Origin of the sequence: Nocardia sp. NPDC050412 (assembly GCF_044458825.1) — a bacterium.
GTDB lineage: Bacteria > Actinomycetota > Actinomycetes > Mycobacteriales > Mycobacteriaceae > Nocardia.
On record NZ_JBITIJ010000004.1, the window covers coordinates 1 to 57,671 of the forward strand.

35 protein-coding genes and 1 pseudogene (1 of these 36 running past the window's edge) are annotated in these 57,671 nt (G+C 65.0%); 12 read left to right on the forward strand and 24 right to left on the reverse strand.

The window, feature by feature from the left end; genetic code table 11:
- The 10 genes and pseudogenes from ACIBI6_RS11525 to ACIBI6_RS11570 all read right to left on the reverse strand — a co-directional run.
- Window positions 1-519: pseudogene (locus tag ACIBI6_RS11525) on the reverse strand (hypothetical protein); the annotation flags it as partial.
- Complete coding sequence (locus tag ACIBI6_RS11530) at window positions 516-1,427, reverse strand: hypothetical protein (protein ID WP_364341395.1); 912 nt, start codon at window positions 1,425-1,427, stop codon at window positions 516-518. The gene ACIBI6_RS11530 and the pseudogene ACIBI6_RS11525, both read right to left, overlap by 4 nt.
- 53 nt (window positions 1,428-1,480) lie before the next feature.
- Window positions 1,481-4,048: a hypothetical protein gene (locus ACIBI6_RS11535; protein WP_396956007.1), complete on the reverse strand. Its 2,568-nt coding sequence runs from the start codon at window positions 4,046-4,048 to the stop codon at window positions 1,481-1,483.
- The gene (locus ACIBI6_RS11540; RefSeq protein WP_396956008.1) at window positions 4,045-6,573 is read right to left on the reverse strand and encodes an ATP-binding protein; all 2,529 of its coding nucleotides are present in this window, start codon (window positions 6,571-6,573) and stop codon (window positions 4,045-4,047) included. The genes ACIBI6_RS11535 and ACIBI6_RS11540 overlap by 4 nt, the downstream gene beginning before the upstream one ends.
- Window positions 6,573-7,109: a hypothetical protein gene (locus tag ACIBI6_RS11545; protein WP_396956009.1), complete on the reverse strand. Its 537-nt coding sequence runs from the start codon at window positions 7,107-7,109 to the stop codon at window positions 6,573-6,575. Before ACIBI6_RS11545 ends, ACIBI6_RS11540 begins: the two co-directional genes overlap by 1 nt.
- Window positions 7,109-7,366: a hypothetical protein gene (locus tag ACIBI6_RS11550; protein WP_364341403.1), complete on the reverse strand. Its 258-nt coding sequence runs from the start codon at window positions 7,364-7,366 to the stop codon at window positions 7,109-7,111. The genes ACIBI6_RS11545 and ACIBI6_RS11550 overlap by 1 nt, the downstream gene beginning before the upstream one ends.
- A 28-nt stretch (window positions 7,367-7,394) precedes the next feature.
- Complete coding sequence (locus tag ACIBI6_RS11555; RefSeq protein ID WP_364341405.1) at window positions 7,395-8,405, reverse strand: conjugal transfer protein; 1,011 nt, start codon at window positions 8,403-8,405, stop codon at window positions 7,395-7,397.
- Between the two features lie 69 nt (window positions 8,406-8,474).
- Window positions 8,475-9,587 (reverse strand): GAF domain-containing protein, encoded by a 1,113-nt coding sequence (locus ACIBI6_RS11560; protein WP_364341407.1) that lies wholly within the window; start codon window positions 9,585-9,587, stop codon window positions 8,475-8,477.
- 441 nt (window positions 9,588-10,028) lie between these two features.
- A complete protein-coding gene (locus ACIBI6_RS11565; protein ID WP_396956011.1) occupies window positions 10,029-10,940 on the reverse strand; it encodes an ROK family protein in 912 nt (303 codons plus the stop codon).
- Between the two features lie 51 nt (window positions 10,941-10,991).
- On the reverse strand, window positions 10,992-11,450 hold the full coding sequence (locus ACIBI6_RS11570) for a hypothetical protein (RefSeq protein ID WP_396956012.1): 459 nt from the start codon (window positions 11,448-11,450) through the stop codon (window positions 10,992-10,994).
- A gap of 264 nt (window positions 11,451-11,714) precedes the next feature.
- Here ACIBI6_RS11570 and ACIBI6_RS11575 point away from each other — a divergent pair, with 264 nt between their 5' ends.
- Both ACIBI6_RS11575 and ACIBI6_RS11580 read left to right on the forward strand, forming a co-directional pair.
- Complete coding sequence (locus ACIBI6_RS11575) at window positions 11,715-12,419, forward strand: MerR family transcriptional regulator (RefSeq protein ID WP_364341411.1); 705 nt, start codon at window positions 11,715-11,717, stop codon at window positions 12,417-12,419.
- 412 nt (window positions 12,420-12,831) lie between these two features.
- Entirely contained in the window at window positions 12,832-14,964 is a 2,133-nt protein-coding gene (locus ACIBI6_RS11580; RefSeq protein WP_396956013.1) for a hypothetical protein, read from the forward strand.
- Between the two features lie 49 nt (window positions 14,965-15,013).
- On the opposite strand, the gene ACIBI6_RS11585 is transcribed toward ACIBI6_RS11580, so the two are convergent.
- The gene (locus ACIBI6_RS11585; protein WP_396956014.1) at window positions 15,014-15,721 is read right to left on the reverse strand and encodes a hypothetical protein; all 708 of its coding nucleotides are present in this window, start codon (window positions 15,719-15,721) and stop codon (window positions 15,014-15,016) included.
- Window positions 15,722-15,917: 196 nt separating this feature from the next.
- Complete coding sequence (locus ACIBI6_RS11590; protein WP_396956015.1) at window positions 15,918-16,154, reverse strand: hypothetical protein; 237 nt, start codon at window positions 16,152-16,154, stop codon at window positions 15,918-15,920.
- Window positions 16,155-16,947: 793 nt separating this feature from the next.
- Here ACIBI6_RS11590 and ACIBI6_RS11595 point away from each other — a divergent pair.
- Window positions 16,948-18,654, forward strand: a complete 1,707-nt coding sequence (locus tag ACIBI6_RS11595; RefSeq protein ID WP_396956016.1) for a hypothetical protein — start codon at window positions 16,948-16,950, stop codon at window positions 18,652-18,654.
- Window positions 18,655-18,777: 123 nt separating this feature from the next.
- Here ACIBI6_RS11595 and ACIBI6_RS11600 read toward each other — a convergent pair whose 3' ends face one another.
- Window positions 18,778-19,341, reverse strand: coding sequence for a hypothetical protein (locus tag ACIBI6_RS11600; RefSeq protein WP_364341415.1), 564 nt, complete (start codon window positions 19,339-19,341; stop codon window positions 18,778-18,780).
- Window positions 19,342-19,562: 221 nt separating this feature from the next.
- The gene (locus ACIBI6_RS11605; protein ID WP_396956019.1) at window positions 19,563-21,017 is read right to left on the reverse strand and encodes a class I adenylate-forming enzyme family protein; all 1,455 of its coding nucleotides are present in this window, start codon (window positions 21,015-21,017) and stop codon (window positions 19,563-19,565) included.
- Between the two features lie 340 nt (window positions 21,018-21,357).
- Here ACIBI6_RS11605 and ACIBI6_RS11610 point away from each other — a divergent pair, with 340 nt between their 5' ends.
- Both ACIBI6_RS11610 and ACIBI6_RS11615 read left to right on the forward strand, forming a co-directional pair.
- Complete coding sequence (locus ACIBI6_RS11610) at window positions 21,358-21,954, forward strand: TetR family transcriptional regulator (RefSeq protein WP_396956020.1); 597 nt, start codon at window positions 21,358-21,360, stop codon at window positions 21,952-21,954.
- Window positions 21,955-22,051: 97 nt separating this feature from the next.
- Window positions 22,052-23,308: a cytochrome P450 gene (locus tag ACIBI6_RS11615; protein WP_396956021.1), complete on the forward strand. Its 1,257-nt coding sequence runs from the start codon at window positions 22,052-22,054 to the stop codon at window positions 23,306-23,308.
- A gap of 98 nt (window positions 23,309-23,406) precedes the next feature.
- Here the strand turns inward: ACIBI6_RS11615 and ACIBI6_RS11620 are convergent, their stop codons facing one another.
- The 5 genes from ACIBI6_RS11620 to ACIBI6_RS11640 form a co-directional block, all read right to left on the reverse strand.
- Entirely contained in the window at window positions 23,407-24,771 is a 1,365-nt protein-coding gene (locus ACIBI6_RS11620) for a wax ester/triacylglycerol synthase domain-containing protein (RefSeq protein WP_396956022.1), read from the reverse strand.
- Window positions 24,772-25,192: 421 nt separating this feature from the next.
- Window positions 25,193-26,125, reverse strand: coding sequence for an aldo/keto reductase (locus ACIBI6_RS11625; RefSeq protein ID WP_396956023.1), 933 nt, complete (start codon window positions 26,123-26,125; stop codon window positions 25,193-25,195).
- 10 nt (window positions 26,126-26,135) lie between these two features.
- Window positions 26,136-40,214 (reverse strand): amino acid adenylation domain-containing protein, encoded by a 14,079-nt coding sequence (locus ACIBI6_RS11630; RefSeq protein ID WP_396956025.1) that lies wholly within the window; start codon window positions 40,212-40,214, stop codon window positions 26,136-26,138.
- 397 nt (window positions 40,215-40,611) lie between these two features.
- Window positions 40,612-41,316, reverse strand: a complete 705-nt coding sequence (locus ACIBI6_RS11635) for a PIG-L deacetylase family protein (RefSeq protein ID WP_364341998.1) — start codon at window positions 41,314-41,316, stop codon at window positions 40,612-40,614.
- A 119-nt stretch (window positions 41,317-41,435) separates the two neighbouring features.
- On the reverse strand, window positions 41,436-41,609 hold the full coding sequence (locus ACIBI6_RS11640) for a hypothetical protein (RefSeq protein WP_169811369.1): 174 nt from the start codon (window positions 41,607-41,609) through the stop codon (window positions 41,436-41,438).
- A 269-nt stretch (window positions 41,610-41,878) separates the two neighbouring features.
- On the opposite strand from ACIBI6_RS11640, the gene ACIBI6_RS11645 reads away from it, so the two are divergent.
- The 5 genes from ACIBI6_RS11645 to ACIBI6_RS11665 all read left to right on the forward strand — a co-directional run bounded on the left by ACIBI6_RS11645 (window position 41,879) and on the right by ACIBI6_RS11665 (window position 49,652).
- On the forward strand, window positions 41,879-42,982 hold the full coding sequence (locus ACIBI6_RS11645) for a hypothetical protein (RefSeq protein WP_364341430.1): 1,104 nt from the start codon (window positions 41,879-41,881) through the stop codon (window positions 42,980-42,982).
- 630 nt (window positions 42,983-43,612) lie between these two features.
- Window positions 43,613-45,100, forward strand: a complete 1,488-nt coding sequence (locus tag ACIBI6_RS11650) for an NAD(P)/FAD-dependent oxidoreductase (RefSeq protein WP_364341432.1) — start codon at window positions 43,613-43,615, stop codon at window positions 45,098-45,100.
- A gap of 40 nt (window positions 45,101-45,140) precedes the next feature.
- Window positions 45,141-46,859, forward strand: a complete 1,719-nt coding sequence (locus ACIBI6_RS11655; RefSeq protein WP_396956027.1) for a 3-deoxy-7-phosphoheptulonate synthase — start codon at window positions 45,141-45,143, stop codon at window positions 46,857-46,859.
- A 35-nt stretch (window positions 46,860-46,894) separates the two neighbouring features.
- Entirely contained in the window at window positions 46,895-48,130 is a 1,236-nt protein-coding gene (locus tag ACIBI6_RS11660) for a cation:proton antiporter (RefSeq protein WP_396956028.1), read from the forward strand.
- A 253-nt stretch (window positions 48,131-48,383) separates the two neighbouring features.
- Window positions 48,384-49,652: a cytochrome P450 gene (locus tag ACIBI6_RS11665; RefSeq protein WP_364342000.1), complete on the forward strand. Its 1,269-nt coding sequence runs from the start codon at window positions 48,384-48,386 to the stop codon at window positions 49,650-49,652.
- A gap of 72 nt (window positions 49,653-49,724) precedes the next feature.
- Here the strand turns inward: ACIBI6_RS11665 and ACIBI6_RS11670 are convergent, their stop codons facing one another.
- The 5 genes from ACIBI6_RS11670 to ACIBI6_RS11690 form a co-directional block, all read right to left on the reverse strand.
- Window positions 49,725-50,999 (reverse strand): cytochrome P450, encoded by a 1,275-nt coding sequence (locus tag ACIBI6_RS11670; RefSeq protein WP_396956029.1) that lies wholly within the window; start codon window positions 50,997-50,999, stop codon window positions 49,725-49,727.
- Between the two features lie 344 nt (window positions 51,000-51,343).
- Window positions 51,344-52,225: a hypothetical protein gene (locus tag ACIBI6_RS11675; RefSeq protein WP_396956031.1), complete on the reverse strand. Its 882-nt coding sequence runs from the start codon at window positions 52,223-52,225 to the stop codon at window positions 51,344-51,346.
- A 93-nt stretch (window positions 52,226-52,318) separates the two neighbouring features.
- On the reverse strand, window positions 52,319-53,080 hold the full coding sequence (locus ACIBI6_RS11680; RefSeq protein WP_364341440.1) for a DUF4239 domain-containing protein: 762 nt from the start codon (window positions 53,078-53,080) through the stop codon (window positions 52,319-52,321).
- A gap of 171 nt (window positions 53,081-53,251) precedes the next feature.
- Complete coding sequence (locus ACIBI6_RS11685; RefSeq protein WP_396956032.1) at window positions 53,252-54,364, reverse strand: lactonase family protein; 1,113 nt, start codon at window positions 54,362-54,364, stop codon at window positions 53,252-53,254.
- A gap of 20 nt (window positions 54,365-54,384) precedes the next feature.
- A complete protein-coding gene (locus ACIBI6_RS11690) occupies window positions 54,385-55,770 on the reverse strand; it encodes an MFS transporter (RefSeq protein ID WP_396956033.1) in 1,386 nt (461 codons plus the stop codon).
- Window positions 55,771-56,032: 262 nt separating this feature from the next.
- Between ACIBI6_RS11690 and kdgD the strand changes: the two genes are divergently transcribed.
- Window positions 56,033-56,947, forward strand: a complete 915-nt coding sequence (gene kdgD / locus ACIBI6_RS11695; protein ID WP_396956035.1) for a 5-dehydro-4-deoxyglucarate dehydratase — start codon at window positions 56,033-56,035, stop codon at window positions 56,945-56,947.
- Window positions 56,948-56,965: 18 nt separating this feature from the next.
- A protein-coding gene (locus ACIBI6_RS11700) for a mandelate racemase/muconate lactonizing enzyme family protein (protein WP_396956036.1) crosses the window boundary here: on the forward strand, window positions 56,966-57,671 show its 5' portion. The gene runs 428 nt beyond the window's last position; 706 of the gene's 1,134 nt are visible here — the first part of the coding sequence; the start codon lies at window positions 56,966-56,968; its stop codon lies off the right edge, out of view.

Sequence of the window (57,671 nt, forward strand, 5' to 3'; positions counted from 1 at the left end):
CGGCGCCAACGCCGTCAAAGTATCCGGATCCAACAACCCGCCACCATGATCAGCGGCTGAATCATCCGTGGTCCGAGACGTATTCGGCGCCACCGTACCCGCAGGCGCAGGCGCCGCCTGCGCCGGAGCCGCCTGCGCAGCAGCCCCCTCAGCAGGCGCACTCGGCGCCGGAGCCGCCTGCGCCCCCGCAGCTCCCGGCGCACCCGCTGGCGGCACCACACCCTTACCCGAACCACCCTGTCCCGGCGCCACCGCGCCCTGTCCGGAACCATCCCCCGAAGACTGACCAGGCAGAGCAGGATTATTCTCGGAGTCCGAACCCTCCTGCGATGCTTGCGAATTCCCACCCGAACCCGCCCCCGGGCTCAAACCGCCCGCTCCCGGGCTCGCTCCCTGCCGAGGCTTGCGCGTCCACGGCGTCACCACCCCCGCTAGCGCACCTTCACCCGAATCCCCCTCCGCATCCAGATCATCGACAGCTGGCTCAACCCCCGCATCCCACACCAATGGACTCGTCATGAATCCCCCTTCAACACCCGCTTGACCCGAACGTCACCTCCGGTCGGCAGCACTTGTTCGACTACCTGCCCCGAATCCGGATCAACAGTGACAATCTGGGTAGAACCGACAGCAATGCCGACTCGGGTGGGGGCGTTGGACCGGTAATCCCAAAAGACCAGATCCCCCGGCGAGATGGCTTCGGTATCGACCCGCTGACCGCAAACACCTTGGGCGGCAATGGCACTCGGCAGCACGACAGAGGAGCGAGCGGTAGTCGTCGAACTCGATGGCCGCCCGCACGCAACCTGCGTCGACTCGGTGCGCGGCATGGTCGCACCCGATGACGAGCCAACCGTGCCGGTACCGGCGCCCGCCGCCGCGAGACATTGCCCCGTCATTGCCGCGTCCGATGCCGCATCGATGACGCTCTTGGTCAATGTCGCGGCATCTGCGGTGCCCGGCGAGCCATTGCGGCCGGGCTCGAGCGTCGCCGGGTTACGGACCACCGCCAGCGCGAACTGCCGCGCGCACTCCACAGCGAGCCCGGTATTGACCGTCTGCAACGGCGGCAGCTGCCAGGATGCGGATCGCATCGCGGACGCGCAGGAGCGCTGCCAGGTCGAGGCATCGGTGTCATCCGGCGCGATGGTCCACTCGGCATACGGGTTCGTGGTCGGCGCCTCGGATTCGGGAATGGTGTCGGCTGCCCGGCGCGAAGTGGTAGCGCTCGATGTCGTTGTCGTGACGGCCGGATCCGGACCGACGGCACTATCGCACTGGTAGTGCAGATCCGCAGCGGCCGATGTTGAGGTGTTCCCCGCCAGCGTCATAAGCATCCCCCCGACGCCGCACAGCCCGACTACAGGAATGAGCAGCACCCACACCCAAGTCGGGATCATCGCGAGGATCATCAGGCGCCCCATCATCGAATACCCTCTCTGTGCAGGCCGAGCGACTTCACCTTCGCGCGGGCGTATATCTAGTTCCCCAGCAGCCTGTCGACTTGTCCCAATGTCTGTACCCAGCGCGGATGGGCGTCATTTTGTCCGCGTGGTGTCACTGTATTGGACAAATCCGTGGTTCGACCCGAGCCCAAATGTTCTGATCGGACGGCGTCGTAGACCGTATCCCGGAGATTTCGGATTGCTTCCGGATCAGCTACATTACGAACGAGCGCTTCTGTGGCATTCTGCGCGTTCCTGGCATGCTCGTTCATAATCCATTGCTTCATACGCTCCGCCTCCCGCACACCGACATTAGCGCTCTGCAATCTACGGTCGTTGGCGGTCATGCCAGTCGTAGGCACAGTCCCGTTTATCACATTATTCAACGCCCTCATCTTCGCTGCCGCTTCATCCGGATTATCACGAATGTCACCAAAAATACCTCGACTGTGGTCACCAGCATATTCTCGGACGAAATCCACCTGCGGATGACCCAATGGGTTGTCTTCGTCCAGGGCGACACCGCCCGCCCTGACCCTGCGGAATTCCCGGGCCGCCTGCTGCAGAGTACCGAAATTGGCCGCGACCTCGTCGGCACTGCCATCGCCTCTGATCAGCAGGCGTGCTGAATTCTGGGTATGCCGCAAAGCAGCAGCCAAGAACGCAAGGTCGCGGTCCTGGAGCGGTTCGTTACCAGCGGCTTGGGCGATAGTTGCCCGCGAGCGCGACGCAAGCCGCGCCCTTTTCTCGTCTCTCGCACCGGCGCCGATCATGGCTCCGAATGAATCGGCCGCAGTGCCGCCGACATCGAGAACGCCCTGCACGGCTGCGGCATTGCCCAAGACCGAGTCCAGACCGCCATATTCGACAGCTTCCAGTCCGGCGTTGGACGCAAAGAGTTCCCGGTTCATATACGACTGCGCATACCAGCCGTACCGCCCACCGAACCGATCGTCCCCGACCCACACGCCTCCCTGCGCCTCCGTCATTGCCCTCTTCAGCCTGGATTGCGGATGGAACGATCCGGGCAGCCCCATCATCATCCATTCCGTCAGTGGTGAGTTGGCAATCGTGCTCGCACCACCCATCAGCGCCATCATCCCCATACCACCCATCTTGTGGCGCGCGCCGATCTGTCCCATACCGAGCGCATACCCACCACCGCCTCCAGAACCCGCACCCGCGCGCGTCCCTCCATTCTGGACCGCGATCGCGAAGCGGTTGGCAATCCATTCATTGCCGCGGTCGAGGTTACCGGTGAAGCGCTTGGCCTGAAGGAATGCGACGATCATTATCACCGCGGTGAAGAACAAGACCGCGATTTCCCGACCTTTCGCCTGTTTCAGCATCTCGTTCTCGATCAAAGCTATGACAGCGACAAAAGCAATTTCCGCAGCCATCCGGAAGAAAGAAAAGAAGCCATGGACGACACTGCGGATCGTGAATGTCTGCGTAGGACCGTACACATAGCCACCCGCGGCGAAGCCGAACAGGCCCATGAATGCCCAATAGATCGCGTCGAGCCCGGACCACACAATCCTGATGGACATATACCCGAAGAAGGGTACGATCCCCAGCAACATCAATATCAGCACCAACAGACCGGCACCGATCTGACCCATGCTGGGATTGTCTGCGGCAGTGGCCGCGACGGAATCGCCACAGGCCTTCAAACCCTTCTTGACCTGGCTATCATTGCCGGCCGATATGCCGGATGACCACGCAGAGGCACACGCCGGCCGCTCGTCGACAACGTGGCCGAAATTCCACACCTGTAGCGGATGCCGCACAAAATTGTCGACCATACTCTGCTGCATGGTCTGTGCGAGCGCCGCGGGATTCGGGCTGCTGTCACCATTCACGCCGGCCGCCACCGAAAGGCCGACATCGCGGCCCTGAGCCAGCATGCCGTGCGAGGACAAGATCTCGGCGAGCGGATCTCTGAGGAACAGCGCACTCACGATTGCCATCACCAGCATGGTCGCAATCTGAAACGATGCCTTGGCAAAAAATCCGCGTGCCACGAAATAAGCGACGAAGAACGCGCCCAGCGTAACGAAGAAGAAGAACACCGCCGCCGTCGCGATCTGAGCGGTGACACCTTCGGCAGCCCCGGTCAAGGGTGCGCGGAGCCAATCGAGCCAACCCAGGCGGACCGCCGAGTCGTACCCCCAGATCGGCAGAACCACAGCAATAAGGAAGAACTCGCACATAAGGCCGAGGATCGCCGCCATCACGGTCGTGATCGGATGGAATAGGCTTCCGTCGCTTGTGATGTAGGTATACCGCGACACCGGGACCCCATATGAATCCCGCATATTCGTGAAACCGAGCGCACCGTTACCGCTGGACTGCACGGTCTCGGTGTCGGTTTGCGCGCCGGCAACCGCGCTGAGCACAGCCGGCAATACAAATAGCATGAAGAATGCGACGAGCCCCCAGAAGATCCAACGTCGACGCCGGGTCGCGGTGATCCACAGCCAACATCGGTGCCCGAGCACCCTCGGCTGCCATTTTTCCGGATCCCAGAACTCCAGTTCGCGTCGCAGATCGGAGCCGTGCCACGCGCGCGACCAAGTGGGCACGGTGGACGGGAGTCTCATGCGATTTCCTGACGCTGTGGCAATGCCGATCGAGTGGCGCCCTTCCCCGAGGGCGTACTGCTGATCGCCTCGGCGCGATCGGCGCGTGCGGGACCGAGCACCTTGCCACGGCCGATCCGGTTCAGCGCGTCCCGCATAAACATCTCGCCGCGCCGTTCCTCCGGCACCTGCCGGCCTTGGCCGACCGGCGGCGAGGTCTCTTCGCGCAGGATCTGCAGCAGGAACGACGCCTCTTCCAGATCGACGCCGAGCCATTCCAGGCTGTTGCGGGCCAACGTTTCATCACGCTGCCGGAAGACGAACCGGTTGGGAATCAGATTGTGCGCCGCGCCCTGGAAGTCCGTCGCCGGATCGTGGGACGCCAATCCGATTGCGGCCAAATGCTTTCGACCGTCCCGGCTGAAATCGGAGGTCACCGCGGAACCGACCTGGGTCTGCGTGAAATGGTGTGCCTCGTCGCCGACCAGCAGTCCGAATCTGCCGTTGTCGGTGAGGAACGCTTCCCTGGCGGCAACGCCGACCAGTTCGTAAAGCGCGGTGCCCAGGCGCTTTGTCAGCGGCAACCGGTTGTACAAGTGCGGAGTGGTGAGTTCCTCCGCTGTCGGCAATGCCAGATTGTGGCTGCGGACCACCGTAGCCGCGGCATCGAGCCGCAGCGGCCGCAGCTTCGGATCGAACAGCACCGGAACCCGGTCGACCACGGTCCCGAGCCGCGCCGCCAAATCGGCGTAGTCCTCGCCCAACCCGGGTGTGTCCCGCAGCCGCCGCACGACCTGCAGGAAGTCCAGCAGACTGCGGATGCTGTGCTCAGCAATTCCCCTCGGTGACAGCAGATTGCTGGCGGCGGCGCCCGCACCCGATGTCGGCGACAGATCCAGCAGCGGCAGGATCGAATCCAGCGCCCGTTCCCCCGCGATCCGTGGATCGAACAGGCGCAGCGGATCCAAGGACACCGTCGGATTGGCCAGATCGATGACGACCGCATTATCGATCGAGGACGCGAAATGCTCCCATTCACCGACCTGACTGCGATCGATGGCCAGGAATTGCCCGCCCATATCGTGGACCAGCACGGCCATGAGCTTCAAGAAATAGGATTTGCCCGATCCGAGCTCACCGGTGACCGCGAACGATGCGGACAGGTCGTGCAGTGCCGCTTCCATGATCCCGAAATGGATCGGCTCGAAATTTCCGGACAAAAGGTTGACCCCGATCACCGGACCGCTGTCATCGCCGATCTGGCTGGTGGTGAAGGGAACGAAGCCCGCCCACATATCGGAGGGCACAATATGCGCGAAATCGTCGTACGCCCGCCGCGCCGGACTGCCGGGAATGAGCATCGACCACAGATCAACCTGCGCGCCGACCGGCGCGGTCATCTCCACATTGAAGCGCCGGTACCGACGTTTGAGCGTGTTCACCGCATCGGTCGTCGCATCGCGTGACGCTCCACCTATAGCGATCACGGTCGTAAAGGACACCTCGGATTCACCGCCGTTGACCTCGAAATGCTGGTTGTACTCGCCCAACATCTGCGCCTTCGACATCAAGGTGTTCTGTGCGAAGGAAACCTCCTGATCCCGCTGGTCCATCTGCTCACCGAGGCGTCGAAGGCTCAGCTCATTATTCTTGAGCACCTGCTCGGCGGGCTTCGTCGATATCCGCATGCCCCAGTCGACCGTGACGTCCTGCATCCCCTCGAGCACGCTGAGGAATTCACTGCCGCCGGGAAAGGACATGCCCGCGTACGGGAATGACCGCGGGGTCAGCACCGCCTGGTAGGAGGGTTGGAAAACCAGATCCGGCTGTACCACCTTGATCACCGGCACGAAGGAGGGGCGGATGCGTCGATTGCTGTCGGCCTGTGCTCCCTCGTCCAGGGCGGCCGAGCGGAAGACGGCCGATGTCGCGTCGTCCAACACACCGGCGCGAGTCGGCGCAACTGGATCGCCGACCGCGCCGCGGCTCAGATAGTGCTCCCACAGCCATTGGAACAGGGCGGCAGGCACCGGAACCGGGTCGAAATCGCTACCGATGCGCGAGAGGATTTCGTTGGCCTTCTCGTCGTAGGCGTCCAGGTCAGCTCGAGACAGGGCGGCGGCGTCGATGGTCGTGGTGGTGCCACGCCACATTCGCGACAATGCCGAAATACCCGAATTGCTGGCCCCGACTGGGATCGACAGCAAATATATCCGGGTCTGCGGCAGAATCGCGCGGACCCGCTCGAACGAGGCCACCACCTCGGTGGCGTAATCCTCGCACTCGTCCAGATCCACGCCCTCGACCATTTTGCTCAGCACGTCGAGGGTATTGAGACGAGCCTGGATACCCAGCAGCAGTGAACCGTTCGGCAGATTATTGATCAGTGAATGATGGGCCGCCTTGACATCGAACTTGTCACTAGCCTTGCGCAACCCGTAGCCCAGCGGGTTGATGAAATAGTTGGCAGTCACCAGACCGCCGTGCGTGAATTGCAGATGCCCGCGAATAGCGGCGGTCGGCTGCAGGTCTCGTTCGAACGCCATCAGTTCCGCCCTCCGGGTAACGCGCCATTGCCCTTGTCTTCCACCTTCGGCAATGTCTTGCTCCATCTTTCGAGAATGTTGAGCGGACGCTCGCTAGCCATTACGGCTACCGCCGGGCGGTCATCGTCCGCGGCGACCTTACGATCGGGCAGCAGAATCACGATGCTCTCCTCGACGAACAGCGTGTGCCGCCCGGACTCCTCGCCGACCGGCATGCCCGAGGCGGAAACCGGCCTGCGGATGACGATCAATCGGCCGATCCACATGATCCGCGATGTCAACCGCACACCCGTATACGGCACCAAACCCAGTGCGAAAACAGTGACGACGGAGATGACCGCACCCACCACGAAGGTGATGGCGGGATTCGTGGGCAGCGACATGGCCAGCACCGCCGTGATGACGATGAGCACGCCGCCGCCGATCATCTGCGGCAAGGTGTACGGCCCGAACGGGAGCTTCTGCCCGTTCTGCGCCTTGCCGATCAGGGTGGGAACCCGTTTGATCGGCGTGAACACCTTGACGACTTGGGTCACTAGCGGTACGTCCCGCCGATGGGCTGGTCTTGGACGATCCGGCTATTGGAGTCGACGCGCGCGTAGTTGAGCAGGGTGGGCAGCGTCCAGAACAGGATCCCCGCCATCAATGCCGAGAGGGTGACGCCGATGAGCTTGCCCGGTGACAGCTTCGACTTCACCCCTTCGGAAATGAGCAGAACCATGCCGCAACCGGCGATGACGATCATCCCCGCCCAACGGATGAAGATCAGCCCGTTGTACAGGATGATGCTCATTTGACTACCCATGATGATGCCTTTCTGTTCAGTTCTGTGTTGCCGGTGGAATCGACACTGCGGAACTGGGTGCTGTGGTCGCCGTGCTGGTTGGGGCGCCGCCGGACCCTTCGTTGGCGGCGACTACCGTCATGGGTTCGCGCAGTTCGGGCATCGAATCCAGGTACTCGACCTGCCACTGCCCTGCGGTCTGGATCATCGTCAGTGGGTAGGCAAGGGTCGGCGCGGCGCCGCTGCCGGTCTTCGGGTTGATCGTGACCAGCACGCGGGCGTTCGTACCGCCGACACCGCAGCCGCCGTCATCGGATGCCACCGTTGTGGTCTCCACCGAGGTGAACGGTGCTGGCCGCAGTGCGGCTATCCCGGAGTTCGGTATGGTGTAGCGCGCGATATCACCCGAGCCGGTGAGATATGTCGACAGGAATCCGGAGGCCACCTGCGCCAGTGGCGATTCCGCGCCACACGGATTCTGATATCCCAGCACCAGATCGATGCCGCGCCCCGGCGATTCGACCGCCGCGGGCACCGCCAGCGCGCGGCGCCTGCCGTCCGCCGCCACCGATACCGAGACTCGGTAATACTCGCGATTGCCGCTGGCTCCGCCAGCTGCCTTGGCCACGCGGACCGACACCGTGACCGACCAGACGTCGAATGCCTCGGTGCTCAGATTGCGTGAGGTGAACACGACGATCGGATCGGACACCTGTCGCCCGGTCGCGGGCAGATTGATCTGCTGTCCGCCGCCGACGTACTCACCGAGGCGCTCCTGCTGTCCGGATGAGGCGCTGAGGTAGGTGACCACGAACTCCTCGGCGAAGGACTCCGCCAACTGGGCGTGGCCGATGATCGAGGTCGACATGGAATCCGGCGACTTGGCGACCGGCTTATCGGCGAACCAGCCGAGGATGGTGCGCCCACCGCCGAGCACCGCGAGCACGGCGATGACGGCAACAATGGCATTGTCGCGGCGGCGGCGTGCGGCCATCCGGCGAAGTAATTCCTCGCCCGAATCTGCCTGCCTGCCAGCCGTTGTCCGCACTCTCGAAATGGTAGAGAGCCGAACCGCTCCCAATTGCCCGCCTGTTCCCGTGGCTGGGAATAAGGACAATCAGTAGGCAGGGCTGCGTTTCATGCGATCGACCAGCCAATGACGCAGCTGATCGTCGTAACCGACCGGCGTGCTCGGCTCGACCGGCCGGTGCGGTTCCAGGACGGGCACGTCATCGGCGACCCTGACCAACTGCGCGATGGCCAACGGCCGAGTCGAATATCCGGGGTACGGATACAGCAGCAATGACGTCGGCGTATAACCGCCGCCGTAGTTGAGGGCACGCATCGTGACTCCGGCGGTTTCCCCCGCCCGCAGTCGGTCACCGAGCTCGATCAACCGGATCCGATCGTCCGGATGAAATACGTCGACCGGCTGGAACAGATAATCCCAGCGCACCCATGGCGCGGGATCGGTGAGCCAATGCGAAATGCTGGTGTACTCGAGTTGCACAACCGCCAAGTGGGTGCCCGCGCGACGGTGCGCCTCACGCAGCCCAACTCGTTCCAGCGTGGCCCACGAGGCGGGCTGATCGTCGGAGGAGATGTCCTCGATCAGCCACCATGCCCCTCGGGTCCGCTCGTCGTCACGGGCCCGGATCGTGATGCGCCAACGCCCGGCTCGGCCGGAACTGTGCGGCACCGTGACATCGAACTGCAGCTTGTCCCCCGGCTTGGGGTCGTAGAGCAGATCGAGCATCTCGGCATGCCGATCGAACGCCGACATCCGGTAAAAGAGCTCCGCGATCGACATCCTCGGCACGTATTCCTCTGGCGCACTGCCGGAGAGTCGAGTAACGCCGATAGGCTGCTGAATGGTCTGCGAATTCAGATCCCAGATCATACCCACTGCCGCACGCAATTCCGGCGCCTGCGCAGCCGATGGCCCGAGCCAGAGCCGGATCGCGTGCACATCGCCCGCCGGCCCGAATACCGGCCGGATCTTCAGCTCGTGCACACCCGAACGAGTCGGGATCCGCAGATCCACATCTTCGGCCTGATCACGCGCCGCCTGCATGGCCGCGGCCAACCGCGCGGTCGTCAGACTGTCATATACCGCAGGCATTTTCGCGAGCAGCCGCTGGAGAACTCGCGGCCACCCCGCGAAGTCACGCGGTGCTTCCCCCACCGACGCCACCGACATCATGTCCGGTGTCAACGTTTCGATGGTCACCCATGGGATTACTGCGTCGCTCCGCATCTCGCTTGCCCGTACCAGCCGTTCCTCCGGATTCATGACTCAGATGAGCCACGATCGTGACACGTTCAATGTACCGTTGTTCAGCGGTCCAATCAACACGTCAGGAACAAGTTCACCTGTTCGAAGTCTTGTGATTCATACCGGATGGAGCAAACCGAATGCTGGTTTCTTAACCTAGTCCTAAGACAAGATGAACGGCGGCACAGGCAATCTCCCGCCGCAACCGCGCGTCACCGCACCTGCTGAACCCTCGGCGACCTGCGTCGATTCCGATGCATGACAATGCTCGGACAGGAAGGAAACCAGACGCCGCGGAAACCGGTGACGGCACGCGAACAAACGCACCGCCACGGGCCGACACCATCAGCCGTGCCCATAGCTGACGGTTTTCCAGCCGACCTCAGGAACGGCCGATTACTCGCTCGGGGCCGAGGCCGCCTCCGCCGCCATCAGAGCGAGCAGACCGGCACCCGCCAGGATGCCGACGTTCTCCAACTCCGACGGAATCACGCGCAGCGCGGTCAGAAAACCGAGTCGGGCGTGCGTCGCCACGGCCGCGGTGAGCGGCTTCCACAGCGCCGGACCGGATCTCGCCACGCTGCCGCCGAGCACGACCAGATCGATATCCAGTAACGGCGCTACCGAGGCGATCGCCCGACCGAGCGCCGTTCCGGCGCGATTCAGCGCGGCAACCGCGATCTCGTCACCAGCTCGCGCGGCTTCGGCCAGGTCGTCGACAGAGCTTCCGTGCCATCCGTTGCCACGTGCCCACCGCAGTATCGACGCGCCACTCGCGACCGCCTCCAGGCAACCACGCCCACCGCATTCACAGAGGTCGTCGAAACCCGGGACCAGGACATGGCCGAAATGCCCGGCATTTCCGGTACGCCCGACCACGACGAAGCCACCGACCATGAGTCCAGCGCTGATCCGAGACGAGACCGATACCGAAAGCGAGTCCATGACCTGGCTGGCCGCTCCGAAGTTCCGCTCGGCCAAGCCGAGACACACGCCATCGAGAGCGAGTTGCACCAGGGCAGTCGGAAAGGTCTTCTGCACGGCCTCCGTCAGTGCGAAACCGGTTCGCCACTCTGGGATGTCGGCCGGTGCCACGACCCCGGCCGCCATGTCGACCGGCCCTGACGAGGCGATGCCGACGGCGGTGACCTCTTGATTCTGCGCCACCTCCAGCAACAGATCCCGGCAGGTGGGCCATGCCGCACCGGAAGGTATCGGAGCCCTCCGGACATCCTCGGCCTCGGCATCGTCGGCCACGCGGGTCACCGCGAAGCCCTCAGGACCGATCTCCAGAGCCAACACCGTCATAGGTCACCCACCGCCACAAGAGTTTTCACGTACCGTCCGCCGCCCACAGTTCTACAGGCCGCTCGAACCGGCAGATCGCAGCCGGTGCCCGAGCACGATACGCCGTCGTGGGGTCGCAGGCACAAGATCAGCGCATACCGGGCGGGTGCTGTTGCGAATAATGCGCAGTGGCCGCTTGTGATCGATCGGGGCGGTGCGGTGCCGATCGAGGTTCTCCACCACCCGGCCCGCGCTGTCGTATGCCACGCCGGCCCAGATCATCGCTCGTGGGCCGTCACCTCGCGCGGTGAGCGTCTGCGCAAGCTGCCCACACTTGGCGAATAAGGGGCAGTGTTGGCAAGTCTGGATGGCAGCTCGCCAGGATTCCGGGGTGCCGACATCGAGGTCCCAATCGTCTGGACCATCCGCGCAGGGCGGGCGGTGCGCGGCCTTGGCCGCAGTGGGGATCGCCGAAATCTGTGTCGCCGTTTGCGATCCGATCGCTGGGCGACGCGCCTGAATGATGCTCATAGCCGTCTCCGAGACTGCCGAGGGCACACGCCACGCAAGACGTGTCCCATTGTCGGGCGGGCATCAGGGCTGCTCAACAGTCCCCGGAAACCGGCAGTGAACTGCCGTATGACGCACGTTAACTTACGATCCGTTACCCGGCAACCATTTCCGCCGCTATGTAACGGCACATTGACCAAGTAGTGATCTCGACGTATCGTTGATTAACGGCACGTTCATCCACGGGCCGCGTTCTACGGGGTAAGTTGTGGTTTCCTGTGAGGTATGGCTGTGCAGTCGGAATACACGATCGATGAATTGGCCCGGGTAGCCGACACCACGGTGCGCAGCGTGCGCGTCTACCACGAGCGTGGTCTCCTGCCCTCCCCCGAGGTGCGGGGTCGGATCGGTTACTACCGCTCCGACCATTTGGAGCGCCTGCAGACCATCAGTCGACTGCTCAGCCGCGGCATGAAGCTGAACGGGATCCGAGAACTGCTCGAGGCCTGGGACCGTGGGGACGGCCTGGCCGATGTCCTCGGTGTCGCACCCGACCAGTCGACCGCCGAGCCGCCTACCACCCCCCAGAACGCGGGCCGCGCCGCTCGGGAAGAACACTCGGCCGAACTGCCGGAATATGTGAAGCAAGCTCTCGCCTCGAGTGACGATCCACTGGAGGCCTACCGCCTGACCAATCCACGCTGCTGCGATCTGGCCTCCCGGCTCGTCGATGTCGGCCTCCCGGCATCGGCCGCCTTCGAATTGGTCGAGCGGCTGCGCGCCGACTGCGATCGGATCGCCGATCGCTATGCCACCGAGCTGTTCTACAGCCTGGCCGGGCGCGGTTACGAACAATCCGAGCGCACCCCCAAGGACCGCACGAAACTCGAGACCGATCTGGCCATCGCGCGGCTGATCGTGACTCGTGCAACATCGGAGCTGATCGATCAGGCCTTCGCCAGGCACTCCGAAATCCCGCCTACCGCATAAAATTTCATCCTGTCCGGAGCGCGGAAATATTTCGCGCCGCGAACTCGTATCGAGTTTCGGCGGATGATCAGATTTCGGCCATGCACTACATGAATTCATGTGTCGTCGGTAACAGTCGTCGAATTCTATACGTATCACATACGAATCATCGTGAGCCCAAAGGGTTTTCGATGCTCGACCAGCCATTATATTCGTATGCGTGTTCGGGCGATCGGATAATCTCATTGGCACGCGACTCGGGTCGGGCAGGATAGACCGTCCAAATACGTTGTCGGACTCGGAGTTCTGGGATACAGCGCGGTGGCGGCCGCGCGCAGTCATCCGTCGGTGCGGGCACTGGATCGGCGCGACTCGACTGCGCCGAATAACCGCTCGGCTACTGCTCGGCACATTTGTGCTGTTCGTTGTTCCGATGTCGATCGGCGCGGTGGCCACGGCGCAGACGGGCACCGCTACCGCCGGGTCATCGACAATCGATGCGGTCGGTTGGATGAATGTCCGGGATTCGCACGGAGTTCCGCTGGCCAATTATGTCTTCGCCACGAATCACGGCAGTATTCTGCACCCCGGGAATGCGGCATTGTCGACCGCACTCGATCTGGAATTCGCGGGGTTCATGGCCACCGAGGTCACCGGCATATGGGTGATCGACTACGCGGTGAGCTTCCGCTGGCTCGACCTTGTCGCCGAGCCATTGAGCCGCGTCGCCGACACCCTGGCCGGACAAGTCGGGACGCCCCTCATCTTTGTGTTCGCGGTAACCATCGGCGGGATACCGGTGGCCTGGTTCGTTGTGCGCGGGTACTTCTCCAAGGCCACCCTGCAGGTGATGACGATGATCGGGGTCGCGATGTTCAGCGTCCCCTATCTGGCGCATCCGCTGGCCGATGTGTTGTCCTCGGACGGGCTGCTCGCCCAGGGACGTGACGTCGGTGTGGCGGTAGCCGCGGGCCTCAACGGCGAATCGAATCCGAGCCCGAATGCGATCGTCGACTCGATAGAGAGCACACTCGCCGACAACTTCGTGCGTTATCCACTACAGGTGTGGAACTTCGGCCACGTGGTGGACGATTCGCCGGCCTGCCGCGCCGCCTGGTCGGAAGGTGTGCTGGCCGGTAGCGATGACAAGGTCACCAGCGGCATGAAACGTTGCGGCGACGCCGCAGCGTACACCAAGGCCCAGAATCCCAATGCGGGCCAGATCTGCACCGGCCTGCTGTTACTGATCTTCGCCGCGGTCCTGCTCATGTTCGGCGTGTACTTGTCCGGCAAGATCGTGGTGGCCGCGGCGGAGTCGATCTATCACGCCTTTATGGCGATATTCGGCTTCGCCGCAGGCGGATACGTCTACGGACCGAGCCAGACCTTCCTGGTGCGCAATCTCGTCGATGCCTTCGTGTCGTCCGGGAAAATGGTCGCGTTCACGGTCTATCTCGGCGTCTACGCCTTGGTGCTCGGCGATGTGTTCAAACAGGCGCAGGGCCACGGCATCGCGGTCATCTTCATCGGCGGATCGTTCATGATCGTCGGAATCGTATTGCTGCGCCGGATGAGCCACAGCCTCGCCGCCGGAACCGGGCGGATCGCCAACCAGATCGGTGGAGTGCTCGCGAGCGGACATGCCAGCCAGCCCGGTGGCGGCGGAGGCTCCATGGCGGGAGCGGGCGGCAGTATGTCCGGAACACAGCGGCTCGTTACCGGACTCGCGGCACTCAACACGATGAACGCCTCGCCGGTTACCGAATACCTGATGGGCCGCAGGCGATCCCCGTTGAGTTCCCGCTCCGGAATGCGACAGCAAGCGGAGCTGGCGAATATGCGGATGGCGGTCGAGGCGGATCGGTTCGGCTGGATTCGGAATTACTATCGCACGCGCGAGCAGATCATCGACTCTGCCAGGTCCGCCGCGGCGACGTATGGTCACACGCCGATGGGCGCCGCTGTCGCGATCGATCGAGTGATCGACCGCGGCGCAAGCCTGGGCGATGCCGAGGCAGCGATGTTCAGTGCTGGATTCACCGATAAGGAAATGCGAACCAACGCGATCAAGGCCTACAACTACCGGACGAGTTGGGGCCCGAATATGTGGGACGGCGACAAACATGTCGGGCAGGCCATCGCCTCGCTCGGTGTGCTCAAATTGGGCGAGACTCCGGCCAATGTCGCACTGTTCAAGCGGACCGCGCATCGACTGGCGGAACGTCGCTTCGCCGACCCCCATCTGCAGTTCAGCAGCTTCACCGCGCCCGAACAGCAGTTCCTGCGCGACTACTTCGACAACCCGACCGAACCGGTCATCCACGCCATTCGAGATGCCGTGTCGGGCACCGGGAATTCGTTGCCCAACTTGACCGGCACCGTTTCCCGGGAGCGGGCCGCGCTTATGAATAGATTCATCAATGTGCACCTGAGTCGACAGTACCTGGCAGCCGCCGAATCCGAAAACTTCGCGGCGGCATCGGGAATCCTGCAGAAGATGGCACTACCCGAGTACTGGACCGGCAGCAGCACTCTGACCCCATCGAAGGCGATACCGACCTTCTAGGTCGGCGCAACGAAAAAGCCGTACCTATGTCAGCCGAGCTGTGATCTCGTCAACGCTCGACTACGATCGCGGTGCGGTTGAAGACAACCCAAGTTTCGGTTGTAGTGTATTCTGCTCCCCCCCAATCAACGCGATAAGCGTCGTAACCACGGACAGCAGCGAATCGGCCGGAGTCGGACAGGACATCCCGACGTTCCATCAAATTCTGCATCTTTGCTCGGGTTTTCGGACTCTCCTCGGCCGCTTGAAGACGCTCCAGCTTCTTATCGATTGCTTTCAGCACACGTTCCTGATCCTCTGCCAGCTTGGTGGAATTCGTTATTCGCGCGGTCGGGAGCAGTGCCATCCGTATTGTCTGATCCGGATGGCCGTTCGCCTCCGACCGTGCAATACCCAAATCTGTCGACGCATAGGTACCATTACCCCCTATTCCCACCCCTGGAAAGTGTGCACCTTTTTTGAATTTGAATTCATCCACGTATCGAGATTCCGTTACACCACGGAAGAGTCTGATCCCACCATCGGCAACAATATTGTCGATGGCGTTCGGTTCCATGATCGTCGGCAGTCCATCGAATCCCTGCAGCCGATATATCTCTCCCAGTACCGGGTCTCGACCCGGCCGCGATGCGTTGCGGACCGAATGGTAATCCATCTCGTTAACGAGGTTACGACCGCGGACAACGCCATTCGGCACCGACGCGACCGGTGTCGCGGCTGGTCTGTCACCCGGCTCCAGATTTTCGATGTCGAACATTTTCGGGAGTCTCGAATCCTCATCTTCGGTATCCCGAAGCCCCCTCTTGACGACACCACTGACAGAGTGCCAGTCCTCGGATGTTTTCGCGAAGCCCTGCGTCAATTTTCCACCGATACGATTCGCGGCCGCCCGCATCTCCCATATCAATTGTCGGCTGATCACCAGATATCGCTTCCCGGATGACGGTGTCGGACTATCGTTCGATGATCAATGCAGAGCGATTCAGAATTACCCATTCGCTATGAATATGGAAAGCGTCATACCCCTTGCCGGCGGCGAATCGACCGATATTCGACAGTGCGTGCAGCCGCCCTTCCAGAGCATTCTTCCGTGCCATTGCGGCCTTCGTCTGCTTGCCCTTCTCCAGGCGAGCCAGCTCCTTGCGGATCGGGCGGAGAGTTCTTTCGTGCTCCTCGAGCAGTTTGTTCATGCTCGTGGTTCGTGGGTCGGAACGGAGCTTCATATGGATGAAGCCCCTACACCACGAAACAGTTCTGTCCCGGACGAGGCGATATCACGCAGACGATCCGGTCCTACCAGCGTCGGCGGCCCTGTGAATCCCTGTCGTCGGCAGATCCCTCTCGGATTTGAAGACTCCGGCCGCACGGCATCGAAATACGCGGCCAGTCCGAGGCGCCGACGCCTCCCGCATCCCCGGATCCACCGACAGCAGCTGTCCGTGCGGCAGCACCGACGCCGACATCCGCAACGTCGTGCGCCCGATACTGGGTTCGGCGGCAACCCGGTCTCGACTTCGCCGAGCGGCTCCGCCGCCGGCGGTGGTACGCGCCGAGCCCGGTCAGCCAAAGTGCAAACGTAATTGTTCATGTGTGGCACTATGCAAATATCATTGCACTCATGTGGAGCGCCACGCCCATCGAATCCCTGCGCCGGATCACCCGACCAGCGGCCATGGAGGATGGGCAGGAATCAGCCCGAGCCGCCCAGAAGTTTCCTCGCGGTGCCGACCGGAGGTTGAAAGATCCAGCCCGAGCGGAGGATACGACCGATATCGAGGGTGGGCGAAAGGTCCGGCAGGCGAGCGCCGAAGCCAGGAAGGACCGTCCACGGCTGGAGATCACCACTCGTCCAGAACCTCGATCCAGTCCACCATTCGAGAGACACGACGGCTCCCCTGCGCATGACAACCGTGCAGAAGGTCCGATCGGCGACGGTGAAGGCACTCTCTATGCAGTACGGGCCGGAGCGATGGAGCACCGGACGTGGCGATAGAAATACCGCACGAAGTCGCGCTCTTCCTCAATTTCTGTGGTGTTCAGTATCCGGATGTCAATGAAGACGACGTGCGTACGCTCGGGCGGCAGGTGCAGAACTTGGCCGCGAAAGTCCAGGACACGCATGAATCCGCAACCGGCGTCATCAAGGACATGGGTTCGGTCTATTCGGGATATTCATACGAGCAACTGCTGGCGACCTGGGGGCGGATGAGTGCGACGCATATGGCTGACCTCGACGCGGCGTGCAAGGTCGTGGCGACGGCATTGGATATCGCGGCGGACGTGATCACCGTGGTCAAAGTCGCAGTGCTGACCGAGCTTGCCGCACTGGCGGTGAGCTACGCGGCGATCATCGCAACCCCGGCGGGCCCTGCCGCCGGGCCCACCCTCGCGGCAGCGGCACGGCGGATATGCGATCAGATGGAACAAAATCTATTCGGCTACCTCGTCGCCGAGGTGATCGGCAAGGCCATCGAACCGCTGGACCACACCATCGACAGAATGATAAATGGCATCGCCTATGACGCGGCGAGCCATCTCCTGGAGGTGCCGCCGCCTAGTAGTTCGTCTGTGCCACCGCTACATATCGCGCCCGACGAGGTTATGCGCTACGCCAAAGTCCTCGACGACCACGCCGATGAGATCATGCGGCACGTCACCGACTTCGCCGACGAGGTGGCAAAGTTGGATTTCACCACCGACGGTCCCGACGACATCGACGATCCGAGCACTCCGGCGGCGCCGACCAACCTGTCGCTAGTCGGCACCGAGCCCGGCATGTCGTCCGCTCCTAAGGGTCCACTGGAGTTGCCGCGCGGTATCGCCGGACCCAGGTCGATGGAGCCTCCCACGCTCGCCGTCGGCCATTCGCCAGCACATCTTCCTATTGTCGACCGCGGCAGCCCCAACGCCACCGACATGCCCGAGCATCGATATCTTGACAGTACGCAGCGGGAACCATCTGCGCCCGTGGACGGTTCGCGGGTCTCACGCGGCGGTCATCCGAATTCGAGGAGCCCGATGGCCGCTGATACGGGGACCGCCATCGCAGCCGGATCCACGGCGGACTCGTATGCAAACCGGGCCGAGCACCAGCTTGCTCGCCTCGATGGCACACCTCCGCATGGAACCACCGAAACCCCGGCCGAACACGCGTCTGCCCGTCCCGACGGTCGGGCCGACCCGATCACCGCAACCGAGCCGGTCAGGACCGAAGGGCGTTCTCACCTCGGCGATAGTGTCGATCGTCGCGAACACGAATTCGCGGCCGAACCGATCGCATCCAATGGCCAAGCCGGACCATACGCGCAGCAGCCTTCCGAACAGCACACCCCGTTGGCGCCGACTACCCCATGGGCGCGTTCCGAACCGGCACCCACACCACGCGCAACTCCCTCGAAATCGCTGCTGTCCAGCACTTCTCGGCCACCGACCGCTAGCTCGGCCGGGCGGAGTCCGCTGGTAACACCATGGTCGAAGACCAAACGAACCCCCAACGTCCCAGCCGGGGATCTCGATCCGCATGACTCAGGACCCAGCCGCCGTCGCGGCGACCGGACACTCGAATCGGATCGGGCCGCCACCAACGACATCCGCGTTACCGATGCGAAGCCGGACGCACTACCACCAGGTGCGAGCAGCCCTGTTCTCTACCCGCGTGATAATGCCGACCAGCGCCGCCGAGCCGAATAGCCCGCGTGTGCACAGTCGGCTGTGCCCTTACATCGGGGCCGCGTTCGTCGAGATCGCCTTGGGGTCCGCGCACACTTGCCGACGATGTCACCATCTGCGCGACCTCATACCCCGAATCCGTGGCTATATGGCGATGTGGCCAGGGGGAGTCGCGTCCTGCCCGAGTTCCACTCGACGTGTCTCGAGGTCAGGATGGCGAAGAAGCTTGTGTAGCAGTCCGACAGGCCCGCCGACGCAGATCCAGTCGTCGTCGAACAACCGCGACACCAGCCAGCGGCGGTCGGTCGGAAAGATTAGGTCGGGCAGGCTACGGCGTTGACGCCAGGTCAGCTTGCGCCAGGTGAGCGCCTGCTCCGGCCCCGCCTCGACCAGCACGTATTGCCAATCGGCATACAAGGTCACCCGAGGAGTTTCGGGGAAGACGATGTCGTCGGCGCCGTTATCGAGGTATCCCAACCACCAACGCTGGTTCGCCGACTCAGCGCGCAGGACCGATACCAGCGCTCGGTCCAGCGCTTCCCAGGCCACGTCGTCATCTTCCGGCACGACGATCGTGGCGTACCTGTCGAAAACCGGCGGGATCGCGGAGACGATGGTCAGGCCGACCGACGTACCGTCCGCAATCCATGAACTCTCCGCGTCGGTTCCGATTCGCCAGGGACTGCCGTCCGGTGTGGTGATATCCACCCACCAATCATCGCTGGCTCCCCCCAGAAGCGCCAACGAATTCGAGTGGGTCGGTCAGGCGCGTGCAGGCTCCAGGGAGCGGCTTTGTTGGAAGTAACTTCGCGACTCGGAACCCAATTCGCGACCTCTCAGCGGCAGGGTTCGCGCGCGGCACGGAAAGGTGCGCGGAACAAAGACTCGGCGCGCAGACCAGGAGTACACGGCGGAAACGACGTGCTGTTTCAGCCGATCTCGAACAGCTGCGCCGCCATGCGGCGGCTGGGCTTTCCGTTCGGCAATTGAGGTAGTCGACTCACGATGCGGAGCTGGCCCGGAATCTGGTGTTCGGCCAAGTGGGAGTGGCAGTGGCGCATGATGTCGCGTTTGGTGGTCTGTGAACCCTCACGCAAATGGACGACGGCCGCGACGTCATCGCCGAGATGCGGATTCGGCACCCGGGTCGCGAGCGATGAGACGACGTCCGGATGTTCGTCCAGCGCGGCCTCCACGTCGACCGGTGCCACCGCATGATCGCCGCGGTGCGCGATCTCGCTGAGCCGCCCCAGGATTCGCAGGCGGCCGTCGTTTTCCCGGCGCGCCACGTCGCGGGTGCGCAGCCAGCCGTCCGCGGTGAACGCCGCCGCGGTGGCCGCGGGATTGCCGACATATCTGCTGAACAGTGCGGTGCCACGGACCTCCAGTTCGCGGCCGCCCGCGATTTCGTCACCGGCCAAGCGGAATTCGACACCGGTCGGGGTGCCGACCGTGCCGGGCACCCGCTCCCACGACGGCGGATCGGCCGCCGCCTGGTGGCTGGTTTCGGCGAGTTCCAGTGCCTCCACCACCGGGCAGTCGAGCAGCCGTTCCGCGCGCTCGGCCGCGAGACGGGATAGCGGCGCCGAGGCGGTGCGCAGGAAACGCATGCCGCGCGCCCGCTTTCGCGATGCCACCAGTCCCGCGGTAATACCGGCGAGCTGCATCGGCATCACGGTGAGCCAGGTGGGTGCCGCGGCATCCAACAACCGGTGCGTTTGTCCCGCCTCGCCCGCGGCGGGTAGCACCATGGTGCATCGGCTGCGCAGTGTCGCCATCAGGTTGGCGAACAGGCCATGGCTCTGCGCCCAGGGCAGCAGTGCGATGGTGCGGTCGTCCGGAGTGAGTGCGAAATGATCTGCGACAGCGGCGATTCCGGCCGCGATATTGGCCTCCGACAGTGCCACCGCCTTCGGCGCTCCGGTAGAGCCGGAGGTGAACAGGATCAGTCGGTCATCCTCGTGCACGGTGGGTGCGGGCACCGTCGGCACCCAGCCGCCGCGGCGCGCGGGCTGGGTAGGGATCCAATCGAGCTGCGCGGGCGGCTCGAAGGGGTTGCGCCACAATAGCGTCGGCGACTCGGTGGCAGCGAGGGTCGGCGCGACCACCACTCGGGGCCCGGCCAGTGTAAAAATCTGCTGTTTCTCCCGCGCACTCAGCCGCAAATCCACGGGCGCGAATACCGCACCGATATTCCATACGGCCGACATTACGGCCGCGAAAGCAGGCGAATTCGGTAGTTCGGCGACCACCACGTCGCCCGCACCGACGCCATTCTTCTTCAAACACCATGCGACGGTCTCGGCCCACGCCTCGAGCTGACCGAATGACAAGAGCGGATCCGCATCGGCGGAAACAAGAATCGGCCGATCGGAGGCATCCATCAATTGTCCTTCCGATGGCGCAAGGTGGTATCCCACTCCCGTTGCGGAATTCTGGATTCCGCAACCGGGAGTGGGGTCACGAACGGCACCCATCGCAGGTCGCAGCAGCTATCCCCGGCACCTCCCGGCAAGGGGGAACAAGAGGTGAGCAATGGAACCCGAAGGGCCGCGCGACCAACGCCTTTCCGCATCGTGACGTCTCCAGCACCACATCGAGGTCCAATTCTTAGCGATGCCAGGTGCGCAACAGTACCGGCACGAGACGGCCGCTTGCACAATCCCCGTTCCCAATTTTGGGAACGCGACTTACGCTGCACTGTCGAGCTCAACCGGAGGGTCCATGTCTGATGAGTACGAGCCCGTTGGCCGCAAAAGGAATGCGGCCGCAACGCGACTCGCGATATTGGCGGCGGCGCAACAACTGTTCGCCGAACGCGGCTACGAGCGCGCCACGGTGCGTGAGATCGCGGCACGGGCCGGGGTGAATCAGGCGCTGCTGTTCCGGTACTTCGGCAATAAGGACGAACTGTTCCGCGCGTCGATAGCGGATCGGGGTCGGCGCGTGCTCGAAGAGGGACCTGCCGAGGCATTGCTCGGCCGCTTACTCGCACGTGCGCTCGAGCCGACCGACTCTGCGGCACAGGCACATTGGCTACAGGCCGCACTGCGCTCCAGCGGACATGACGAGGGTGCGGCCGCGGTGCGGCGAGAACTGGGCGACGAGTACGTGGGCGCACTTTCCGCACTCACCGATGGACCCGATGCCGAGTTGCGCGCCGATCTCCTGCTCGCCTGGTTGCTCGGCATCGGTTTGGTTCGCTCGGTGCACCGCCGAGATCCGTTGGCCAGCGCGGATCCAGCGGCGGTTGCCGAGCATGTGCTGCGCGCCGCGCAAGTGCTGCTGGAGCGGGCGGATGTGAATTTTCCACCGTCATAACGGGATTCACCCGTTGACGGGCCACCGCCTCGATCCCTACCATCGGTTGTAAGCACTCGCTTACATCAACCATCCGCCATCGCGGAAGGGAGTTCAGATGAGGGCAGCATCGCGCAGCGATTCCATGAGGGGTGGCAGCCGGGCGACGGGTGAGACCGTCGACCACGAGGTGCGCAGCTTCCCCTTCAGTACCCCTATACGCCTGGATATGGATCCGCTCTTCGCGCGGCTGCGCCAGGAAGAGCCGATCAGCCGCATACGACTCCCCTACGGCGGTGAGGGCTGGCTGGTCACCCGCTATGAGGACGTCAAACAGGTACTCGCCGACCCGAGATTCAGTCGGGCGGCCGCGGTCGAGCGCGAGGATATTCCGCGCACCACACCGGAACCCGCGCGCCGCGATTCGCTGCTGAGCATGGATCCACCGGAGCACACACGGCTACGCAAGCTCGTGGTCAAGGCGTTCACCGGCCGCCGAGTGCAGGCATTGCGCCCGCGCGCCCAGCAGATCGTGGACGAGCGGCTCGACGACATCGAGCGATTCGGCCCACCCGCGGATCTGGTGCAGCTGCTCGCGTTGCCGCTGCCGGTCACCGTGATCTGCGAAATGCTCGGTGTCCCACCGCAAGACCAGCACCGATTCCGAGATTTCTCCGATACGGTGCTATCCACCACCGCACACACCCGCGAACAGATCAGCGCCGCACGCGCGGGCCTGGAGGCATACCTCACCGAACTGGTGGCGCAGCGTCGCGAAGAGCCGACCGACGACCTGCTCGGCGCATTGGTCACCGCGCGCGACGAGGAGGACCAGCTCAGCGAGGCGGAGTTGGTCAACCTGGGTATCGGCTTGCTCATCGCTGGCCACGAGACCACGGCAAATCAGATCGCCAACTTCACCTATGTACTGCTGACCGAGCCCGAACACTGGAAATTGCTCTGCGGCAGACCGGAACTCGTCCCGAACGCGGTGGAAGAACTACTGCGTTACGTCCAATTGGGTTCGGGCGGTTCGTTTCCCAGAATCGCCACCGAGGACCTCGAGCTGGGTGGGGTCGATATCCGGTCCGGTGAGTCGGTATTCGTCAATACCCAAGCCGCCAACCGGGACGAGACGGTTTTCGACGACCCCGAAGACCTCGACCTGACCCGAGAACGCAACCCGCACGTGGCCTTCGGACACGGCGCGCACCACTGCCTCGGCGCGCAACTGGCCAGGGTGGAGCTGCAAATCGCGCTCGGATCACTGCTGCGACGGTTCCCGACCCTGCACCTCGCCGTACCGGAGGACGAGGTGCCGTGGAAGTCCGGCCTTCTGGTGCGCGGACCGAAGGCCCTGCCGGTGGCCTGGTAGGCACGTTCGTCTCCGACCAGGTCTTGTCTCGAAGTGGTAGGGCACCCAATCGGTGCGCGGGAACATCCCCAGGCGACAGCTGCCCGGGCTGCGAGTCGTTACTGCGACTGTCCGAGGGCGGCCGCGACTTCGTGGCACGACTCCCGCAGGAGGTCGCAGTAATCGTCCAGGTCGGGGACGATCGCCGGATCGCATGCCACGGATACGGTGAAGCTGTCGCCGGCGCCGACGAACGAATGTGCCAAACCGATTTCCGGATACACCGGCGGCAGCATGCCGGCGAAGCGAAATGGCTTGCCCGACAACGACCATGCGGCGGTCGGCTCGCACCTGATACTGGTCAGGATCGTGTGCGCGTGCGCAGGCGCGTCCGGATCGGCGGGCCCGAAAGTTCCGAATCGCGCCCGGTAGGTGCGGCTCGGCAGCAGGTCGATGAGTGCGAGACGGTTGAGTTCCCTGCGGCTCGACGCCGAGTGGCGGCGCGCCCGGAGCGTGGCGTCGATCGCCCGCGCACGAGCGGCGAGGTCGGGTTCCGCCGCTGCCAGGGCGACAGCATCGGCACCGACATGATTGACCCCCATTACCGGCGCGTCGGGAACCGCGACGGTCACCAATACCGCGAGATCGTCGGGACAGCTGCCATCCCGTTTTTCGAGATAGCGCTGCAATGCGTGCGATATCGCCGTCAGGCCGACCGACGTCACCGTAACCCCCTGCGCACGAACGAGGCTCAGCTCCAACGGGATCGTCCGCATGGCGCGTCCCGGCCCGATCCGGCGGTTGAGCCGGGTGGAGGAAACCGGTGGAACGTTCGGTCCGCTGTCGTCGTTTTCGCGGGCGATCCGGCGCATCTCACGTCGGACGCGGACATTGAAACGCAGCGCCTGCAACGGCCAGCGCAGCGCACCCGCCACGGCGGCGAGCGCGGGGCGCGGGCGCTGGGTGGCGGGACCTTGCCCCTCGATCCGCAACGGCACCGTGGCGAACAACGCCTCCGACAGCGATGTCATGGCCGGACCCGCCATCAGCGCATGACTGACATGCATCAGCACAACGGTGCCCACGCCACTCAGCGTCGCGAGACCGGTGACGTTCGGAAATACGTGGAGCTGCCAGGCCATGACCCGAGCGTCAAGCGGTTGCTCGAGAATGCGCCCGATCTCGTCCTGGCACTGTGCCCAATTCAGTTGTGCCGCAGCATGAGTGACGATGTGGGTGTCGACCGGACTGTCGTCGACCACCCAGAACGGGTGCCCGAGCCCGCCGGGCACCTCCTCGATCCGACGGCGCAGCGGTTCGAGCAGTTCGGTTCGTTCGCCGAAGTGGTCGGCGATATCGGCAGCGGTCAGCGGCGCTTCGCCGTTGTCGAATATCCACCACATCGGCCAGTCGGTGACCCGGCCGGAGCGGGCCAAGTAGTAATAGGCGGCGTCATTGGCCACCAGTTGTGCTTCGTACATCATGCTGCTCTCGTCGATCCGATTGCTGCACTATGCCATCGGTCAGTGGCCATCACGTCTGCCGGAATCGAAATCGGGTGTCGGCGCTCACGACCCAAGTCCCGGGTCTCCGGCCGATTCCCCGGTACCCGGCCGATTCCCCGAGGTCCCTCGCCGATTCCCCGAGGTCCCTCGCCGCCTCTCCGGGGTCCCTCGCCGCCTCTCCGGGGTCCCTCGCCGCCTCTCCGGGGTCCCTCGCCGGACTCCCCGGGTCCCCGGACCCATTCGCCGGGTTCCTGGCCGCGTCCCCGGGGCTCCGGCCGCGTCCCCGGGGCTCCGGCCGCGTCCCCGGGCTCCGGCCGCGTCCCCGGGCTCCGGCCGCGTCCCCGGGCTCCGGCCGCCTCCCGAGTGTCCCGTCCGCATTCGGCAGCGGACCCGGCGCTTCTCAGCTACGCGACACTTTCGGCAGCAGGGAGCGCCAACCCCGCCCGCCGCCCCCCGATGCCGGGGTGCTCACCGCGGACAGTGCGGCGAATTCATCGTCGGTAAGTGTGATGGTGGCCGCAGCGGTGTTCTCCTCGAGATGCGCCACGCTGGAGGTGCCGGGAATGGGCAGGATGACCGGCGAGCGGCGCAGCAGCCACGCGAGCGCGAGCTGGGACGGGCTGGCATCCTCGCGCACAAGGGAATCCAGCGGACCTCCCGGACGCGCGAGATCGCCGGTCGCCATGGGGAACCACGGGATGAAGGCGATGTTGTTCGCCTCGGCGTATTCGAGCACGTCCTCCGCACTGCGGTTGGTGAGGTTGTACTGGTTCTGGACCGAGGCGATATCGGCGATCTTGCGCGCCTTGTCGAGCTGAGCGACGGTCACCTCGGACAGGCCGATATGCCGGATCTTGCCCTCTTGCTGCAGCGACGCCAGCTCACCGAGCTGATCGGCGAGCGGCACCTGCGGGTCGATCCGGTGCAGCTGGAAGAGATCGATGCGGTCGACACCGAGATGACGCAGGCTCAATTCCAACTGCTGGCGCAGATATTCGGGGCGACCGATCGGCACCCACTCGCCGGGACGGGGCCGGGCCAGCCCGGCTTTGGTGGCGATGACCAGCTCGTCCGGGTACGGGTGCAGCGCCCGGCGGATGAGAGTTTCGCTGACGAACGGACCGTAGGAATCCGCGGTATCGATGAGGGTGATACCGAGCTCGACGGCACGACGCAGCACACGCACGGCCTCGTCCGGGTCCTTCGGGTCGCCCCACACACCGTCACCGGTCAGCTGCATCGCGCCGTAGCCCAGGCGCGTGACCGGTAGGTCACCACCGAGGGCGAAGGCGCCCGAGGCGGCGGCGGGACGGGACTGGGCTTCGGCGGTCATACTTTCCTCTCTACAGCTGAACGTCGCTCGGGGCGGGGAAGAAACCCGCATCGATGAAGGACCTGACATAGGCGTCCAGGGCCTCGGCATCGATGGGCGGGCAGTGAATACCGTACTGCGCCAACTCGAGTCGGGTATTGGTGTCCTCGACCGTGGCCGCGGCCCCGCCGTAGTTGCCGCTGACCAAGGCGGCACGCACCAGCGAATCGTCGCCGGTCGCGTCGCGCGCCGCCGCTTCCTCGGCCAGCTTGGTCGCGATCTCCTCGATCGATGCGATCTCGATCGGAATCCCGTTCCTGCGCAGGGATTCGAAGATATCGCCGATCGCCACCGGCAGGGTGTTCACCAGGTGATAGGCCGCGCCGACCGGCGGCTGATCCGCCAGCGCGACGATGGCGCCCACCACATAGTTCACCGGCACCAGCGACATGGTCGCGTCGCCGACATCCGGGGCGAGTCCGAGAATGGCGGCCGCCCGGATCATGTTCCAGAACGAGTCGTCGACGCTGTTCACCCCGAGCCGCGGATCACCGGACACAGTGCCGGGACGGTAGATGCTCACCGGAACACCGCGCTCGCCGGCCTGGCGGATCAGTTGTTCGGCCACCCATTTACTTGCCACATAACCGTTTCCGGATACCTCGCCCACAGGCACTCGAGCATCCTCACGGGCGACGAAATCCGGTGCGGGCGCATTCGGAATCACGGCGTTGACCGTGGAGACGAAGTGCACCGGTTTGATCCGACCGGTGGTCGCCAGCCGCAGCACCTCACGGGTGCCCGACACATTGGCGGCACGCAACCGCGCGTACGGCTCGATGTGATTGACGCGAGCTCCATTGTGGTAGATCGTGTCGATCTGCTCCGCGAGCCGGGCCCAGTCGGACTGGTCGAGTCCGAGTCCGGGTGCGGCCAGATCGCCTGCGACAGCGACGATCCGACCCTGATAGGCATCATCCCAGATCCGGTACAGCTGCATGGCGCCGCGAATTCGCTTGTAGGCGCGCTCGCTATCGTCGCCGCGCACCAGGCACCAGACCGTTGCCGCGGTACTGGACAGCAGTTCCCGGAGCAGATGCACGCCGACGAATCCGGTTGCGCCGGTGAGCAGTACGTCGCGCGGGGCCTCGACCCGAGCCGGTGCGAGACCCGCAGCGTCGATCTCCGGTTCGAGCACCGCGTCGGTGGTGATCGTCGCGGTGTCAGTGCCCGGGAGCACGGCCGCGGTCTCGTCCGGATTGTCGAGTCGAGTGGCCAAGCCGCGCACGGTAGGCGTGGTGAACAACGCCGCCATCGGCACGTCGATGCCGAGGCGGGTGGCCAGGGCCCGCTGCAAGGTGAAGGCGAGCAGCGAGGTACCGCCGAGATCGAAGAAATCGTCCTCGGCTCCGGCCCGAGCAATGCCGAGTACTTCGGCGAAAACCTCGGCTACGGCGCGCTCGGTGTCGGTCGCCGGTGCCACGAACTCGCGGGCGCGCAGGACCGGCCGCGGCAGCGCGGCCCGATCCAGTTTGCCGCTGCTGTTCACCGGGAAGGATTCGAGCACCATGATGGCCGAGGGCACCATATAGCCCGGAAGCACGTGCGCCAGCGATTCGCGCAGGACATCGGCATCGAGCTCGGTTACGGGCACCGCATAGGCGACCAGCTGATCGCCGGTCTCCGACTTCGCCACCACGACGACGGCCTGGGCGACGGACGGATCCGCCAGCAGCGCGGCCTCGATCTCCCCCAGTTCGACCCGATGGCCACGGATCTTCGCCTGGAAGTCCGTGCGCCCCAGATATTCCAGTACTCCGTCGGCACGGCGGCGCACCAGATCACCGGTCCGGTACATCCGGGCGCCGGTCGGGCCGTATGGGTCGGCGACGAACCGATCCGAGGTCAGGTCGGCACGGCCGAGGTAGCCACGCGCCAATTGGCTTCCCGCCAAATACAATTCGCCGACGACACCGGCGGGTACGAGATGCAGCCGGGAATCCAGGACGTAGGTGCGGGTATTCCACAGCGATACACCGATCGGCACCGTCAACCGGTCGTCGATCGACGCGGGCCGATATGTCACCGATACCGCCGCCTCGGTGGGGCCGTACAGGTTGTGCAGTCCGGCATCCGATAGCGCGGCGAAATCGGCGACAGTATTGGGCGGCAAGGCCTCACCGATGACGAAAACCGCACGCAGCGAGGCCAATTGCTCCACCACAGCAGCCGCCAGGAAGACCTGCAGTACCGATGGAACGAAATCGGTGACCGTCACCCGGTGGGTGGCGATCAGCTCGGCGATATAGCCCGGATCGCGCTGTCCGTGCGGTGCGGCGAGCACCAGCTGAGCGCCGACCCACAGCGGAGCGAAGTAGCCCCACAGCGATACGTCGAAGGTCGTCGCCGTCTTCTGCAGATAGACATCCTCGGGACCGAACCCGTACTCCGCCACCATCCATTCGATCTGGTTGGTGATCGCGCCGTGCGAGACCATGACGCCCTTGGGCCGACCGGTCGAGCCGGAGGTGAACAGCACATAAGCCGGATGCTCGGCGTGCAGCGGCGCACGCAGCTCGCCGAAATCGACCGGCTCACCGGAGTATTCCGACAACTCTAGAGTGTCGATATCGATGACGGGAACTCCCGTGACGGGTACCGAATTGCCGTCGGTCGTCAGCACGCAGATCGGCTCGGCCGTCGCCACCATGTACCCGATCCGGTCGGCCGGATGATCGAGATCGAGCGGCAGATACGCGCCGCCCGCGGTCAGCACCGCATACATCGCGACAACCAGCTGCGGTGAACGCGGTATCCCCAGCGCCACAACGGATTCGGGACCGACACCCTGTGCGATCAGGTGCCTGGCGAGGCGGTTGACACGCTGGTCGAATTCCCGATAGGTCCATGCGGTCTCGTCGTGCACGACGGCCACCGCATCCGGTGTGCTCGCCGCGGCACGGCGATAGCCGGTGAGCAGGTAATCCGCCGATACCGGATGCGCCGTGTCGGCCGCATCCGAGAGCAGCGCGGCGCGTTCGGTCGCCTCGGTCAGATCGACCTCGCCGACCACCACGCCGGGATCACCGGCGATGGCGGTGAGCAGGCGCGCGAACCGGTCCACGAAACCCTGCACGGTGGCGGGGTCGAACATATCGGCGGCGTAGGTGACCATGCCGCCGATACCCAGCGGCGTGCCCGCCTCGTCGTAGGCGTCACCGATATACCAGTGCAGATCGAACTGCGATACCTCGACGCCGACATCCAGGCTCGCGACCGTCAGCCCCGGCAGTTCCAGTGCGACGCGGTCCAGGTTCTGGAACGACAGCCCCACCTGGTACAGCGGATGCCGCGAGGGCGAGCGCACCGGGTTAAGCACAGTAACCAAGCGCTCGAATGGCACATCCGAGTTCGCGAACGCCTGCAGATCGGTCTCCCGCTGCCGTGCGAGCAGTTCGGTGAAACCCGCGCCGCCGTCGTATCGGGTTCGGAATACCAGGGTATTGATGAACATGCCGATGAGGTCGTCGAGCACGGCATCGCCACGCCCGGCCATCGGCGTACCGATGGCGATATCGTTCGTCCCGGACAACCGCGCCAGCAGCACAGCGAGTGCGGTATGCACGACCATGAACACTGTGGCGCCCTGCGCGCGCGCCAATTCGGCCAACGCGCTGTGGGTTTCGGCGTCGATCCGCACCGACACCTGACCACCGGCATAGGAGCGCACCAGCGGTCGCGGCCGATCCGAGGGCAGGTCGAGCTGGTCGGGCAATCCGGCCAGTTCCTGCTGCCAATACCCGATCTGCTTGGCCGCCAAAGACTCCGGATCGTCCTCGGCACCGAGCAGTTCGCGCTGCCAGATGCTGTAGTCGGCGTACTGCACCGGCAGCGGGGCCCAATTCGGCGCCTGTCCGGCGCTGCGCGCCACATACGCGGTCATCAGATCGCGGGCCAGCGGGCCGATCGACGAACCGTCGCCCGCGATGTGGTGCACGACCATCGCCAGCACATATTCGCGCCCGTTCGCGCCGTCGCCGAGGTCGAACAGGCTGACCCGGACCGGCACCTCGACGGTGAGATCGAAGGCGGTTCTGGCCAACGTGGCCACCGCATCCACGATTTCGGCCGGGTCGATGCGCTGCACCAGCATCGGCGGAATCGCCTGCGCCGGGGGCAAGATCACCTGCACCGGGCCCGCATCGATCGGCGGGTATACCGTGCGCAGAATCTCGTGACGGGTCACCAGATCCCCGATCGCCGCCCGCAGCGCCTGCGTATCGACGGCACCGCTCAGGCGCACCGCCATCGGCACGTTGTAGGCCAACGAGGAGGTATCCAGGCGGTTGAGGAACCACATGGCCTGCTGCGCCGCCGACAGCGGAATCCGCTCCGGCCGCGGACCGGCGATCAGCTCCGGACGGTCGCTTCCGGCCTCGTTCTCACTCAGCCGGGCCGCGAGCGCGGAAACTGTCGACGCCTCGAACAGCAGGCGTACCGGCACCCTGGTATCGGATGCGGCGCCCAGCCGCGCCGCCAGCCGGGTGGCGACCAGCGAATTGCCGCCCAATTCGAAGAAATCGTCGTCGGCGCCGACCGGTGTCGCGGGCGCGAGCAATTCGGTGAATACGCTCGCGACCAGCTCTTCCCAACGGCCGGACGGCGCACGGTATGCCCTGGTGTGCAGCACCGGCGCGGGCAGGGCGGCCCGGTCGAGTTTGCCGACCGGGGTCAGCGGAATCTCGTCGAGCACCATGACGGTGGTCGGCACCATATGCGCGGGCAGGCTGTTCGCGGCGAATGCGGTCAGCTCGTCGGCATCGGCCGCCGCACCGGCGGCGGCATGCACATAGGAAACGAGAATTGTTGCACCGCTGGCGATTTCGTGTCCGATGGTGACCGCGAAGTCGACTGTTTCGTGCGCCGCGAGCACGGCGTCGATTTCGCCGAGTTCGATGCGGAAGCCGCGGACCTTGACCTGGAAGTCGTTGCGGCCCAGATATTCCAGCGCACCGTCGACCGTTCGGCGGACCAAATCGCCGGTCCGGTACAGCCTGGCGCCGTCACGATCGAACGGATTGGCCACGAACCGGGCGGCGGTCAGCGCGGGGCGCTCATGGTAGCCGCGGGCCACCTGCGCACCGGTGATGTAGAGCTCCCCGACGGCGCGATCCGGCACCGGCGAGAGCCGCTCGTCGAGTACGTACTCGGTGATGGCGCGGATCGGTCCGCCGATGGTGACGGTCTCCCCCGGCACCAGCGGCGCGCTGATATTGGTCATGATCGTGGTCTCGGTCGGCCCGTACCCGTTGTAGAACTCACGGGTACGCCGCCCGGCGATCGGAATCGTCCAGCGCCGCACCAGCTCCGGTGGGCAGGCTTCGCCACCGGCGATGACGACGCGGAGCTTGTCCAGGCCCGCCGGGTCCACGGACGCCAGCGCGGCGGGCGTGATGAACGCATGCGTCACCCGCTCCCTGCGCAGCAGGGCAGCCAGCTCGTCGCCGCCGTAGACCGTCGGCGCGGCCACCACCATGGTCGCGGCGCCACCGATGGCCAACAGCAGTTCCAGCACCGACGCGTCGAACGACGGCGATGCGAAATGCAGTGTGCGCGAACTACTCGTCACCCGGTAACGCTCGCGCTGTTCCTCGCAGAAACTCGACAAACCGGCCTGCGTGACGACCACACCCTTGGGCTTACCGGTCGAGCCGGAGGTGTAGATGACATAGGCCGGATGTGCGGCGCGCAACGGCCGCAACCGATCCGCATCGGTCACCGGATCGGCACCGTAGTCGTCGAGCCGCCGATCGATATCGTCGGCATCGATGGTCAGCCACTGCACCTCATCGGGCAGGTCGCCGGCGATATCGGTGACCGTAAGTCCCAGCACCGCACGCGAATCCGCGATCATGTGCCGGACCCGCTCGGCGGGATAGTTGGGATCCACCGGAACGAATCCGGCACCGGTCTTTGCGATCGCCCACACCGCGAGCACGGACTCCGGCGAGCGCGGAATGCCGATCGCGACCAGATCCTCCGGGCCGATGCCACGGTCGATCAGCAGTCGAGCCAGCCTGCTCGAACGCTCGTCGAGGTCGACGTACTCCCATTCCGCCAGCTGTTCGGCGGCATCGGCGAAGATCACCGCGACGCCGTCCGGATTGGTGTCAACGGCATCGGCCAACAGCTGCGGCAGCAGCTCGAGCTGTGCGGCGGGGCCCGGTTCGGTGGTCCGCGCGGGGGCGGCCAGTGCCCGGTCCCGTTCGGCCTCGTCGAGGATGTCGATGGCACCGACGATTACCTGCGTATCGGCGGCGACCGCGGCGAGGATCCGCTCGAATCGGCGGCCCAGGCCCTGGATGGTGGCTTCCTCGAAAAGGTCTGTCGCGTAGGCGAAGCCGATGACCAGCTCGCCCGGCGTGCCATCATCGTGCCGGCGCGCTTCGACGATCACCTGCAGGTCGAATTTCGCGACTATCTCACCGGTATCGACGGCCGAGACGGTCAAGTCGGGCAATTCCAGTGTCGGCTGCTCGATGTTCTGGAACGACAGCATCACCTGGAACAGCGGGTTAGCCGAGACGGCCCGGGCGGGCAGTACCTCCTCGACCACCCGCTCGAACGGGATCTCCGCATTGGCGAAGGCGGACAGATCAGTCTCGCGGACCTGCTCGACGAACGCCGCGAACGGGGCATCGCGATCGACATCGGTGCGCAGGGTCAGCGTATTGACGAACATGCCGACCAAGTCGTCCAGTTCGGCCGAACCGCGACCCGCGATCGGCGTGCCGATCGCGATATCCGAGCCGCCGGACAGCCGCGCGAGCAGCGCGGCCAGCGCGGCATGTACGACCATGAACAGCGACGAATTGTGCTGGCGCGCAAGGTCGGCCAGGCTGGCGTGCACGTCTGCGGGCACGGCGAATTCGGTCGCCGCACCGTGCATCGATGCCTGCGCCGGACGTGGACGGTCCAGCGGCAGCCGCGCGCTTTCACTCACACCCGCCAGCTGTCGCCGCCAATACGCCAATTGCTGTGCGGCAATGGAATTCTCGTCGTCCTCGGTGCCGATGACCTCGCGCTGCCAGAGCGCGAAATCGGCGTACTGCACCGGCAGCGGAGCCCAACCCGGGGCGATCCCCGCGGTGCGCGCCAGGTAGGCGGTCGCCAGATCCCGTGCCAGCGGTGCCAGCGAGACGCCGTCCGCGGAAATGTGATGCGTGACAAGGACGAGTAGATGCTCGTCGCGGGCGGGGTCCGAGAACAGCCGGATGCGCACGGGCGGATGTTCGGTGACATCGAATCCGGCGGACAACAGTGCCGCGACCCGCTCCGGATCGGCGGTCGTTTCGACCTCCAGCCCGTTGGGCAGCGTTTCGGCCACCGACAGGATGTCCTGGCGCGGCGTCGCGTCCGGACCGTCGACCGGGAACCGCGTGCGCAGCGCCTCGTGCCGCTCCAGGACATCGGCGACGGCCGCGCGCAGTGCGGGTACGTCCAGATTGCCCGTGAGCCGGATGGCGAAGGGCAGGTTGTAGGAGGGAGACTCGGTATCGACCTGGTTGAGCACCCACATCCGATGCTGTGCCAGCGACAGCGGGATGCGCTCCGGGCGCACGGCCGGGGTCAAGGGCGGCCGATCCGCGTTCTCGGAATCCGGCACGATGCGCCCAGCCAGGTCGGCGACCACCGGTGCGTCGAACAGCGTGCGCACCGGCACCCGCGCGCCCAACGCCGCACTCAGCCGGGCCACGACCTGGGTGGCGACCAGTGAGTTGCCGCCCAGGACGAAGAAGTCGTCGTCGGCGCCCACCCGGTCCACACCGAGCACCTCGGCGAACACACCGGCGACGATCTCCTCGAGCGGGGTGGACGGCGCGCGGAATTCCCGGCCGGCCAGGGTCGGCCGTGGCAGCGCCTTGCGGTCCAGCTTGCCGCTGGTGTTGAGCGGGAACTCGGCCAGCTCCACGATCGTGGCCGGAACCATGTATTGGGGCAGCGTGCCCGCCAGCGCGGCACGCAGCGGCTCCACCTCGAGGTGTGCGCCGGGCGCCGGGACCGCGTAGGCCACCAGCTGGTCGCCGAGTTCGGTGGGCACCACCAGGACGGCCGCCTGGCTCACCGACGGCTGCGCCAGCAGCGCCGCCTCGATATCGCCGAGTTCGATGCGCTGTCCGCGCAGTTTTACCTGGAAGTCGGTGCGGCCCAGGTACTTCAGGACACTCGGCGCGCTCCAGGCCACCAGGTCCCCGGTCCGGTACATCCGCTCGCCCGTTCCGAACGGGTTGGCCACGAACCGATCCGCGGTCAGATCCGCGCGTCCGAGATAGCTGCGGGCCAGCTGATCACCGGCGAGGTAGAGCTCACCGGTGACCCCGGCGGGCACCGGCCGCAGGCGCGAATCCAGCACATACAGGCGGCTGTTCCAGACCGGCGATCCGATCGGCAGGCCGCCCTGGTCGTCGACGGTCGCGAGCCAGGTGGTGACGGCGACCGCGGTCTCGGTCGGTCCGTACACGTTGAGCACCGACGCCTCGCAGACCGCGCGCACCGCGGCCACGGTCTCCGCGGGCAGCAGCTCGCCGCCGACGATGATGTGCCGCAGCGTGGGGATCGCACCGGCGGGCGTATGGGCGGCGAACACCGCGAGCATCGACGGCACGAAGTCGGTGACGGTAACCTGCTGCGCCGCAATGGTTTCGGCGATATACGTGGCGTCGCGATGGCCGTCGGGTGTGGCCATCAGCAGCTTGGCGCCGAGCCGCAGCGGAATGAAGTAGCCCCACATCGAGGCGTCGAAGGTGAAGGCGGCCTTCTGCAGGTACACATCGTCGGCATGCAGCGGATATCGGGACTGCATCCAGGCCAGATGGTTGCCGATCGCCCGGTGCGAGACCGCGACGCCCTTGGGCCGTCCGGTGGAGCCGGAGGTGAACAGCACATACGCCAGGCTCTCCGGGCGCACCGGCCGCAGCAGCTCCCCGGCCGCCAGCGGGGTACTGGCGAATCCGTCCAAATCCGCGGTGTCGATGTGCAGCAACGGAATTCCATCCGGCACCGGCACGGCGTCCGCGGTCGTGGTGAGCACGCACACCGGCCGCGCCGCCGTCAGCACGTGCTCGACGCGCTCGGCCGGATGATCCGGGTCCACGGGCACGTACGCACCACCCGCGGTGAGGACCGCGTACATGCCGATGACCAGATCCAGCGAGCGCCGGACCGCGAGGCCGACCAGCGATTCCGCGCCGACACCCTGCGAGATCAGCAGGCGGGCAAGGCGATTCACCTTCTCGTCGAGTTCCCCGTAGGTGAGCTCGGCGCCTTCATAGGCCACCGCGACTCGATCCGGATGCGCTTGAACCGCTCGGCGGTAGCCGTCCAGCAGCAGCTCCGGTTCGACCGGATGCCGGGTGTCGTTCCAGTCCAGCAGGACGCGATCCCGCTCGGCCTCGGACAACATGATGTCGATATCGCCGACCCGTACCGCGGGATCGCCGAGCAGTGCCTCCAATACCCGGGTCAGCCGGGCGGCAAGGGATTCCACCTCATCGGCACGGAACTGTTCGCCCTGATACTTGTACGTCAGCTCGAGCGTCGCGGTCGCGGTCACCAGTAGCGTCAACGGATAGTGCGTATCGTCGCTGGTGCCGACGCCGGTCACCGACATGCCGTCGATGGAACTGGCGGCAGTGATGGCGTCCCGGTCGATCGGGTAGGACTCGAAGACCAGCAGGGTGTCGAATTGTGCTCCGGCACCGGCGATCCGCTGAATATCGGCCAGACCCAGGTAGTGGTGGTCGAGCAGCGCGGCCTGCTCGCGCTGCAGCGACTGCAAGAACTCGCCGATCGCCAGCCCGCCGTCGATCCGCACGCGCACCGGCAGCGTATTGATGAACAAGCCCACCATCGACTCGACGCCGGGCAACTCGGCCGGACGGCCGGACACCGTGGTGCCGAACACCACATCGCCGCGACCGGTGAGCCGTCCGAGCAGGATGCCGAGGGCCGCCTGCACCAGGGTGTTCACGGTGACGCCGAGTTCAGCGGCCCGCTCGGTGATCCGGCGGGTGCGGTCGGCGTCGATCTCGGTGACCACCCTGCCGATACCTCGGCCTTCGGCCGCGCGCGGTTGGGACGCAAGCTGGGTCGGCTCGTCCACACCGGACAGCGCCTGCGCCCATGCCCGCTCCGAATCCGCCTGATCACGGCCCGCCAGCCAGCTCAAGAAGGTGCGGTAGGAAGGCACCCGCGGCAGCGCGGACCGATCGCCCCGAGTCGCGTAGAGCACCAGTACATCTCGCATCAGCAACGGCATCGACCAGCCGTCGAGCAGGATGTGGTGGGAGGTGACCACCAGGTGCCACTGCTGTTGTTCGGTGCGGTACAAGGCAAACCGAATCAGCGGCGCCACCGACATGTCGAAGCGGGATTCGCGATCCAGCGCGACCTGCCGTTTCAATTCCGCCAACCGCTCGGACTCGGGCAGCTGCGTCAGATCCACCGAACGCCATGGCATTTCGACCCGGTCCAGGACCACCTGCACGGCGTGGCCGCCGGCACCGGCAACGAACGCGGTCCGCAAGTTCGGGTAGCGGTCCAGAATGGCCTGAGCCGCTGCCCGCAGTCGCTCGACCTCCACGTCGCCACTCAAGTCCACGACAGTTTGGGTGGTGTAGACATCGACGCTCGACTCGGTGAGCAGGGCGTGAAACAGCAGCCCGGACTGCAATGGCGCGAGCGGCCACACATCCGACAGTGCCGGGTAATTCCGTTCCCACACTTCGATATCCGACTGGCCGACCGTGACCAACGGCAGATCCGAGGGCGTCAGGCCACCGGCATCCGGATGCCGCGCGTGCTCGGCCAGCGCGTGCAACGCCGCGACCCACAGGTCGGCGAACTCCTGTGCCTTTTCCCGGGGCAACAGCCCGCGCGGGAAGGCGAACGACGCACCCAGCTGCGGTCCGTCCGCGCCGTCGGTGACAATCGCGTTGATGTCGATCACGCCGTTCGCGGGCATATCCGGATCCATCTCGGCATCCAGCTGCCCCAGATCCCCGACCGGCACCCACCCCAAGGCGCCGAGCTGCGCCGGGATCTCTCCCGTCGACACTCGACCCAAGTAGTTGAAGCTGATCTGGGGTGCACCGCCCAGTTCGGCGGCGGTCTCCGGGTTCAGATAGCGCAGCAGGCCGTAGCCCAGGCCCTTGTCCGGGACCGCGAGCAGCTGCTCCTTCACCGATTTCACGATGTCGCCCAAGGCTTTTCCGCCCGCGAACGCCTCGGCGATATCGGCGCCCGCGAGATCGAGCCGAACCGGGAAGGCGCTGGTGAACCAACCGACCGTCCGCGACAGATCCGCACCGGGAACGAGCCCCTCTTCGCGGCCGTGGCCTTCCAGCTTGACCAGCGCGGTACCGCCGGCACCTTCGCCACGCCACTTGCTCACCGCCAGCGCCAGCGCCGTGAGCAGGCCGTCGTTGACACCACCGCGATACCGGCCCGGGATCGCGGTCAGCAGCGCATCGGTCACCTCGGCAGGCACCGTCACCTCGACGCGATCGACGGTGCCGAAGGTGTCCACCGCGGGATCGAATGCGCGCGCTCCGAACAGCGGGTCTTCGGTACCCGAAACCTGTTGCCAGAACGGCAGTTCCGCGACCCGCACCGGATCCTGCGCCGCGTCGCGCAGGGCGTGCGCCCAGCGCCGCATCGAGGTTCCGTTGGCGGGCAGCGTCACCGGCTGCCCCGCCGCCAGCTGCGACCAGGCCATCGCCAGATCCGGAATCAGAATCCGCCAGGACACTCCGTCGACCACGATGTGGTGCGCGACAACCAGCAAGACATCACGACGGCGACCGCCCTGCGGGAAAGCGAACCAGACGAACTGCACCATCACCGCATTCGCCGGATCGAGTCGGCCAAGCGCCGCGTCATACTCGACGCTCGCGCGCCGCGACAACTCCGCATCGTCGATATCGGCGGGCACCTCGACCCGATGCACCAGCGCGTCGACGTCGACCGCGCCGGTCTCCAGGACCTCGAAGGTCCGGACGTTGTCCGAGGTGGCTTCACGCAACCGAGCGCGCAGCATGTCGTGGTGGTCGAAGACCGCGCCGATGGTCGCGACCAGGGTCTCCCGGTCGATACCGTCGGGCAGCCGCAGCGCCATCGTCTGCGAGAACCGCTGATAGGACGAGTCGCTGGGCAGCATCGCCGCCATGATCGGCAGCAACGGCAGTTCGCCCACCCCGCCACCGGGCAGTTCTGCCAGCCGCTGCTGCTCCACCGCATCGGCCGAGGTGGCGATCTCGGCCAAGGCCGCGACCGTGCGATGTTCGAAAACCTCCGCGGCGGTGAAGACGACACCGCGCGCCTTGGCCCGCGAGACCAGCTGGATCGACAGGATCGAATCGCCACCCAATGCGAAGAACGAGTCGTCGCGACCGATGCGCTCGACCCCGAGCAATTCGGCGAATACCTGGGCGATGATCTCCTCGACCGGCGTCTCCGCCGCGCGGAACTCACGGGGCGCGAAGACCGGCTCGGGCAGTGCCGCGCGGTCGAGCTTGCCAACCGGTGTCAGCGGGATCTCGTCCAGCACCACGAAGGCGGCCGGAATCATATATGCGGGCAGCGACTCGCCGAGGAATTCGCCGAGCCCCTCGGTGTCCACGTCGGCCCCCGCCGTCGGTAGCACATAGGCAACCAGCGCGGTCGCCCCCGACGGCAGCGTCTTGCCGAGGGTTGCCGCGAAGTCGATATCCGGGTGACCGGTGAGCGCGTTGTCGATCTCGCCGAGTTCGATGCGGAAGCCGCGAATCTTCACCTGGAAGTCGGAGCGACCCAGGTACTCGATGACGCCGCCCTCTTCGGTGCGCCGCACCAGATCTCCGGTGCGGTACAGCCGCGCGCCCGGCGTGCCGATATCGGCACCGAAGGGGCTGGCCACGAAGCGCTCCGCGGACAGGCCAGGCCGCCCGAGATATCCCTGTGCCAAAGCGGGACCCGACAGATACAGTTCGCCGATCACCCCGGCGGGCACCGGGCGCAATCGTGCATCCAGGACGAACGCACCGATGCCCGCGATGGCCGAGCCGATCGTGATGGGCTCGCCCGGCGCCAGCGGTGGGGTACTGGTGGCGAGAATCGTCGCCTCGGTGGGCCCGTAGCCGTTGTGGAACGCACGTTCGCCCGCCCAGCGGCCGACCAGCTCCGGCCCGAACTTGTCACCGGCCACCACGACGACCCGCAGCTCGTGCAGACCGTCCGGATCCACCGATTCCAGGGCGGCTGGGGTGATGAGCATGTGGGTGACGCGCTCGCGTCGCAGCAGATCCGAGAGTTCGGTCCCACCGAATACCGATGGCGGCGCGATCACCAATGTCGCACCGGAGGAAAACGCCAGTAGGAGCTCGAGCACCGAAACGTCGAAGTTGGGCGAGCAGACGTGCAGGACCCGCGACTCCCCGGTCACCGCATACTGTTCGCGCTGCGCGGCAACCAGGCCGGCCAGGCCGCCGTGCGAGACCACGACTCCCTTGGGCCGTCCGGTCGAGCCCGAGGTGTAGATAACGTAGGCGGGGTGGCGCTCGTCGAGCCGACGGACCCGGTCGGCGTAGGAGATCGGATGGGCCGGGCGTTCGGCGATGCGCCCGGCGTGTACCGGGTCGTCGAGTTCGATCCAGTCCACAGTCGCGCCGAGCACCGGCCGATATGCCGTAGTGGTAAGCCCTAGGACGGCACCGGAATCGGAGAGGATGTGCGCGATCCGGTCCGACGGGTATCCGGGATCCACGGGCACGTACGCGGCGCCGGTCTTCGCGATCGCCCACACCGCCAGCACGGATTCGATGCTGCGCGCGATACCGATCGCCACCACATCGCCCGCGCCAACGCCGTGTTCGATGAGTTCGCGCGCCAAGCGCGAGGACAACTCGTCGAGTTCGCGATAGGTCAGCTGTTTATCATCGGACGGATCGCCCGAAGGGTTGAACCGGATGGCGACGGCGTCGGCGGCGGACTCCACAGCGGCGGCGAGCAAATTCCCGAACAGCAGACCGACTCGGCGACGACTACCGCGTGCGGAACGACGATCCCTTGCCATTTCCGGTATTACACCTCTCACCTATTGCGCGCCTAAAGACCGCACCCGCATAATGGAACGCACATACTTCACTAACGAACCGCTCTACTGCCGCGAGTCAAGCGTTCGAGTTTACAAGAGCGAACTCGTCCCATATCCCCATGCGCGGGAATCTGTTACGACATTCGCCCGAGAAGCGCGATCGACTTCACAACACGGCCTTCAACAGCCTAGGTGACGGTCGGCCACCACGTTTCCGCACCAGATCGCAACCCCCGAATCAGTAGACGATCGCTATCACAGCAATAGCCCCGACCACCTGCGATCGGGGCAGCCAGGACTAGTGGACGTGATTTCCGCGACATTTTCGCGAAAGCAGACTCGACGGCGACAGTAGACGTGACTTCGATCACAGCGGTCAGCCGAAGTGGTAGAGCTCGAAGCCGACCGCGCGCGCGGCCGAAAATCCGGACTTCGGGGCGGTCGCCATGTCGATGACCGCGCGCACCTGGTCCGCGACCGGCTCGGGACTGAGCGCCTCGAGGTAGCGGCGGTGCTCGGCCAATGACGCGGCGGCTTGTTCGATGGTGTCGGTGACGTCGACGGCGTGCGTGGCGCTCGGTCCAACCACCGCAGCCAGCCGGGGCGACCACGGAGTTTCGGTGAGATCCGGAAATATCCACTCGTTGCCCGCATCGGATACGGCATCGAGGGCGGCGCGGCCGACCGCGCGATGGTCGGCGCTATTGGCGTAGCCGGGAGCCCAGGTATCGCCGAAATTGAACAGCACGACGAATTCCGGACGATGACGGCGGATCGCGGCGGCCAGGTCGCGGCGCAGCGCCAGGGTTTCCTCGACGCGGCCGTCCGGATAGCCGAGGAATTCCACCTCGTGCACCCCCACCACCTTGGCGGCGGCGATCTCCTCGGACTCGCGCAGCGGTCCGGCCTCGCTGGGGGCCATACCCGCGATGCCGGCTTCGCCAGAGGTGACCAGGACATAGCGAATGTCCTTGCCCTGTCCCGTCCAGCGCGCCACCGCGGCGGCCGCGCCGTATTCGATATCGTCCGGATGCGCCACGATGACGAGACCGCGCTGCCAATCCTCGGGAACCTGCTCCACAGGGGTCATTCAAGCAGATGTTCGAACGTGGGTAGGCCGCGCGCCGTCCGCGGCGGACGGCGCACGGCCTACCTCTCGAAACCGCGGCGCCCGAGTCCCGGCGGGCCCGCGGGCCGACGCTACAGCTTGCTCACGGTGGAGTTGTCCGAGCCCGCGACCGCCTTGTACAGCAGGTACAGCCCGAAGACGACCGCGCTGATCACCAGAATCGGAAACAGCCCCTTGATCAACGCACCGATGATGGCGAGCGCGATCCAGACGACCGCTACGACACCGATGATTTTCCACAACATGCCAGCCTCCAGAAGGTCTCGGGCGAACCGCCATCCGACGATCCGACACCTCGATACTGGCAGCGGGGCGCTGATAAATCACCAGCTCAGCACCGATATCCGGGTGAAGATCAGGGTTCACCCTGAGCTCTGCTCAGTATCCTGACACCCCGTCCGATTTCCGAATTCGCCAAGTGCGACAACGGAAAACGTCGAAGTTGTCGGCTCCGCGCACCTGCGCCACTATTGGCTGACCGCTCGCATGTATTTCGAACCTTAAGGGACCAGTTATGACCAGGTACGCACACTATGTCGGCAGTCTTCCAGCGGACCTGATGACGGGCGATCAAGCTGTCCTGCAATGGTTTGCCGATCGCACGGCAGGCTCGCCGGTTACCGCTTTGCCATGCGATCTCGACCCCGACTGGATCATCGACTACCTGCGGACACGAAAGCAGCATTCCGATGTCTTCGAGATCGTCGAGGAAGGCGGGTTCGCCGACTACAGCGACTTCCCCAGCTACGGCCTCCAGTCTGGCCGCAAGCTGGAAACACAGCATGTTTCGATGGACCGGGTCGAGCGCATTGATGCGGTAGTGGCGGCCTTCGAGTCATTGCAGCGCGAACGACCGGAATTAGCCGAGACAAGAGTTCAGATAAGCCTGCCGAATCCACTCGATCTCGCAATGTTTACATTCGCGGGCGCAGCCGTATCCGGTGGGCTGCCGGTCGGAAAGGCATTGCGGCACTTCGATCTCACGGTCGCCGCGTTGCGGCAGCTGCCCGTGTTCGCCGAAGCGATGGTGCAGGAGGTATCGGAGGTAGTCGCTCGTCACGGCGACCGGATCAGCTGGCAGCTGGAGTCCCCGCTCGCACTGTTGAGCATGGTCAAAGCGACGCAACTGGGTTCGCGGTGGGCGCTGGCCCCGCTGGTGGCGCGTCAGCTCGCCGGCGTCCTCGGACGGCTGCACGAGATCGGTGCGGAAACCACCGTGCACCTGTGCTACGGCGACTATCAGCACAAGAGCCTGCTGGCCCCACGCAGTCTGGCTCCCGCGGTCAGTCTGCTCAATCGCACTGCGCGACTGCTGGATCGGCAAGGAGCGCCACTGCCCCCGGTGCATATTCCGTGCGCGTACGGCGCCGAGCCCGCACCGCTGGATCCCCGCTTCTACGCTCCCCTGCGATCACTCGCCACCGACTGGCGCGTGATCGCAGGTGTGGTTTCCACGGATTCGGTCGAGAACAGCGACAGCGCGCGTGCGCTTTTCGAGGCGGCGTTGGGGCGCGATGCTTTCGGCGTTGCCACCGCGTGCGGACTCGGGCGATGCACTCCCGAGGTCGCCCGGCACGCCGCCGAGGCCACCGTCGAGGTCGCGCGGGCCGGAGCATAACCGCCCGATCGAACGTCGCGATCAGCCGACGCGGGTGCGCACTTGACAGTTCGCACCCACGTTGCTGGCCCCTTCATCCGGCAAATGGCTTCCACCACAGCGGAATCCGCGCGTTGATCGCTGCGCAAGGATCGCCAACCGCAGAAATCAACTTTGCGAACGCCTCGCGCGGACCTGGTTTGGGCTTTACTCTGAATTTGCCGAAAGAGCGGGGTGATGCCAAACGACACCGAACAGCCTCGCCTGTCATACCCAGGTGACTCCCTCCGATCGCGGCGCACGATCTCGACGAAAAGTGCTGCGCTGACATGCATTCGCGGACACCGCGCCGCCGCATCCGACACCCGCCCAGTTGTGCTTTGTAAGGGCGGGCCGGCGAGAAGGTCCGATTCGCGGTATTGGCTACCCTTCAGACACCGTTTACCACCGATTGCCTGAGACCTCCAAATCGACTCCGGCGGTTGATGATTCGAATGTTGCGGCTACAATCTGACGAGGGCGTCGCCACGGATGGCTAACTGACGGCGACGCCCGGTCCGGGTTGATCCACCACCGTGGGACCGGAGTTGGTTCGGTTGCTGATGTGGGCGCACAGTCCACGTCGGCGTCCGCTGTTCCAAGGAGTGTGAAATGGCGAACGATCCGCATGTCCTCGTTGTCGGTGGCGGCCCAGCGGGGTCGACAACCGCAGCTCTGCTGGCTCGAGCAGGAATCCGTGTGACGCTTCTGGAACGAGATACGTTCCCGCGGTATCACATCGGTGAGTCGATGCTCGCATCATGCCTTTCGACACTGCGTCTTTCCGGCGCGTTCGACAAGGTCGCGGCGCATGGCTTCCAGATCAAGCGGGGCGGCTATTTCCAGTGGCAGAACGATAACTGGCTGTTGGACTGGTCCCAGCTCGTCGATGCCGAAGCCTGGTCCTACCAGGTCGAGCGAGACGCATTCGACGATATTCTGCTGCGCAACGCGGCCGAACAAGGCGCGCAGGTGATCGAGAACGCCAATGTCGAGAACGTGATTTTCGACGGTGACCGCCCGGTAGCCGTGGAATGGACCGGCCCCGGTGACAGCGGCACTCGGACCACGGAATTCGATTTTCTCGTCGACGCGTCTGGACGATACGGCCTGCTGGCCAAGCGGCGCTTCAACATGCGTCGGCAGCACCCTGCCTTCCGCAATGTCGCGGTCTGGTCGTATTGGGAAGGCGCGCACCTGCACCCGGACAGCCCGGAAGGCGCGATCAATGTCGTGTCCACCCCCGAGGGCGGCTGGTTCTGGCATATCCCCCTGTCCAACGGCCGATTCAGCGTCGGCTACGTGGTTTCCGCGCGCAAGGCGGGCGAGCGACTACGCGAGCAAGGTCGAGACGCCTACTACCTCAACACGATTCGCGACAGCAAGGCGATGAGCGCATTGCTCGAAGGCGCGCAGCAGGTCGCCGAGGTCAAGGCCGAGCAGGACTACTCCTATGTGTCGGATCGGTTCAGCGGTCCGGGCTATGCCCTCGTCGGCGACTCGGCGGCCTTCCTCGATCCGCTGCTGTCCACCGGCGTGCATCTGGCGACCTACGGCGGACTCGTCGCCGCGGCCGCGATCGCGACCACCCTGCGTGGCGAAATGAGCGAAACCGACGCGATGGCCTTCTACGAGCACACTGCCCGACGGGCCTACTCACGGTTCCTCGTGTTGGTCTCGCGTATGTACGAACAGTACATCGGTTCCGACGAATACTTCTCGCACGCAGACAAGCTCACCGAGACACACGAAGGCGACACCCCCGAGGTGTCGTTCACCCGGATCATGGCCGGACTCACCGATGTGGACGAATCCTCGGGAGAGCAACAGCTCACCCCGACCGACACCATCGCCGCCGAACTCACCGAGACCGAAAAGCTGCACGCGGACTCGGCCAACCTCGAATACATGGGCCATCTGGACATGTCGGTCGTCTGGGACCACTGGCGTGACCCGCTGGCGGACACGGTGCTCAACGATGTGCGGATCACCACCGAGCCGGTACTCGGCCTGACCACGCGGCCCCGCGACGCCGCCGAGGTCGAGGCCGTCGCGCGGCCGGTGCTCCCCCCGAAGGCGGCCGACGTCCCCGTACTCTAGTTCCGGCCTTCGTGAAAACCACAGCGCGAAGCCGGTCACTATGACGATCACGCGCTCCGACCCCGAACCACCGGGCGATTCCTCGGTCGGTGGTTCGGGCCCCCGGACAGCCATGCAACAGATCGCGCGCTTCGGCCATCCGATCACCCGGCGGCTGCTGGCCACCGACGGCTTCACCCAGCCCAGACTCGAGGCCATCCTCGGCACGGATCTCCAGGTGCGGGTGCTGCGCCAGGACGAACTCGTGGCCGAGCAGCTACCCGCCACCGTCTCCGAGGCATTGCGGTTGGCCGGTCCCGACCGCGTCATCGTCCGTCGCTCGTGTCTGATCAATGCCGACATGGTGACCGCATCGGTAAACTATGTTGTCGCCGTGAGTGGGCCGGCGACCGCGGCCGGCACGGACGATCTGCACGTGCCTATCGGACGCGGCTTGGTTTCTCGGGGTCTATCCCAGCGGCGACTAGTGCTGCGGGCGGGCGTCACGAGATGGCCCGATGGTCGCCTCTGCGCGTTCAAGGCGTACGTCATCATGCTCGGAGAGCATCAGCCGCTGTGCTATATCCGTGAGATATTCAATCCCAGCTTTGTGCCACCGGAGCATGCCGCCGTCTCGGATGAAGATCTGAGTTGGGCCGATGAGCCGGATTACTCCCGATCACAACCGGCCCACCCCTCGACAGTGCGCCGGGGTGGCTGCGATGCCGAGTCACCGCGCACCGACGGACAGTGTTCGCGCCCCCTGCCCGTGCTGGTCCATCCGCGCGAATCCGACTCGCTCACCACCGATTTGGCCGCCGCAGCGCGCGGGCAGGCATTCGTAGTACATCTCAGCGCCCGCACTTCCGCAGCCCTCGATGCCGCGACGCTGCCCGCCCGCCGTGCGCTGGCAATCTGTGCTGCCGCCGTGCTGAAGCACGGACTCGATTTACCGATCGTGACCATCGGCCAATTGCATACGAACAGCGAACCATGCAGAACACCAACCGATTTCGAGGCCTCGGCGGGCGATCAGGAATACCACAGGGCTGCGGCACAGCTGGAATATTGGCGCGTCGCTAACCCGCCCATCGCACTCTGCACACAGATGCTGCGCGGCGCTGCGGACCGCTACCAGGCGTCAGTGGTGCGCGATCTGCTGATCGAGGTAGCCGCGATGCTCCCGATCGCGGCAAGCGCGCCCACAGCCTCCCGTGAACTGTACAGTTCCATCGCGCCCCTGCATATCTCGCGCACCGTCCGGTCCTGCGAGTCGGATGCGACTCGACCTCAGCTGACCCGGCACGAGTGGGACCGTTCGACCCAACTGCTGTGGATCGGCGACCGAAACCACGAATTCACCTCCCAGCACCTGTCTTTCGCCGCCCGGGTCCGCAACCCGCTGGCGGTAACCCTCGGACCGACCGCGACGCCGGACGATGTCGAATTCCTGTGCCGATATCTCAATCCCATACGTCGGCCCGGTCGGCTCACGCTCATTCCGGCGTTGTCCGGCACCCGTACCGCCGACGCACTGCCCGCATTGTTCGAGGCGGCCACCCGGGGCGGTACCCCGGTGAGCTGGATGTGCGATCCGATGCATGCCGACGATCCCGCCGCCGCGATCCACACCTACGTCAGCGCCTGCCGGACCACGGGCACCGCACCGGCCGGCCTGCACCTGGACTGCGAACCCCGAAGCCGCCTCGGCACCGGACTCGATACCGGACGGGCATTGCACTGTGTCATCACCACACTGAGCGCGATGTGGGCAAGCTGATCGGCGCACGCCCGTCGAATCGCGAGGAGAAGTAAGTGCAAAGTAGTCAAATCGTTGTGGTCCTAATGGATCTCGCCCTCATCATTGCAGCCGCTCGGATCTTGGGGTGGCTGGCCGAACGTGTCGGCCAGCCCGCGGTGATCGGCGAGATCACCGCCGGAATACTCGCGGGTCCGACCGTGTTGGGGCCGCATCTTTCGGACATGCTGTTCCCGCACGAGGTCCGCTCGTATCTGACCCTGCTCGCCAATGTGGGCGTCGCCGTATTCATGTTCGTCGCCGGGTTGGAACTCGACCGCGGCGTATTCTCGGGCAGCCGACGCTCGATTCCGGCGGTATCGGTCGCCGCCTACGCCGTGCCGTTCGTCTTGGGCTGCGGCATCGCCGCGACCGCGCTCGCCCGCCACCGAACCGGTGACCTACCGAGCTTCACCCTGTTCATCGGCTGTGCCCTCGCGGTGACCGCATTTCCGGTGCTGGCCCGGATCCTGCACGATCGTGGGCTGACGCGCACCGGAATCGGTCAGCTCAGCCTCGCCTGTGCGGCGCTGGTCGACATCTTCGCCTGGACGGCGCTGGCCGTCGTGCTGGCCGTCGCGCACCCTGGAACGGGCAGCCAGTGGCGACTGGCGCTGCTGGTGCCGGTGGTGGTGGTGACGTGGTGGGTCGTGCGCCCGGCATTGGCGCGGATCGCCGTGGCGGGCACCGAGCAGACGATGATCGTGATCGGTGTCGGCGGCGCGCTGTTGCTCGGCGCGATAACCGAATGGATCGGACTGCATTTGATATTCGGTGCGTTCGCCTTCGGTGTGGTGTTCCCACGCGCGCGACGCGAAGCGGTCGAATCCGGCGCCCGGATTCTGAGCTTGGTGCTGCTGCCCGGATTCTTCGTCGTGGCCGGACTCGCGGTCGATCTCGGGGCGATCGACCGTGCCGCCGTCGGCGAGTTGGTAGTGATCATGGTGGTGGCCGTCACAGGGAAGCTCGGCAGTGTTTATCTAGCCGGGCGACTGACCGGTCTGACATCGCGATCAGCAGCGGCGTTGGCGGCGTTGCTGAACACCCGCGGCCTGACCGAACTCGTCATACTCAACGTGGGGCTCAGTACGGGACTCATTGGCCCACAGCTATATTCGATACTGGTAGTAATGGCTTTGGTGACAACGGCGATGACAGCGCCGCTACTGCGGCTGATCGGTGTCCACGAAACGCCACGGGGCGATTCAGCCACCCCGGTCAACCGCTTACCCGTCGGCGGCCCGATCGAATAGTCGTCGACGACACGCTCTAACCAACCGGCTGGCAACCAGGTTCCCCGGGCGTCGTGGCCTGCCCATTGCTATGTTGCTAGCGTGGGCGAGTCGCCAGGTTCCGGAAAGGTCCTAGGAAGGGTGTGTCGTTTCGAATACTCGACGACGCACCGCTGACCTCGGTCGAGGAATCTGCCCGCGCTCATTGATTCAGTCTTTGTCGAATTCTGTTCCACCGTTTGGAGTAACGTCTTTGACCACACCGCATACCCCCATGTCCGATCCGCATACCGGCACGACCGGAGTTTGCCCCGTGCAGCACGGCTCATCGAGCACTACCGGTGAGCGGATTCCGCTGTATACACCGGAGTTCGTCGCCGATCCGCACCACGCCTATGAAGAGATGCGGCGTAAGTACGGCACGCTGGTTCCGATCGAGTTGGCCCCCGGAGTGCCGGCCACCCTCGTGATCGGCTACGCGACCGCCGTGCGAATCCTCAACGACCCCACCCACTTCCCCGCCGATCCCCGCGTCTGGCAGAAGACCGTCCCCGAGGACTGCCCGGTGCGGCCGATGATGGCCTGGCTCCCGGCCGCACGTAACAACGACGGACCTACCCACGCCCGCTATCGCGATGCCTCGGTCGCGAGCATCGACGGAATCGATGTGCACGGACTGCCTTCGACCATCGAGCAGATCGCCATCCCGCTGATCAACACCTTCTGCAAGGCCGGAAACGCCAATCTGGTTACCCAGTACGCATTTCCGCTTGTCCTCGGTGTCCTGAACCAAATCGTCGGCTGCCCACCCGATATCGGGCAGCGCGTCGCGAGCGGCATGGCGGCGCGCTTCGACACCGTCCGCAGCGCCCAGGGCATGGCGATGCTCAAAGAGGCACTACTGGAGCTGATCCAGCTCAAACGCGACCATCCCGGCGACGACGTCACCTCACGGCTGGCACACCACCCGGCCGCCATGGACGACATAGAAATCTTCGCCCAGCTGATGAGCTTCTACGGCGCCGGATTCGAAGCACAGCGCAACCTGATCACGAACGCCCTGCTGCTGATGATCACCGACGACCGGTTCAAGTGCGCGGATGTCCTCGGACGAAACCTGTCGACGATCACCGCGATCGACGAAGTTCTGTTCAACGACCCGCCCATGGCGAACTTCTGCACAACCTATCCGCGCCAGCCGATCATGGTCGACGATATCTGGCTGCCCGCGGACCAACCGGTCGTCATCAGCCTCACCGGCTGCAATAACGACCCGGAGATCCGCGGCGACGCAGACGCCGACGGAAGACGTCTCGGCAATCGCTCACACCTGGCGTGGAGCGCCGGGCCGCACGCCTGCCCGGCCAAAGGTGTTGCGTACCTGACGGTTCAGTACGCCATCGATCAGCTCTTCGACGCACTGCCCGATATCCAGCTCGGGGTGCACCCGGATCAGCTGATCTGGCGGCCCGGTCCGTTCCACCGTGCGATGGCGGCATTCCCGGTCGTTTTCACACCGTCCGCGCCGATGAAACTCATGTAGGTCTCGGCGTCCGCTGGCGGGCCGAGATCGTCGACGGTGCGGCGATCTCGGCCCTCGGCTCGGCAGGGGTTCTCAGAGAGGCGGGAACTCCGGGAACGGAGCGGACTTCGGGAAGACGACCGGCAGCGCGGTCAACGCGCGGTGGAACGGCCCGGTGCGCCAGCCGAGTTCGGCAGCCGGACCGCCCAACTCGATTTCGGGCAGGGCATCGAGCAGTTGGTCTATCGCGTCCTGGGCGATCAGGTAGGCGGCATCCTGTGCCGGGCACATGTGTGGTCCGGCACTGAAGGCCAGATGTGAACGATTGCCATCGCGCTCGACCCCGTCGACCGCATTGACGGTGGGATCGCTGTTGCACGCGGCCATGCTGATGACGACCGGCTGGTGGGCGGGCAACCACACACCATTGAGCAGAATCGGTTGCCGGGGATAGGAAATGCAGTAGTTCGCCAACGGCGGGTCGGTGAACAGCACTTCGTCCAGCGCATCGCGGGTCGACAGACTACCGCTGTGCATGCCCGCGGCGAATCGATCGTCGGTCAACATCAGTCGCAACGCGTTGCCGATGAGGTGGACCAGCGGTTCGACCCCGATCGCGTAATGCGTCACCAACTGCTGGATCACCTCCTCATCGGTCAAACCGCTCGTGTGACGCATCAATCGAGTCGTGATGTCGTCACCCGGCTCCTCCCGCTTGCGATCGACGTGCACCCGTATCGCCTCGTGCAGCATTCGGTCGCCCGCACCGACCTCGGCTCCGGCATCGAACATGGCATCCACCGCCGCCGCGACCCGCGCGCCGATATCCGAGTCGACGCCCAGCATGGTGTTCACCGCGGTGAACACAAGAGGAAAAACGTAGCGTTGCAACACATCAGCGTGTCCGTCGGCACAGAACTCGTTGATCAGCGGGATCGCGATCTGTTCGATCACAGCGTGCATGCCGAGCAGATCGACGTCATTGATCGCCGCGCTGGCGGACTCGCGATAGCGCTTATGTTCCTGCCCGTCGGTGCGCAGGGCGTTCTCCCGCCGCCTCATCATGCCGAGTACCGGGCAGTCTGCTGGGATGTTCCGCTCCCACGTCCGGGGATCCGCCGGGAAGTGGTCCGGATCGGTCAGGATGCGGATCGCGGTGTAGTAGCCGGTCACCAGCGTGGCCGGTACGCCCGGGGCGAGATCCACCGGCACCAGCGAACCGAACTTCTCGCGCATCTCCCCGTAGACCCGGTGCGGGTCGGCGGCGAATTCGGGGGTGTACATCACGATGCGCGGACCGGCCCCGAAGCCCGGTGAGCCGCCGACCGAGGAGCGTGATTCCGGTGGGTGATGCGTGTGCGTTGTCACAGATGAACTCCGACCTTTTGAAAACTAAAGAACCTTGACAATCGAGCGGACCCAGCACTGACCTCAGTTACGTCACAGCGGCGAGCTTCGGCAGGTAGATGAACAACGGGTTACGAACAAACTGCTCGCACGACTTCAGTCGCGCCGATCTGCCCCATGTGGGCAGCACGTGTGGTGCGGATCACGAGTTCCATGCCGGTGCCCATGATCCAAATCCGTTGCCCCAGACCAGTTCTTGAGTGTCCGCCGTTATGATAGCCACCGCTCATGAGACGCGCAGCCCCAACAGCCGTTCGTGCAAGCATTCGCCCGGGTTCAGCGGATCAGGGCTGCGCCCGCAGGAGTCATTCGGCTCGCCGGTTGCGACCTACAGCAACCTTGCGGACCACGGTCAGGACCGTGACAACCATGACCGTCACCAGCTCCAGCAGGTTCCAGGCGATCGGATTCTCCGGGGCGGATTCGGCCGCCGCAGGCGCTGGTCGGTGCGGGGTGGTGCGGATCGGCGTTTCCGGCGCGAGCGCGGGTGCGGGCGGGGGGAATTCAGGTGGGGCAACCAGCGCTGCCGGTGCGGGTATCGCGGGCGCGGGCGGCGGTGGGCCGAGTTGTAGGGGGATGCCGGGAGGAGCCGGCTCTGGTACCGGGAGCAGGAGCAGACAGGTCAGCAGCGCGCTTCCGGTCATCGCGCTGCCGACCACGACACTGCCGAGCCCGGATCCGCTCGAACCGACGGAACCGGTGCCGATCAAACCGGAGCCGGTTACGCCACTACCGGTTATGCCGCTGCCGGTTACGCCACTGCCGGTCATCAGACCGAGCAGTATTGTCGCGCTTCCGATTACGGCACTGCCGGTGCAGGCGGATTGGACGCTGCCCGGGTCGAGGCCGAGCGACTCACCCGCTCCGGCCGTCGCATCCGCGCGCCCGCCGGCGGGTGGGTCATCGGCGCCGTTGTCGATGCCGCCTGTGCCGGTCGCCGCGCTGCCCTGCCTCGTATTACCCGACATCGCTGTCCCCGGAGTCGCGCTGCCGGTGACGAAGCCCCTGGGTTCGAGATCCAAGACGCCGCCGTAGGAGCTGCTCCCGGAATCCGCAGCCGCACTCCCGGTCCCGGTCGCGTCGACGGCAGCGCTTCCGGTGGCGATATCACCGATGGCCGGCCACTCGGGCCCGGTAGAATCAGCCGCCGCGGGCCCACCCATGAACAACGGAACCGCTGTTGCCACGGCCAACCCCACTGTGGCCCTTCGTCTTTGCACAACAAACGTCATGTTGCCGATACCCCGTCCGTCGCAGCTCCGCAAGTCTCGAGCGGTCTGTCAGGTGATGTGGTCGTAGCGGGACATGGCGAATTCGAAGGCGTCCTTCGGGACACTGTTTCCGCCGGAGAACGGCCGGTCGAGGTTGTAGATCGCCAGCACCGCCGTGCCGACGACGATGCCGAGCAGCGCGGTCATCAGCAGACTGCGCTTGGTGACCTCCACACCCGACAGCACCGCGTTACACAGCAGCAGGACCGTCCCGAACCACAAAGCCGCGTAAAGGAATACGGGCATCTGGTAACTCGCGTCCATGGCCCGGTCCTGGCGCGCCTCGGCAGCCGCGTCGAGGCTGGCCATGGCACTCGTGCGCAGATCCGCGACGTCCGGATCCGTCGAATTGATCGAGGCGACGGCATCGCGCAGACTGTCGAAGGTGTCCTGCGTGGGCTGACTCAGCCGCCGGTCCGCCTGCATGACCGGCCATTCCCGGGTGAGGACCTGATCGGTGTAATCCCGTACCAGACCTTGGATCCGGCGATGCTCCTGATCCGGCATGGAATGCGCGGTCCAATACGTATCCACCAGCGCCTTCGCCTCGGCAATGGTGTGATTGTGCGCGTTGTCGTACTCCTGCCAACAGATCACCACCACGAAGGCGACCACCGCCAGAAAGAGCGTGTTGATCAATTCCAGTACGAGGGACCCGGCCGCTTCCTCCTCGGTCGACACCCACGAATCCGGCCGCAGCCGATCTCCGATCACGAAGATGGCCACCGCGATGATCGCCGCAAGGACGGGCACGATGAATATCAACAGCATATGGCGACGCACCTCCCGAAACACACCGACCAGATCCGCACCGCTGATGCTCGTCCAGGGCGAGCATCAGCGGCGTCGATCAACTGTTATTCGGTGCAGAGACCCGGATGGATGGTGTGTCCCAACACATTCCGCGTTCGCGGGACGGAATGTCGGTGGAGGTGCTGCCACTCAGGGCATATCGATAATCTCGACCCAGTTCGGATCACGACCGAGGTCGAGATGTGTACCCGGGGTAAGCGTGCCGGTGGCCGGGTCGATCGTGTAGCGGGTGATCGCATTGGACTTCTCGCCCGCGGCTATCAGATAGCGGCCGCGCGGATCAATAGCGAACCCGCGGGGCTGTGCCTCGGTCGGCGTTGATCCGATCGGCGTCAATGCGCCGGTGGCATCGGCCACCCGGAAACCCTTGATCGTGCTGGAGGTTCGCTCGGCGACATAGAGATAGCGGCCGTCGGGCGTGATGTGCAGATCCGAGGTAGCGGGTGCGCCGCCAGCGAAATCGGGCGGCAGTACCGAATCCGAGTGCTGCAGGGTGAGCGTGCCGTGGTCGGGATCGAAGCGGTAGGTGTTGACCGTTCCGTCCAGTTCGTTGGTGGCGTAGACGTAGCGGCCGTTCGGATGAAAGAGCAAGTGCCGTGGACCCGCGCCCGGTTTCGTTGCGACCGATGCCGGTTCGTTCGGTGTCAGTCGTCCGGTGCTCTCGTCGAAGCGGTACTGCAGGATGACATCAGCGCCGAGTACGGCCGCGAACACATAGTGGTTGGACGGATCAGCGACGATCGAATGGGCATGCGGCGGTGTCGCGATCACCTGGAGCGGCTCCGCCGAAATCCGGCCCGATGGATCTATCGCATTCACGGAGATCTTGTCCCCGGTATAGGAGGCGCCGAACAGGTAGCGTCCGGTCCGGTCCGTCGAGAGGTAGGCCATATTGTCCGGGAGTGCGACGATCGGTGTCGGCTGCAATTTCCCTGTCGCCGAATCTATTCCGAATGCCGCCACCGAATACGGTGCCGATCGCAGTGATGCGTACAGAATGCGGTGGTCGCGGCTGGTCGTCAGTGGCATTACCTTGCCCGGCACCACAACCGTGTCCACCGAGGTGATCGCACCGGTAGCATTGTCGAGCCGGAGCACCGAAATCTCGGCGCTGTCGGCATTCGATACGTAGACGATCGTCGTGGGATCGGCCGCGGCGGGACGGTCCGCGGTGCATCCGGCGAGGGCTGCCGCCAGCAGGATTCCGGCGCTACCGAATGCGCTGCGATATCTGATGGTCATGGGGCACTTCCGATTTCGGTTCAGGCGTCGAATTCGATACGTCGGATGGTGCCCATCCCGATGAGGGCGACTACGGCGAGCAACCCGTGTGCCGATACGAACCACAGCGCGGTATTGAACGAGCCGGTCGAAGAAACCAGATAGCCGATGACGATCGGGGTGACAATGCCCGCGATATTGCCGAAGGCATTCATGGTGGAGCTCACGAAGCTGACCGCCTGCGTCGGTGCGATATCGGTGGTGATCGCCCAGCCGAGGGAACCGATGCCCTTGCCGAAGAATGCCACGGTCAGGATCGCCACGATCACCGTGGTGCTATCGCTGAAGTTGGACAGCGCGATAAGGGTGGCGAGCAACATGCCCGCGGCCGCCGGGATTTTGCGCGCCGCCGTCAGCGATCGTCCGCGACGCAATAGGGCATCGGACACGATGCCGCCCACCAGACCGCCGATGAAGGCCGCCAATGCAGGCAGTGCGGCGACGAATCCGACGTGCACCAGCGACAGGCCGCGGCCTTTGTTCAGATAGATCGGGAACCAGGTGATGAAGAAGTAGGTCAGTGCGTTGACCGCGTACTGGAAGACATAGACGCCCCACAGCGGCCGGGTGGAGAAGACGCGCACGAGCATGCGCCGATCGAGTCGCTTGCGCTGAGTCGCGTTCTCGCCCTTGGTCGTATCGAGGTCGACCAGTGCGCCACCGGCGACGATCGTATCGAGTTCGGCCGGGGTGACGCGGCGGTGCGCGCGCGGCGGATACAGCCAGCGCCACCAGAACACCGCCAAACTGAAGCCGAGCACGCCGAGCAATACGAATACCCAGCGCCAGCCGAATTGATTGGTGACCCAGGCCATTATTGGGGCGAACATCACGGTCGCGAAATACTGCGCTGAATTGAAAACCGCTGTCGCCCGGCCACGTTCGGCGGTCGGGAACCACATGGTCGACACCCGCGCATTGCCCGGAAATGCCGGGGATTCGAATACGCCGAGCAGCAATCGCAACCCGAATACGAGCGACAATGCGACCAGCACCTGGGTGGTGATCAGACCGACCAGGCTGGTGGCCGCGGTGACCAGCGTCCACAATGCCAGGCTCGCCGCATAGACCCGTCGTGCACCGAATCTGTCGAGCAGCATCCCGCCGGGTAATTGCGCGACGACATAGGCCCAGCTGAATGCCGAGAAGATGTAGCCGAGCTGGATGGTGGAAAATCCGAGATCCGCCCGTACTGCGCTGCCGGTGATCGATAGGCTGCTGCGATCGGCGTAATTGACGGCGGTGATGATGAACAACAGCCCGAGCACCAGATAGCGCGTGGGAATGCGACGACCCGGCCGCTGTTCGGTGGGCGCCACCACGGCGCGGGCGCCGCCATCGGCGGGCATACTCTCACGTTTCAACATCACTGTCCTCCTGTGACCGGCCGGTGTGCGCCGGATCACCCTGCAATGGGTGTGAAAGGAGGCTAAAGGGCCGAAGCGATACCCGTCGAACACCAATTCGGTATTGAGCGATACCCAAACGAGAGGGTGCCGGTCTTACACCGCACAGCCTGATCTGATGCCATTCGAGTATCGGTCGATTTCCAAACAGTGTTGGACCGGCATCGTGCGCCGGACCTAATCTCCAGAGAAATCAGAAGTTTCCGTTGCCAGGAGGATATCCGTGTCGCAGCTATCCGCCGAGGAATTGGGACCCGCGCTGGGGCGCGGATTGCTCTCGTTCCCGGTCACCCATTTCGACGCCGAACTCGACTTCGACGAGCGGGCCTATCGGGATCACATCGGCTGGCTGTCCCGATACGAGGTCGCGGGCCTGTTCGCGGCGGGCGGCACGGGCGAAGGCTTTGCGCTGACCAGCGCGGAGATCGATCGCGTGGTGCGCGCCGCGGTTGCCGAGACCGCCGGACGGGTGCCGGTGATCGCGCCCGCGACAGCGGGCACCAGGATGGCGGTGGAACAGGCACGCGCGGCCGAGGCGGCTGGCGCGGATGGAATCCTACTGATGCCTCCTTATCTTGTGGAAGCCTCGCCGGACGGCTTGGTCGAACATGTGGCCCAAGTGTGTGCGGCGACCTCGCTCGGGGTGATCTTCTACAGCCGCGCCAATGCCGCCTGCGATGACGTGACGGTCGCTCGGATGGCCGAGCGCAGCCCGAACCTCATCGGCTTCAAAGACGGCGTCGGCAATATCGAGTCGATGACGCGGATCTACGCCAGAATGGGCGACCGACTGACCTACATCGGCGGCCTGCCCACCGCGGAAACCTTCGCGCTCCCCTACACCGAAATGGGTGTGACCACCTATTCCTCGGCGATCTTCAATTTCGCCCCCGAGTTCGCCCTCGATTTCTATCGGGCGGTCCGCGCCCGTGATCGCGCCACCGTCTACACGCACCTGCGCGATTTCGTCATCCCGTACCTCGACATCCGCGACCGTCGACCCGGCTACGCGGTATCGATCATCAAGGCCGGTCTCACCGCGGTCGGCAGACCCTCCAGCCGGGTTCGCCCGCCGCTCACCGACCTCACCGAGGCCGAACTCACCGAGCTCACCACCCTCGTGAAGACGATCGCCTGACCCCAGAAGGACCCCCCTATGGACTCACCCATCCTCGACCGGATCACCAGCGTCAAGATCTCCTCGGTGACCGTGCCCCTGCCCACCGGGATCAGCGATGCGAAGGTGCTGACCGGTCGACAGAAACCCATGACCGAAGTCGCCGTGCTCTTCGCCGAGATCACCACCGAAGCCGGACTCGAAGGCATCGGCATCAGCTACTCCAAACGTGCGGGCGGGCCGGGACAGTTCGCACATGCCCGCGAGATCGCGCCCGTGCTGCTCGGTGAGGACCCCAGCGATATCGCCAAGATCTGGGACAAGCTCATGTGGGCGGGTGCGTCGGTCGGTCGCAGCGGGCTGTCGGTGCAGGCGATCGCCGCCTTCGATGTCGCGCTGTGGGATCTGAAGGCCAAGCGTGCCGGGTTGCCGCTGGCGAAACTGCTGGGCGCCCACCGTGATTCGGTGCGCTGCTACAACACCTCCGGCGGGTTCCTGCACGCACCGATCGAAGAGGTCCTCGACCGTGCCACGGAATCGTTGGAACACGGTATCGGCGGCATCAAAATCAAGGTCGGGCATCCCGACCACGCAGTGGATCTCACGCGCCTCACCGCGGTGCGCGAGAAGCTCGGCGACCGGGTGCCGTTGATGGTCGACGCCAACCAGCAGTGGGACCGCCCGACCGCCCGCCGCATGTGCCGAGCATTCGAACCTTTCGGGTTGGTGTGGATCGAAGAACCCC

Excerpts from the sequence above, each read along its gene's own strand:
- ACIBI6_RS11625 (WP_396956023.1), bottom strand. The coding sequence starts at position 26,125 with ATGACCGCCGAAGCCCAGTCCCGTCCCGCCGCCGCCTCGGGCGCCTTC.
- ACIBI6_RS11535 (WP_396956007.1), bottom strand. The coding sequence starts at position 4,048 with ATGAGACTCCCGTCCACCGTGCCCACTTGGTCGCGCGCGTGGCACGGC.
- ACIBI6_RS11665 (WP_364342000.1), top strand. The coding sequence starts at position 48,384 with ATGTCCGATCCGCATACCGGCACGACCGGAGTTTGCCCCGTGCAGCAC.
- ACIBI6_RS11570 (WP_396956012.1), bottom strand. The coding sequence starts at position 11,450 with ATGAGCATCATTCAGGCGCGTCGCCCAGCGATCGGATCGCAAACGGCG.
- ACIBI6_RS11650 (WP_364341432.1), top strand. The coding sequence starts at position 43,613 with ATGGCGAACGATCCGCATGTCCTCGTTGTCGGTGGCGGCCCAGCGGGG.
- ACIBI6_RS11580 (WP_396956013.1), top strand. The coding sequence starts at position 12,832 with ATGTCGATCGGCGCGGTGGCCACGGCGCAGACGGGCACCGCTACCGCC.
- ACIBI6_RS11655 (WP_396956027.1), top strand. The coding sequence starts at position 45,141 with ATGACGATCACGCGCTCCGACCCCGAACCACCGGGCGATTCCTCGGTC.
- ACIBI6_RS11585 (WP_396956014.1), bottom strand. The coding sequence starts at position 15,721 with ATGTTCGACATCGAAAATCTGGAGCCGGGTGACAGACCAGCCGCGACA.
- ACIBI6_RS11620 (WP_396956022.1), bottom strand. The coding sequence starts at position 24,771 with ATGATGTACGAAGCACAACTGGTGGCCAATGACGCCGCCTATTACTAC.
- ACIBI6_RS11610 (WP_396956020.1), top strand. The coding sequence starts at position 21,358 with ATGTCTGATGAGTACGAGCCCGTTGGCCGCAAAAGGAATGCGGCCGCA.
- ACIBI6_RS11550 (WP_364341403.1), bottom strand. The coding sequence starts at position 7,366 with ATGAGCATCATCCTGTACAACGGGCTGATCTTCATCCGTTGGGCGGGG.
- ACIBI6_RS11565 (WP_396956011.1), bottom strand. The coding sequence starts at position 10,940 with ATGACGGTGTTGGCTCTGGAGATCGGTCCTGAGGGCTTCGCGGTGACC.
- ACIBI6_RS11640 (WP_169811369.1), bottom strand. The coding sequence starts at position 41,609 with ATGTTGTGGAAAATCATCGGTGTCGTAGCGGTCGTCTGGATCGCGCTC.
- ACIBI6_RS11590 (WP_396956015.1), bottom strand. The coding sequence starts at position 16,154 with ATGAACAAACTGCTCGAGGAGCACGAAAGAACTCTCCGCCCGATCCGC.
- ACIBI6_RS11645 (WP_364341430.1), top strand. The coding sequence starts at position 41,879 with ATGACCAGGTACGCACACTATGTCGGCAGTCTTCCAGCGGACCTGATG.
- ACIBI6_RS11630 (WP_396956025.1), bottom strand. The coding sequence starts at position 40,214 with ATGGCAAGGGATCGTCGTTCCGCACGCGGTAGTCGTCGCCGAGTCGGT.
- ACIBI6_RS11575 (WP_364341411.1), top strand. The coding sequence starts at position 11,715 with ATGGCTGTGCAGTCGGAATACACGATCGATGAATTGGCCCGGGTAGCC.
- ACIBI6_RS11690 (WP_396956033.1), bottom strand. The coding sequence starts at position 55,770 with ATGTTGAAACGTGAGAGTATGCCCGCCGATGGCGGCGCCCGCGCCGTG.
- ACIBI6_RS11530 (WP_364341395.1), bottom strand. The coding sequence starts at position 1,427 with ATGATGGGGCGCCTGATGATCCTCGCGATGATCCCGACTTGGGTGTGG.
- ACIBI6_RS11685 (WP_396956032.1), bottom strand. The coding sequence starts at position 54,364 with ATGACCATCAGATATCGCAGCGCATTCGGTAGCGCCGGAATCCTGCTG.
- ACIBI6_RS11680 (WP_364341440.1), bottom strand. The coding sequence starts at position 53,080 with ATGCTGTTGATATTCATCGTGCCCGTCCTTGCGGCGATCATCGCGGTG.
- ACIBI6_RS11540 (WP_396956008.1), bottom strand. The coding sequence starts at position 6,573 with ATGGCGTTCGAACGAGACCTGCAGCCGACCGCCGCTATTCGCGGGCAT.
- ACIBI6_RS11615 (WP_396956021.1), top strand. The coding sequence starts at position 22,052 with ATGAGGGCAGCATCGCGCAGCGATTCCATGAGGGGTGGCAGCCGGGCG.
- ACIBI6_RS11605 (WP_396956019.1), bottom strand. The coding sequence starts at position 21,017 with ATGGATGCCTCCGATCGGCCGATTCTTGTTTCCGCCGATGCGGATCCG.